Source organism: Epilithonimonas arachidiradicis, assembly GCF_003610695.1.
Lineage (GTDB): Bacteria > Bacteroidota > Bacteroidia > Flavobacteriales > Weeksellaceae > Epilithonimonas > Epilithonimonas arachidiradicis.
On the sequence record NZ_RAQH01000004.1, the window covers coordinates 230,687 to 288,357 of the forward strand.

Below are 57,671 nucleotides of genomic sequence, written 5' to 3' on the forward strand. Positions count from 1 at the left end.
ATTACACAAAGACCTGCACTTTTCGAAAATTAATTATATGAAGAAAATAAGAACGACTTTATTAATCACTTTTCTAGCACTCAATGCGGGAAATATGACGATAAATGCTCAGCAGAAAAAAGTTTCTGCAACCACAAAAAAATCTATGAACAACAATCCTTTTCTTAAAAAAAGTCCGTTGCAGTACCAAGCTCCGGAATTCGATAAAATAAAAGACGAACACTTCAAGCCAGCTTTCGAACAGGGTTTGAAAGAGCAATTGGCAAACATCGATAAAATCGTTAATAACAAAGCGGTTCCAACTTTTGAGAATACGGTTCTGGCTTTGGAAAACAGTGGCGAAACGCTTGGTCGGGCGACGATTCTTTTTTATAATTTGACAAGTTCCAACACCAATGACCAGCTTCAGAAATTAGAAGAGGAATATGCTGCGATTTTCGCTTCCCATTCGGATAAAATTAATTTGAATGAGAAACTTTACAAAAGATTAAAAGCCGTTAAAACGGATAAACTGGATGCAGAAAGCAAAAGATTGACCGAGTTTTATTTGACTAATTTCGAAATTGCAGGCGCAAATCTTTCTGCTGAAAATAAAGAAAAACTCAAAGAAATCAACCAGCAATTAGCAACTTTAGCGACTCAATTCAGTAACAAATTATTGGAAGCGAGAAAAAAAGGCGCTGTTTTGATTTCTGATGTCAAAGAATTAGACGGCCTTTCTGCTGACGAAATTGCGGCTGCGGCAACCGATGCGGAACAAGCCGGACAAAAAGGAAAATATCTTCTGGCTTTACAAAATACAACACAACAACCACTTTTGCAGAATCTGAAAAACAGAGCCACGAGAGAAAAGCTCTTCAAAGCATCCTGGACCAGAGCTGAAAAAGGCGACGAAAATGATACGAGAGAAACGGTTGAGAAATTAGCAAAATTAAGATTACAGAAAGCTCAACTCTTCGGGAAGAAGAACTTCGCTGAATGGAGTTTGCAAGACCAAATGGCAAAAACGCCGGAAGCAGCAATGGGATTGTTGGCGCAATTAGCAAAACCTGCTGTGGAAACGGCTAATCGTGAAGCTAAAGAAATTCAGGAAGTGATTGATGCACAAAAAGGCGGTTTCAAAGTTGAACCTTGGGACTGGAATTTCTATTCTGAGCAAGTTAGAAAAGCGAAATATGACCTTGATGAGAACGAAATCAAACCTTATTTTGAAGTAACAACGGTTTTGGAAAAAGGTGTTTTCTACGCGGCTGAGCAATTCTACGGCATCACTTTTAAAGAAAGAAAAGACCTGCCAGTTTATCATCCGGATGTGGTGGCTTACGAGGTTTTCGACAGAGACGGGAAATCTTTGGCGCTTTATTATTTGGATTTCTATACAAGAAGCAACAAAAGTGGTGGCGCTTGGATGAACAATTTCGTTCCTCAATCTCATCTTTTAGGTCAGAAACCAGTGATTGTAAATGTTTTCAATTATCAAAAACCAGCGCCGGGAAAACCTTCTTTGATTTCTTATGACGATGTAGAAACAATGTTCCACGAGTTCGGTCATACGTTGCATGGTTTATTTGCGGACCAAAAATATGCATCCATTTCTGGAGCGAATACGCCAAGAGATTTCGTGGAATTCCCATCTCAAATCAATGAGCATTTTGCTTTGGAGCCGGAGATTTTGAAAAATTATGCTTTGCATTATCAGACCAAACAGCCGATGCCACAGACTTTGATTGATAAGATTAAAAAAGCATCTAACTTCAATCAGGGTTATGCAACGACTGAGTTAGTGGCTGCTGCGACATTGGATATGAATTGGCACACTGTGACTTCCGACAGCCAGTTGATTCCGGTTTTGGATTTTGAAAAACAAGCGTTGTCTAAATATGGATTATTAGTTCCACAAGTTCCGCCAAGATACCATACGCCTTACTTTGCACACATCTGGGGCGGCGGATATTCGGCGGGTTATTACGCTTACCTTTGGTCAGAGACTTTGGATTCTGATGCTTGGGAATGGATAAAAGCCAATGGCGGGATCAAGAGAGAGAACGGCGACAGATTCAGAAAATATATTCTTTCCGTCGGCAACAGTGTAGATCTGAACAAAGCTTTTGAAGAATTTACAGGTCATAAAGCGGATATCAAACCTTTGTTGAGAAGTAGAGGTTTTATCAAATAAAGATTCTACAATCAGATATAAAACGTTTCCAGTTCGGAAGCGTTTTTTGTTTATAATACTCTGTTTTTTTAGTAATTTTAAGATTATGAAAATAAAATGTAAAATCCCGCCCATTGTTTTGGGACTTCTATTGATTTTAAGTTGTAATGAGAAAAAATACGACGAATTTGAGTTTTCATATGGTAATACTTTTGAAACGGATTTTTCTATCAAATTTACTCAAAATGATTCCGTTTATCTTCGTGAGAATTGGTCTCCAAATGATAGTAATGATGATATTCCTTATCCTAAAAGTAATACTAACTACACTGCGATTCTAACAAAAAAAGAAAAGGAAAAGCTAAATACATTTTTAAATAAGATTGATTTTAAAAAATTTGATACAGCTTATATCGAAAATTATCAGGACGGAGAACAGTTTAATCTTTATTTTAAAAAAAATTATTTTGAAAAAACTATTTTTGTTCGCAGTCATCATTCACCACAAGAATTGGATTCTCTAAAAAATTGGATTGTGGGTGTAAAAAGAAATTTAAAACTTACAAAAACTAAGAAAGTTCTAGCATTTAAAAGTAAGTTTAATCCAATTCCGCCACCGCCGCCACCATTATCAAATTAAATATTAATTAACTTCGTTTCAAATTCATCATTTTGTGAGAAAACTATTACTTCCTTTTTGCCTTTTAATATTAATTTTTATCATTAGTTGTAATCCCAAAGAACAAAATCAAACTAATGAAATCGAAACTAAAGACATTGATAAGAAAGATTCTATAATCGCAGTTGAAGTCGATTCAGCGCAGATTCCAAAATCAATTCTTTATCATGGAAATTTGAAAAAAGCAATCCAATGGAAAGATGAAGTTGGAGAGAATCTGGTGATTCTTTCAGAGTCAGGTTATCACAGGAACGAAAAATTCAAACACGAATTTGATGACAGCGCAGACTTCGAATTGTTTGCTTACCATTTCAGTTTAGATAAAAATAATTTGCAGATTTGGAAAATGTACGATTTTGTGGCCGATTGCCCTGTAGATATCGAAGCCGAATTTTATTCTCAGTTTCCAATCATTACAGACTTAGACAAAAACGGCATCGCTGAGGTTTGGATAATGTACAAAGTTGGTTGTCACGGCGATGTAAGTCCTGTCAATCTGAAATTAATCATGTACGAAGGCAACAAAAAATATGCGATGCGAGGGGAAAACCAAGTGAAAGTTGGCGCTAATGAATATATAGGCGGAGAATATAAATTGGATAAATCTTTCGATTCTGCACCAAATATCTTTAAGGATTATGCCATCCAATTGTGGAAAAAAAATGTCTACAAAAACTGAAATCCTAATCAAAACTGATTGGGATTTTTAATTGATTTTGAACCAAAAAATGCCCTTCTGCAAGTCCGACGGATAGGGCGTTTGCAGAGGTACCCAAAAAGGCACGTACCTTTTGATGAAAACGTACGTGCCTTTTGTTCAAAACGCACGTGTCTTTTTAGCAAAACATACGTGCGTTTTTAGAGATTAGCTCTGAGTAACTTATTATTCTCCTATTTCTAATCTTGTACTCAAAGCGATTCTGTTCCAGGAATTGATGGTTACGATCGCCATAATTACCTCTGCAATTTGCTTTTCAGAAAAGACAGCTTTTGCTTTTTGATAAGTTTCCTCGCTAAGACCATTCTGGCTGATTAGTGTGATTTCTTCTGTCATTTTAAGTGCAACTTTCTCTTCTTCTGTGAAGAATTTTTCCGCTTCGTGCCAGGCGCTTATTAGGAAAATTCTTTCAGCTGTTTCTCCATATTTGATAGCATCTTTGGTATGCATATCCAAACAATAAGCACAGCCATTGATTTGTGAAGCTCTGATCTTGATAAGTTCTTTAATTGTTTTTGAGATTTCTGATTGTGCCAGATAACCTTCCAATCCCAACATTGCTTTATAAGCCTGAGAATCTGTTTTGCTGATGTTGATGCGTTTTTCCATTGTTTTTGATTTTATTTATTATTGATTTTGTTATCGATACTGAAGTGAAATTGATTCTGACCAGATAATAAGAATGCCGCAGCACTACCTATCCAAACCGAATAATCGAGTGGCACTTTGATTCCTAAAGTGATGCTCATAGATAGGGCAAACATCAATAAAAGAAAGCCTGTTCCAATGGCTGTCCATTTGGTTTTATAGCCCAGAAGTAAAAGCAAAGCGAAGACTGTTTCTAAAAATGTTGCAGCATAAGCTCCGAAAATGCTCATAGATTCCGGCAGAAAAGAAGTGATTTTTTTGGTGTAATTCTCAAAGTTCTGCCAATTGCCCCAAGCCGAACTTTTGCCCCAAAACCCGAATCGGTCTGCAACGGCAGATAGAAGTGTTATAGCTAAAGCTACTCGTAAAAATAATTGTTGAAACCGATTGTTGATAGTTGTTTCCATTTCCTTCTTTTTGATAGTACAAAGTTGGGAAATCGAAATCGGGGAAATCTTAAACTGGTTTAAGAAATACTTTTCTTGCGAATTTTACAGATGGTGAGGATTTTATTAATCTGCAAAATTTGCTTGATCTGCGAGAAATAAGTTTTATGAAACAGTCTTTTTTCGAATTTCACTCAGATATTCCGGTGTGAATCCGAGAAAAGAAGCGATGAGATACTGCGGGACACGTTGAACAAAGTCCGGATATTGTTTGACTAATGAAAAGTAGAAATCTTCTTTGGAATAGGTGAAGATATATTTGACCCGCCGTTGATTGGCAGCAAAAGCTCTCTGATAAACAATCCTGAAGTACTTTTCCATGATTGGAAAATCGTTGAGGAGTTTTTCCTGAGAATCGCTGCTAATGGTCAAAACTTCCGATTTTTCCACGGTCTCAATGCTGAAGTCTGCAGGTGTTTTGCGCTCGAATGAGAAATTATCGGTCATCCACCAGGTTTCCAAAGCAAAATCTGTGGTCTGCTCAATGCCTTTTTCGTTGATGAAAAACTTTCTGAGCAAACCTTTCAGAACAAAATAATTCTGGCGGCAGATTTGTCCTTCTTCCAGAAGATTCTGTTTTTTGCCAAAGCTCCTGACCTCGAAATAATCTAATATCAAAGCAAAATCATCATCAGTAATTGTGATGAACTTATCCAGATGGGCTTTGAAAATTTGGGACATAATTGTTTTGATTGATGTAAATTTAAAACAAAAAAGCAAAACGTTCAAGGACATTTGCTTTTCGGGTTGTTACATTCTGCTGAGGATCTCTTTCTTTTTGGTTTCGTAATCTTCGACGGATATCAAATCATTGTCCAGAAAAGCTTTTAGTTTCATCAAGGTTTCCATGGGGTCTTCGGCAGGCATTTCCGGTTGTGATTGCAGTTTTGGTTCTTCCGGTTTTTCGTTTTGTGTGTTGATGGTAAATCCACCTGCCGTTGCTCTTTTTTCTTCTAATTCCTTTTCGCGTCGGTATTCGATCATTTCTTCCTCCTTGCTTTGGGCGTATTGGTAGAGTTTTCTCGCCTGAGATTTAGGAATATAATCGATGGTTTCTATAAAACCGCTCACTGCGGTCATCGTGAAAGTGGAACCAAGAATCGCTTCACTGATGTGGCTCTCGGCAACGTCTTTCCAAAGATAATCCTTGAAATCCATCACCAATCCAAATGATTTTGAACGGAAAAATAGGATTCTTTTATTTGTAAGAACAATAGAATCCGGAGAAATGTTGATGGCAGGTTTGTTTTGGACTGCGATATATTCCACAGTTTCTCCGTTAGTTAATAAATCGTTGACTTTTTCACTGATTTTCTCTACTGCTTTTGGGTCTTGGTCTTCGTTCAGGAATTTTTTTATATCGTTGATCATTGTTTTAAAATTTGTCTAATGTGAAATTACGAAAACAAAATGAGAATAGGACTTGTTAATGTAATGAAAACAAAAAAAGCAAAACCTCAATTGGTCTTGCTTTTAAAATTTTGATTGTAGAAATTTATTTCTGTTTCAATTGCTTTAGAATTTCTTCACCAACACTTTTTGCAGATTGTGGATTTTGTCCGGTGATTAATCTTCCGTCTGCAACTACGTGATTCTGCCAAAGTCCGGATTTTTCAAAGATTGCTCTGCGTTCTTTTAACTTATCTTCCAAAAGAAAAGGAACTACATTTTCCAGTTTCACGGCAGTTTCCTCTTCATTGGTGAAAGCATTCACTTTTTTACCTTCAATCAGATATTTTCCATTTGATAATTTGAGGTTTACAAGAGCAGAAGGTCCGTGGCAAACAGCACTTACTATGCCATTGTTTTCATAGATCTTTCTTGCAATATTCTGTAATTCTGTATTGTCTGGAAAATCCCACATTGTTCCGTGTCCGCCGGCGTAGAAGATTGCAGCATATTTTGAAGGGTCAACTTCGGAAGGCTTCATTGTATTTTCGATTTTTGTACGGTATTCTTTGTTCTCCCAGAACTCTTTATTGACAGCATCTTCCAGATTAAGTCCGTCAACTGGTGCTTTTCCTCCCTTTGGACTTACAAAATCGATGTCATAACCAGCAGAATGAAGAACTTCCCAAGGATGGGAAACTTCACCAAGATAATATCCGGTTGGTTCATTTGTATTGCCTTTTTTGTCGTGACTTGTCACCACGAATAAGATTTTTTTGCTCATAACTTTGTTAGATTTTTTGTTCTGTGCATTCGCAATATTCAACGTTGAAATGAATGCAAATAGAACAGAAAAGATTAAAACTTTGGTTTTCATTATCATAATTTTAAAATTTGATACTGCAAAATTCTATAAAATCGAGACCGAAAGAAAGGGTGTAAATCAAGGTTTTTCTGTGATGTATGTCACATTTATTTTGACAATCTGCTGAGTGTTTCTCTGGAAACACCAAGGTAAGACGCGATAAGAGATTTGGGAACGCGTTGAAAAAGAGAAGGGTAGTTACTAAGCATCTGCTCATAACGTTCTTTTGCGCTATGAGTTAAGAGTGAAAGGATTCTTTGCTGAAGTGCAATGTAACCGAAGTTTGATTTTTTTCTAAAAAAATGTTCAATCTTATGAAGCTCAGCACAGATTTTTTCACGGTTTTCCAACGAAATAGAAAGTACTTCAACATCTTCTATACAATCGATGTTCAATGTAGAATTGGTTTGATTGAAATAAGCCTGGAAATCTGTGATCCACCAGTTTTCCCAGGCAAACTGAAGAATGTGTTCTTTGCCATCATCAGGATTGGTGTGATAAGCTTTCAATAAACCGGAAACTACAAAGTGGTCGTTTCTGACAAGGTCGCCTTGCTGAACCAGAAACTGATGTTTCTTAAGCTTTTTGACAGAAAAATGAGAAAGCAAATAATCGAATTCCTTATCCGTAATCGGTGTGATTTCTTCGATATGTTTTCTTAGTTTGTTGCTCATTTTTGAATTTCTTTGTCGAAGATAAGAATTAAAGACTATTATAAAAAAATCCATTCATTTCGAATGGATTAAAATATTTTAAATTAATTTTCTAATTGACTTCCAAGATATTCCCATTCCTGCAAAGTCAAATCCAGTTCTTCTTTCGTTTTGTTATAAGTTTCCAAAGCTTGTTCAGAAGGATTTTCTTTGGTAAAAGAATTTTCGAATTCTTCAATTTTCAGTTCCAGTTCAGAGATTTTTTCCTCAACTTTTTTGAGTTTATTCTGAATATTTTTTTGCTCCTTGCTAACAATCACATTCGATTCCGGGCTCTTGATGACTGTATCTTGTTTCCTTTCTTTTGGTTCTTCAGCTTCCTCTTTATGGAGTTTTGATCTTTCGGCGGAGATTTCCCGGATGCTTTCTTTTTGTCTGTATTCCAAGTATTCATCAATATTACCCAAGAATTCTTTCATTTTTCCATCACGGAATTCGAAAATTTTGTCCGATAAACCTTGCAGGAATTCACGGTCGTGAGAAATCACGATCAGTGTGCCTTCATATTTCTGAAGCGCCAATTTGATAATCTCTTTAGACTGAATATCCAGGTGGTTCGTCGGCTCATCCATAATCAACGTGTTGAACGGACGGAGCAATAATTTACAAAGTGCCAAACGGTTTCTCTCACCTCCGGAAAGTACTTTGGTCTTTTTTGTTACATCTTCGCCTTGGAACAGGAAAGAACCTAACAAATCACGCACGCGTGGTCTGGTTTCTTCCGTCGCCGAATCTTCTGCTTCCTGAAGAACCGTTTTCTCAGGCGTCAAAACTTCTTCCTGATTCTGAGCAAAATAACCGATACTTACGTTGTGACCAAGATTCCATTCTCCTGTATAATCTTTGATGTCGCCGGCAAGAATTTTTGCCAAAGTGGTTTTTCCCTGTCCGTTTTGTCCTAACAAAGAGATCCTGTCACCACGCTCCACAAAGAAATCTACGTTGTCAAAAATCTGCTTGTTGCCATAAGCTTTCCCCAGATTTTTAGCTTCGAAAATCACTTTTCCGGGTGTAACAGACGGCTGGAAACGGATATTGAATTTGGAAACATCCTCATTATCAATTTCGATTCTCTCGATTTTTTCCAGTTTTTTGATTAATGATTGGGCAAAAGAAGCTTTGGTCGCACTCGCACGAAACTTGTTGATGTTGTCTTCCATCTGCTTGATTTCCGCATCCTGGTTTTTCTTCGCCTGCGTCAGCTTTTCACGGCGTTCTTTTCTCAGTTCCAGATATTTGGAGTAGTTGGCTTTGTAATCCTCGATCTTCTTATTATTAACATCAAAAGTTCTGTTACAAATGGATGTCATAAACTGTTTATCGTGACTTACCAAGACAATTGAACCAGGATAATCTTTCAGGAAATTTTCCAACCAAATGATAGATTCCATATCGAGGTGGTTGGTAGGCTCATCCAGAAGCATCAAATCATTTTTCTGAAGCAGCAGCTTTGCCAATTCGATTCTCATTCTCCAACCTCCGGAAAACTCATCGGTTATCTTTTGGAAATCATCCGCTTTGAAACCTAAACCAAACAATACTTTCTCAACATCGCCTTCCAGATTGTAGGCGTCGTGGTTCATTAAAAGATCATTTAGTTCCGTCATTCTGATAATTAAATCAGAGTAAGCATCACTCTCGTAATCAGTTCTGGTTGCCATCTGATGATTGACTTCCTCGAGCTCATTTTTCATCGCATTGATTTGCTCATAAGCCTGCATCGTCTCGTCCCAAACGGTTCTTCCTTTTACAAAATCTAGGTCTTGTTTCAAAAAACCAATTGTGATATTTCCTTCCGGAACAACATTACCTTCATAGAAATTGATCTCTCCGGAAAGGATTTTTAGAAGCGTAGATTTTCCAGCTCCATTCTTACCAACCAAACCAATTTTGTCATCTTTTTTAATCGTAAAATTAACGTCTCTGAAAAGATAATTTCCTGCGTGATGCAAACCTAATCCTTGTGCCGAAATCATTATTGTCTATGTTTAAATTTCAATTTGCAAAAGTAGTGAAATATGTTGGATAATATCGGAAGGCATAATTCAATCAAAAAAATTATCTTTGGCGGCAATAAAAAATATTAATCAACAATTATTATGGTAAAAAAACTAATAACGACGGCAATACTTGCTGTCTCGACACTTTCCTTCGCACAAGAAAAAATTTCAATTATTCCTTCTGTTGGATTCGGATGGAGAACTGCAGAAAATCCGGATGGGCTTTCCAGACAGGAAGAAGATTATATCAAAGGATTGAAGAGCGGTTTAAGTGTGGATGTTTCTGCTTACTATCATCTTAAAGGGAATCTTGGATTAGGTTTGAAGTTTTCAAATTTCAGTGCATCAAGTACAGGTACACTCAGCGCTATGGATTCTTCTGGTCAAATGGTTTCGGCAAGAGTTTCTACAGATGATAACATCACTTTCTTCGGTCCTGCTTTTATGTTTTCCAATTTTAATGAAGGTACGAAGCATAAACTTTTTGTAGATCTGGCATTAGGAGTGATCAGCTATACTACAAAAACAGGTAATATAAAAGGAAAAGGTTCAAATATTGGTGCTGAAATGAACATTGCTTATCAATACGCCATTACGAACAATATTTATTTAGGACCCAAGTTGGGATTAACAGGGGGTACTTTGAGCAAGATGACTTATAATGGTCAGACAGTTAATTTTGGAGATAATAAAGAAGGTTTAAGCAGAGTTAATTTGGGTGCTGCTGCTACATTCCGTTTTTAATTTTATCTTTGCAAAAATTCTTATAAAAATGAGCAAGCCGATTTCGGAATTTATAGAAAAGTATTATTTGCACTTCAATGCAGCGGCATTAGTTGATGCTTCCAAAGGTTATGTTGCACACCTGAAAGATGGCGGCAAAATGATGGTAACATTGGCTGGAGCAATGTCAACGGCTGAGTTGGGGAAAATCTTTGCAGAGATGATTCGTCAGGATAAAGTAGATTTTATTTCTTGTACAGGAGCCAACCTTGAAGAAGACCTTATGAATCTTGTTGCACACTCTCATTATGAAAGAGTTCCTCATTACAGAGATTTGACTCCGCAGGAAGAATGGGCGCTTTTGGAAAGAGGTCTGAACAGAGTTACCGACACTTGTATCCCGGAAGAAGAGGCTTTCAGAAGATTGCAGAAACATATCTACGAACTTTGGAAAGATGCTGATGATAAAGGTGAAAGATATTTCCCACACGAATATATGTACAAAATGATTCTTTCCGGTGTTCTGGAACAGTATTACGAAATCCCAAGAGAAAACTCATGGATGATTGCTGCAGCTGAAAAGAACCTGCCAATCGTGGTACCGGGATGGGAAGATTCTACAATGGGTAACATCTTTGCATCATATTGTATCAAAGGCGATTTAAAATTTTCTACAATGAAATCCGGAATAGAGTATATGGCTTATTTGGCTGATTGGTACACGAAAAACTCAGGTGGAAAAGGTGTAGGGTTCTTTCAAATTGGAGGAGGAATTGCAGGAGATTTTCCAATTTGTGTGGTACCGATGCTTTACCAAGATATGGAAATGCACGACATTCCGTTTTGGTCTTATTTCTGCCAGATTTCTGATTCAACGACATCTTATGGCTCCTATTCCGGCGCTGTTCCGAATGAGAAAATCACTTGGGGAAAACTGGATATTACAACACCAAAATATATTGTTGAAAGTGATGCGACAATATGTGCACCACTGATGTTCAGTTATATCTTGGAGAATTCTTAATTGAATTTAATCAAATAAAAAATAAAAAAGCGTTCCAATTCAGAGCGCTTTCTTTATTTTTAAACAAATGATAACTAATCTAGGGAATTAATCAAGACAAAATATCTGTAACCGAAAATTGCTTTCTGTAATTTATTAAGCTTAGTGAAATCCCTCTTGCTGTATTTTGGTAAGACTTTAACATTAATTTTATTGAGAAATCTAAAAAATGCCTTTTTCATAACATTACTTTTAATGATTATCTGCAAGGATTAAACCAAAATTAAAGCATCATCACCCCTTCGATTTCTGCCACTTTCTTGTAAATGGTTATCACCTGATCTGCATCCAGAACGAAACAATCGATTGATACTGACGTGTATTTTCCTGCCGAACTTTCCTTATTGGATAAAGTGTATTTTAGATTATCAAATACTCTTAGAATCTCGGTTATTTTTTCAGAATCACTGGTGACAATGAATTTAAAAAGATATTCTTCCGGGAAGTTATGCTGTTCCTCTAGTTTTTCTTTAAGCGACTTATAAAATTCTTCTGGATTAGCGTGATTGCTATCTATAATATCTGTCATTTTATTTGAATATAATTAAAAAAATCTCCGAAAAAATTCGGAGATCAAAGGTAGTGATATTTTATTTGTCCTACGACGGATTTTCAGCTGTAGCCTCTTGAGGAAGGGAAACATCATCAGGCGCAGCTTCCAAAGCCTTGTCTAACGTAAATAGAGATTCGTCTGTGGCTTGATCACCACCTGCGATTTTAAGCTTATCAATCAACTCAAGCGCTAATTTTTCTTCTTCGATTTGCTCTTTTACAAACCATTGCATAAAGTTCCAAGTTGCCCAGTCTTTTTCCTGAAAAGCCAGATCTACAATATGATAAATCGCTGTAGTATTATCCACCTCGTGCTGGAAAACTTTGTTAAAGCAGTCCGTCAGGTTTTGAGGATTTTCTGGCGGTGCAGGGATGGCCTCTACTCTTGCTTCTCCACCTCTGTCAATGATATACCGCATAAATTTGATCATATGATTTCTCTCTTCTTGAGAATGTCTGTATAAAAAATTGGCGATTCCTCCATAACCTTTTACATCCGCCCAACAGCCATAGGAAAGGAAAATCTGTGAAGCGTGCGCTTCTTTTGTCATTTGTTTAATCAATGCATTCTGCATATTGTTTGACAATCTGTTTGTGTTCATAATTTTATTATTTGGTGATTTAAATCGAAAAGAAGTTTTATTAACTCATTTTGAAGCAATAGAAACTTATAATTCTAAAAAAATCAAATATTGAGCCAAAAAAAGGGGATTTTTTTTCAAGTGTTTAAATTAATTTAGTTGCTGAAGTTGAATTTATTTTTCTGATTTACAGACGATTAAATTAATTTTAATAAATATTAACGTTGTGTTAATAAAAATATTTATATTCGGAGAATAAGAAAATAATACATAAGAATATTATGAGAAAAAATTATGTTAAATTGCCATTGTTGATCGCTGCATTATACTTTGGCAGTGATTTGCATGCACAATCCACACAAGATACTGTTGCGAAAGAAAACAAAATCGAGGAGGTCGTTGTGATTGGATATGGTACACAAAAGAAAGTTGACTTAACGAGTGCAATTACAACAGTAAAAGCCGCAGATATTGTCAAGACACCTTCTGGACAAGCTACTCAAGCCTTACAAGGGAAAGTTGCCGGTGTCCAGATTATTGCAAATGGATCTCCTGGAGAAGCGCCAAAAATGAACATCAGGGGTGTACACTCTATTAATGGGGATAATCAGCCTTTGTATGTTGTTGATGGATTATTTGTTAATAATATTGAGTTTTTGAATCCTAATGATATTCAGGATTTTACAATTCTTAAAGATGCTTCTGCTTCTGCCATCTATGGAGTTTTAGCTGCTAATGGAGTGGTTGTAATTACAACTAAAGGCGGAAGTTTTAATAGAAAGCCAAAACTAACTTACGATTCTTATTACGGAGCACAGTATGCTAATAATGTTATCAAAATGGCCAATGCGGAGCAGTATACAAATTTTGCACTGGAATCAGGAAGTCAGTTTGAAATTGATGCCATTGCTAATGCAATACAGCGTTTCGGAAGAAGTAGAATCAATCCAAATCTTCCTAATGTAAATACTGACTGGTATAAAGAAGCATTAAGGATTGCACCAATTCAAAATCATAGCTTGGCAGTTGATGGTGGTTCTGACAAAGTAGCATATTCCTTAGGAGGACATTATTTTTCTCAGGATGGTATTCTAAATATGAAGAACAGCTATGAGAGATTTAATATCAGAGCAAAGGTAGATGTAAAAGCTACCGACTGGTTAAATGTTGGAGCCTCGATGAATTATACGAGAGGAGAGAAATATGATGACGAAGGTTCTGCTTGGCAACAAGTTTATTATGCCGTGCCTATTATGCCTGTTTATGATCCTTTATTTACATCTGCAACTTATAAGCCATATGCAGATGCTCGAGTACTAGGTTACAGAAGTAGTGATAACCCATTTGCTTTGATGGATAATGTGGATAAATTAGGTATTCAAAAAAACCTGATTTTTAATGCTTACGCTGAAATTAGTTTACTTCCAAAAGAATTGACATTCAAATCTACTCTTTCTTATAACAGTAGAACTTTTAATGAGAGATTAATGGAGTTGCCTTATTTTGTAAATAATTTTGCAGGAGGTTTCCAAAGAACTATAGAAAACTCGTCAATAACTCGTAACAATGCAACTTATGAAGATTATATTTGGGATAATGTCTTGACTTGGAACAAGACATTAGGAGATCATGATTTTACATTAATGGGAGGAACTTCTTTTGCTGATCAATTATACAGTTTTATGAGTATCAAAGGGTTTTTCTATCAAGGAAGCCCATTTTCAAGATACAATGAGAGTACTTGGTATATAAACAATACAGCAGATACAGGAAGAATTACAAATGATGGCAGAGATGATGTAAAGCCTTCCCGTTTTTACAGAACTTCTTATTTTGGAAGATTATCTTATAAATTTAAAGACCGATACATTCTTTACGCCACACTAAGAAACGAGGGGTCAAATAAGTATCCAAACCAAAAGACAATTAATTTACCAGCATTTGGTTTGGGGTGGGTAGCTTCCGAAGAATCTTTCTTGAAAGGAGTCAGTTGGATGAACTTGTTAAAATTCCGAGGAGGTTGGGGTAGATTAGCAAATGACAATGTGCCAAATAACAGACCTAGTACAGCTGAATCTGTTAACAGCGTATTTGCTGATACTTATCTTCCAGCTTTCCAATTCACAACTTTTTTAGATGATGTAAGAAGAGAATATACTGAAGAGACTAACATTGGTATATCTGCAGAATTTTTGAATAGAAGATTGACTTTAGAAGGTGATTATTATGTAAAAGATACAAAAGAAATGGTTATTGGTGTTCCTCCAACAATTGGTACTGCAGTTAGCTATAGAAATGTTGGTACTATGAGAAATAAAGGATTTGAAATATCTTTAGGCTGGAGAGATAAGATTGGAGAAGATTGGGGATATAGTATCAATGCCAACTTTACCAATAATGATAATAATGTTACAAAATTAGTTGATAATGCATCATTTATTGCTAGAGGTTCTGGCGATTTCCCTCAGCGTTTGGTAGTTGGGCAACCTATGGATGTTTTTTATGGATATGATGTGATAGGAGTTTATCAAAATCAGGCTGAAATTAATGCAGATCCAACAGCAGTTGCTTACAATGCAACCAATTCAAGTAGTCCAATCAAACCAGGATATTTTAAATACAGAGATATGAACGGTGATGGTTTGATTGATGATAAAGACAGAATGTATCTTGGTTCTGGTATTCCTACATATTATTTTGGAGGTTCATTAGCTGTAAATTATAAAACTTGGGATCTTTCAATAGCATTTTATGGACAAGGAGGAAATGTAATCCTGAACAGAAACCGTGCGGAAGTTATTAGAACAACCGGTAGAAATATTGATGCAGATTTTGCAATTAACCGTTGGCATGGGGAGGGTACTACCAATGAGTATGTATCATCGGAAGGTTACAGAAACAGCTGGAATAACCAAAAATTATCAAAATTCTGGCTGCAAGATGGAGACTTTTTCAGAATACAAAACATCCAATTGGGTTACACTCTGAAAGCAGATGGAATACCAGAAATGAGATTTTCTGTAACGGCAGATAGGCCTTTTATGTGGACAAAAGCAGAAAATCTAATGAATCCTGAGATTGGTATTAATGGTGTTAATCTGGATGTGTATCCAACACCTTCAGTTGTATCTTTTGGATACAGTATCAAATTCTAATTTTAAAAATTAACAAAATGAAACAATTAAAATATATAAAAATAATATTACTTGCCGGATTTGTTGGCTTTACTAGTTGCGATAGTAAATTAGATGAATCAATGGAGCTTGACTCAAGTCAAAGTTTTGATTACACCAGTGCTGAAGGAGCGAAAAGTGCCGTATTGGGAGCTTATGCGACTTTGTCTGGAAAGAAACCAGATAATGGAGACACAGGTTTCGGATGGGAGCAAATCCCGTTAATTTCTGTAAGAGGTGATGATGTTAACGCTGGCGGAAAGGGTGACCAAGCGCCCTTTACAGATACAGATAACTATTCATACGACCAGAGTTATTGGATGTACAATTCATTATGGGAAATTCTATACCAAAGAATTGTACAAGTAACAGCGCAGATGGCAGAATTAGAGAAGTTCAGAGCTGGAGGAGTTAATTCTCAGCTTATTGATCAGTATCTTGCGGAGTGTAAAACGCTTAGGGCTTTTTATACGCTTCAGATTTCCAGAGTTTGGGGAAAGGTGATAGTTATGGAGGTTTTGGATCAGAGTCAATTGACATTGAAGTCTAAGGATGATGTAATGTCTTGGATTTCATCGCAAATGGATGAATCAATTTCTAATCTTCCAGATATGAGACCAAATCAACGTACGGATATTAAAGGTGGAGTTACAAAATATACAGCTTTAGCTGTTAAAGCGATGGCAAATCTTGAATTGAAAAATTATCAAGCTGTTGCAGATGCTACTGGGGAGATAATAGGATCAGGAAAGTTCACCTTATTTGGTGATTATTATGAGTTATTCAAAACACCAGGAAAATTGGCCGATGAAAACCTTTTAGAGATTCAATATACGGATTTTGGTGTAGGTACTGGAAATAATGTAAAACATCTTTGGGATTTTTACGGACCAACAAACTGGACACCTTCTGTAACAGGTGCTACCGCAGGATGGGGTTTTTACGAACCAAGTATGAAATACATCAAATTTATGTTAGCGAGAAATGAACAGAAAAGATTGGTAACCAATGTTCTGTTTACACCAGATGGAATTAATAAAATTAAAGAAGATCCTAATTTTTCAACATTACCATCCTGGGTTTCTAATGTAACTCCAGATAATGACCAAATTAATAATTCTGCAAGAGCATTATTCTTCAGTGGTAAACATTATCTACCATCTAATCAATTGATTCCAGGTAGACTTAGCTATGGAAGTAATAAAAACTATATCATTACCAGATATGCTGAAGTATTATTAATGTATGCTGAAGCTGTTGCAAGAGGGGCTAGCCCAACTGCAGGTTCTGCAGTTGATGCTGTTAATAAAGTGAGAGAAAGAGCAAATTTAGGACTTTTAACTTCTGTTACAGCTGATCAGGTGATGGATGAGAAGTATGCAGAACTTGGTATGGAGTGGGGTATTCGTTATTTCGATATGGTTAGATTAGGTAATACCGCTGCTTTGAGTTATGATGGTAGAACCTTTACTATGGATAAACAATTCTTACCTTATCCTTTGGCACAGTTAGAAAGAATACAATCATTAGAAAAATAATAACTTTGAATCAATTAAGATGAAAAACATAATAAAATTAACCTTCGCCTCTGTAGCTTGGTTAACCTTGTCAACCGCATGTTCAGAAGGATATATTGATGATATTAGTAGTATGTCTCAAGGTGAGGACAAAGCGGCTCCAGTAATTACGATAAATAGTCCGACAGCAGGAACAACAACTATTCCGTTTACTGATACTACTTCAGATTTTAAATTCGATTATAAAGTCTCTGATGATATAGAAATTGCAAGTATTGAGATTCTTGTAGATGGAGCAGTTCAGAAATCATACAATAATTTTTTAGATTACAGAACTTTCTCTGAAATCTACACGAAAAATATTGGATTGGGTTCTCATACATTCACAGTTAATGCTAAAGATCTTTCTGGTAAAACTTCCACAAAGTCAGTGACCTTTACTATAGATAATAAATATACTGCATTATATGGAGAAAAAGCCTATTTCCCATTTTTTGCAGGCAATATATTTACAGAGTTGTTATCAGGAACAAACCCAACTGTTATAGGATCTCCGACAACTGTCAGTGGCGGTAAATCTGGCGCCGCTTACAAGGGAGCAATTGATTCTTATCTTCAAATTCCGTTTAATAACAATCTTTACAGCAATGAGAATGGAATTAGTTTTACATTCTGGTACAACGTAGATGCTACACAGGATAGAGCCGGGATTATTACACTTGGAGACGAATCGATTACTAATAATGATGATAGCAGAAAGAAAGGGCTTAGACTTTTCAGAGAGGGAGCAAGCAAAACTGTTAAACTGAATCTTGGTATTGGTTCGGGAGAATCTTGGAATGATGGTTTCAATATTGGAAGTACAACAGGATGGATCCATATTGCTGTTACAATTTCTAAATCTGAATCAAAAATCTATATGAATGGTGTTTTACAAAGAACAGCAACCTATTCAACACCATTTGATTTCTCAAATTGTTCTAAACTGTCAATTGGCTCTGGAGCTCCAACATTTACATATTGGGATCATAAATATGACTTAAGTCAAATAGATGAACTTAGAATTTATGACAAAGCTTTAGACGAAACAGAAGTTAAAGCTACAATGCAATAAAAAATACTTACCTTAGTATTAGACTAACAATGAAAACACTTTATGAATATTCATAAAGTGTTTTTCATAAAAAATAAAACAATGCTAAAACAGAATTTCTTTAATATATTTATTTGTTCGACTACAATTTTCTTAGGCAGTTGTTCCAACTCTAGTGATTGGGATCCAAATGATACATTAGTAAATAATCCACAAGAACCGGCAACAGTTTACACAGATGCTCAGATTGTAGAAATGACGCAGAAAGACGCTCTAAAATATTTCTGGGATTTTGCTCAAACCAATTCCAAACTGGCTAGAGAAAGATATCATACAGATAATCCTGGTCAAGATGCTAATGTTGTAACCACAGGAGGTTCCGGTTTTGGATTGATGACGATTTTGGTGGGAATCAAGAATGGTTATATATCACAGCCGGAAGCAGTTTCGAGATTAACAACTGCTCTTGATTTTCTCAAAACAGCCAATCGTTTTCACGGAGCTTGGCCACATTGGATCAATGGAACTTCTGGTAATGTAATTCCTTTTGGAGAAAAAGATAACGGTGGAGACTTGGTAGAAACGGCTTTTCTTGCACAAGGGTTGATTTGCGTAAGAGAATATTTTAAGAATTCAACTAACTCAACCGAATTGACATTAGCACAAAAAGCCGATGATCTTTGGAAAGGAATCGAATGGAACTGGTACACGAAGGGAGAAAATGCATTATACTGGCATTGGTCGCCGAATTATGATTTCCAGATGAATATGAAACTACAAGGCTTTGACGAAACGCTCATCACTTACGTTTTAGCAGCGGCTTCCCCAACTTATTCAATAGATAAAGTTGTGTATCAAAATGGTTGGGCAAGAAATGGTGGCATCAAATCTTCGGGGTCACAATTTGGGATTCCATTGGTGGTTAATCATAATGGAGCTACAGGAACAGTTGGTCCAATGTTTTGGTCACATTATTCTTTTTTAGGTTTAGATCCAAGAGGTTTGTCGGATGATTATGTTAATTATGGAGATGTAACGACGAACCATGCCAAAATTATGTACCAATATTGTGTTGCTAATCCGAAAGGCTGGCAAGGTTACAATTCCAAAAGTTGGGGGCTAACAGCAAGTTATTCCAGAAATCCTACTACTGGAGGAGATGATTACGCTGCACATCAACCCAATAAGGATTTAGGAATTATTTCCCCAACGGCAGCCATTTCTGATATGCCTTATACGCCTACAGAAAGTATGAATTTTCTTAGATTCTTGTACAACGAAAACTATTCAAAATATATTGGCGTTGCTGGACCTTATGATGCTTATTCAATTCAATACAATTGGGTTACACCAAGATATTTGGCTATTGATCAGGGTACAATTGCACCGATGATTGAGAACCATAAGAACCAATTTTTATGGAATCTTTTTATGAATGCACCTGATGTGAGGCAAGGCTTAATTAAGCTTGGCTTTCACTCGTCTATTCATGGATTTTAAATTCTAAAAATTTATTAATGAAAAACCTATTATCAATATCCATTATTTCACTATCCGTTCTGCTATCCTGCAAGAACTCTCAGGCAACAAATACTACAAATACCGAGACAAAAGCAGTTTCAAAAAACCTGACCGATAAACAATTAATGGATAAAGTTCAACGCGATGCGCTCAAGTATTTTTGGGATTTTGCAGAACCCAATTCACTATTAGGAAGAGAACGTTACCACGAGGACAACATCTACCCGGACAATGACAAACACGTGATTACGACAGGAGGATCGGGATTTGGGCTGATGACGATTTTGGTTGGTGTAGACAGAAAATACATTCCTCGTCAGGAAGCTGTCAAAAGACTGACTCATATCGCGGACTTTTTGGAAAAAGCAGATCGTTTCCACGGCGCCTGGTCGCATTGGATCAATGGAGAAACAGGCAAAGTTGTTCCTTTTGGGAAAAAGGATAATGGCGGAGATTTGGTCGAGACTGCATTTTTGGTTCAAGGGATTATTTGTGTACGCGAATATTTTAAAGACGGAAATGCGGAGGAAAAAGCTTTGGCTGCAAAAATGGACAAATTGTGGAAAGGTGTAGAGTGGAACTGGTACACCAAAGGTGGACAAAAAGTTTTGTATTGGCATTGGTCACCAAGTTATGGCTGGGAAATGAACTTTCCATTAGAAGGCTATAACGAATGTCTCATTACTTACGTTTTGGCCGCTTCATCACCAGATTATTCTATAGATTCCGAAACGTACAACAAAGGCTGGACCCGCAACGGAACTTACACAACAGATCGTACAAAATATGGACTTCCGTTGTATGTTAAGCACAATTATGCAGAAGAATTTGGTGGTCCGTTATTCTGGTCACAGTATTCTTATCTGGGGCTTGATCCAAGAGGTTTGTCCGACAAATATGTCAAAAGCTATTGGGATCTAAATCGGAATCATGTCTTGATAGATTACAAATATTGCCTGGAAAATCCATTCAATTACAAAGGATATTCTGAAAAATATTGGGGATTGACGGCGAGTTATTCCAGAAACAAAGACGGTTCTGTAGGCTACGCAGCACATCAACCTATGAAAGAAGATTTTGGGGTAATTACTCCTACGGCTGCGTTGAGTTCTATGCCTTACACTCCAAAAGAATCCATGGCTGTATTAAGATTTTTATACGAAGAAAAACCAAATTTCATTGGACAAGCAGGTCCATACGATGCCACTTCCATCAATTTTAATGATTGGACAACGCCGCGCTATCTGGCTATAGATCAGGGAACAATCGCACCAATGATCGAGAATTACCGTTCGGGATTATTGTGGAATCTCTTTATGAATGCGCCGGAAATTAGAACCGGACTCAAAAAAATCGGATTCAAATCCACAGAACATCAAATCCAATAGCCAAAAAGTAGTATATTTAGGCGCTCATATTTATTGCCTCAATTTGAAGCAATGTAGATTTTAGGAGCCGGGAACCTGCTGTCCGCTGTATCTTTTTCCTTTTTTGCAAAAAGAAAAAAGGATGCCGCTACCATCAGGGCTAGGGCATTAGACAAAATAATAAAAATTCAACAACTTACGGAGAATTCAACGTCTCAAATGAGTTTTTTTGAAAATTTAAAAAATGAAATTAAAAAATATCATACTTCTATTACTTGCGTTTTCATCTTTTGCGGCAGCACAGGAAATCAAAGCTGAGTTCAATAAAGAAGTCAAAATTCAGAAAAAGTTAGCCTACATTCTGGATATTCCAAAAGATATAAAAAGCAAAATTCCATTAATTGTTTTTCTTCACGGTTCCGGCGAAAGAGGCAATGATCTGGAAATCGTAAAAGCGCACAGTCCATTTACATACAAAAATCTGATCAAAGAACCTGTTGCGATTTTGGCGCCCCAGTGTCCGGCCAATACATGGTGGGATACAGATGCGGTTTATTTTCTGATCAAAGAGATTTCAGAAAAATACAAAATCGACAAAGACAGAATCTACCTTACTGGATTATCAATGGGCGGATGGGGAACTCTGAAGTTGGCTGGTGAACATCCGGAAATGTTTGCCGCAGTCGCATCGGTCTGCGCTCCGACAGACCGTGTAATGTGGGCTAATATCCATAATTACAAAGATATGAACCTGAAGATTTTCCACGGCGGAATGGATGATGTGGTTCTTCCGGAAAATGCGTTCAATTTTTATCAGAAACTACATCCAGTCAATCCAAAAGCAGAATTGACCATTTTCCCTAATGACAATCATAACTCCTGGGATTCTACCTATTCCGATCCTAAGCTATACGAATGGATGCTATCATTCAAAAAAGAATCAATAAAAAAATAAAAATAAATATCTACATATGAAAAAGTTCGTAATCCTTGCTGCATTGGCACTTTCGCCTTATTTTCTGGCGCAGGAATTGGTGACCAAGCCAGTTCAGTCTTATCAAACGGAAAAATACCAGTCAAAGAAAAAAGCTTTCGTTGATAACTTAATTTCCAAAATGACTCTGGATGAGAAAATCGGTCAGTTAAATCTGCCTTCATCTGGAGACTTCACAACTGGTACAGCGCAAAGTTCTGACATCGGAAAAAAAATTGAGCAAGGCTTAGTTGGAGGATTATTCAATATCAAAGGTGTGGATAAGATCCGCGACGTTCAAAAAGTAGCTGTCGAAAAAAGCCGTCTTAAAATCCCAATGATTTTTGGAATGGATGTTATCCATGGTTACGAAACAACCTTCCCGATTCCATTAGGAATAGCTGCATCGTGGGATATGAATTTGATCCAGAGATCGGCCCAGATTGCTGCTCAGGAATCTACAGCAGATGGTATCAACTGGACCTTTTCTCCAATGACGGATATCTCAAGAGATCCAAGATGGGGCAGAGTGTCCGAAGGTTCTGGAGAAGATCCGTATCTGGGAAGTGAGATTGCAAAAGCGATGGTCTTTGGCTATCAGGGAACCGACCTTTCTAAAAATAATACAATGTTAGCTTGTCTTAAACATTTCGCGCTGTATGGAGCGCCGGAAGGTGGACGGGATTATAACACCGTTGATATGAGTCACGTATCTATGTTTAACAATTATTTCCCACCCTACAAAGCAGCTGTAGAAGCGGGTGTTGGTTCTGTGATGGCTTCTTTTAACGAAGTTGACGGCGTTCCGGCAACAGGAAACAAATGGCTGATGACAGATGTCCTCAGAGATCAGTGGAAGTTCAAAGGTTTTGTGGTTACGGATTATACCGGCATCAATGAAATGGTAGACCACGGGATGGGAGACCTTCAGCAGGTTTCTGCGCTGGCGATGAATGCCGGAGTGGATATGGATATGGTTGGCGAAGGTTTCTTAAAAACTTTGAAAAAATCAATTTCTGAAGGAAAAGTTTCTGAACAAACTGTTACAGATGCGGCAAGAAGAGTTCTGGAAGCCAAATATGATCTTGGTCTTTTTGATGATCCTTACAGATACACGGATTCTAAGAGAGCCCAGAAAGAAGTTTTCAGTCCGAAGCATTTGGAAGCAGCGAGAACAATTTCTGCGAACTCAATGGTTTTGATGAAAAACGATAAGCAGGTTCTTCCGCTTAAAAAGTCAGGAACGGTAGCTGTTATCGGACCGTTAGCTGATAATGCCCTCAATATGACTGGAACCTGGAGCGTTGCAGCAAAGCACGCTAATTCTATTTCGTTATTGAGAGGTTTGAAGGAGACCGTAGGAAAAGATGTTAATTTCATTTTTGCAAAAGGAAGCAACATTTACGAATCTGCAACAATGGAAGAAAGAGCAACAATGTTTGGTAAAACAGCAGATAGAGACAGTCGTTCTGCTGATCAAATCAGGAAAGAAGCTGTAGACGTGGCTAATAAGGCTGATGTCATTGTCGTAGCCTTAGGCGAAAGTGCCGAGATGAGCGGCGAGTCAAGTTCAAGAACCGATATAGGGATTCCGGAAACTCAAAAAGAATTGTTGAGAGAACTGAAGAAAACAGGTAAACCAATTGTTGTGGTTCTTTTCACAGGTCGTCCATTGGTACTTACAGAGGAATCCGAATTGGCTGATGCGATGCTGAATGTCTGGTTCCCTGGAAGTATGGCCGGATATGCAGTGTCTGATGTGCTTTACGGAAAAGTGAATCCTTCTGGAAAATTACCAATGACCTTCCCAAGAAGTGTTGGTCAGGTACCAATCTATTATAATGCTAAAAATACAGGTCGCCCGTTAAGTGCGGAAAATACAGACAAATGTAATTTTGAAAAATTCCGTTCCAATTACCTGGACGAGTGCAACACGCCGCTTTATCCGTTTGGATATGGCTTGAGTTACTCTAAATTCGGTTATTCTGATGTTTCAGTTTCCAATGCAAAACCAACCGGAAATGCAGAGATCGAAGCGACGGTAACATTGACGAATAATGGAAAATATGATGGTGCAGAAGTGGTTCAGCTTTATATCAGAGATTTGGTTGGAAGCATTACAAGACCGGTTAAAGAGCTGAAAGGTTTCCAAAAAGTGTATCTGAAAGCTGGCGAAAGCAAAAAAGTAACATTCAAAATCTCTCCGGAAGATTTGAAATTCTATAACAGTCAATTGAAATATGATTGGGAAGCTGGAGACTTTGATATTATGATCGGAACCAATTCTCAAGAAGTTAAAACAACTAGAATCAATTGGTCTAAATAGTTAAAAACCGCCTCAAAAAGAGGCGGTTTTATTTTTATTATTCTTTGATGAATTTCTTAGAGATCCATTTCTGATTATCTTTTTTCAGATTCAGAAGATAAGTGCCTTTTTGTAGTTTAGAGACATCAATGCTGTTGTCGTTGTCAGATATTTGAGCTTGATGAACAATTCGTCCGGTCAGATCCAGGATTTCTGCAGAAATATTTTTACCATTCATATTTTTAAGGTAGATTTTCTCTCTGGCAGGATTGGGAGTGATCAAAAAATCAGGTTGATTGATATCCGATACAGCAAGATTATTGGTTTTGATTTTATAAATGGTATTGCCTGCTGCTATGTAAAGTTGTTTCTGATTGTCCTCGCCAAAAGTTGTAAAATTCGCTGAAAAACTCGGACTCCAAACAATGGTATTCGAAGTATCCATAACACCGATTTGACCAGAGCAGTAATCAGCAAAAACGTATTTTCCTATGAGATCTGTATATAGGTTGCCTCTGTAGAGATAACCGCCGGTAATGGAGCATTTTCCTCCGGAATGATCGTATTGCGCAATTGGAAAAGTCATTGTAGAAGCATTAGGACATCCTGTGGTGTTGTAGGGATCATTGCCTTCATAGCATCTCCAACCATAGTTGATTCCGGGTGTTGTAGCGGAAACTCTATTGATTTCTTCAATCTCTCCTTGTCCGACATCAGCAATCCAAACCTGATTGGTAATTCTGTCAAACGAAAATTTCCAGGCATTTCTAAGTCCGTAAGCCCAAATTTCATCGGCACCTTCACTTCCCACAAAAGGATTATCCGGAGGAATATTATAAGCATTATCAGAATTGACATCAATTCTCAGCATTTTTCCTAAAAGCGAATTTTTATTTTGAGCATTATTATTCGGATCGCCGCCGCTTCCGCCATCGCCGGTAGAGATCCACAAATAACCGTCCGCTCCAAAATGAATACTACCGCCGTTATGATTCGTAAAAGGTTTAGGAATCGTCAAAAGGATTTTTTCCGATGACGGATCTGCTGTATTAGGATTTGATGAATTTGCAGTAAATCTCGAAACCCTGATATCTCCTTGCAAATTATTGTAATAAACAAAGAAATAACGATTGGTTGAAAATTGTGGATGAAATGCTAGTCCCAATAATCCTCTTTCACCTCCGAAAGTGATGAGATTAGAAATATTCAGAAAGTTATCCGGAACGACAGTTCCGTTTTCATTCACAATCTTAATGGTGCCGGATTGCTGGACAACAAATAATCTGTTATCCGAAGTTGGCGATGCAACAATCTCCACAGAATTAGAAATCCCGGAAACAAAGTTCTCTAGGCTAATGGTCTGAGCTGATAAACAGGCCGCTAAGAATAAGCCGATCCAAAGTAGAAGTTTTCCCATAACTTATTATTTTATAATTAATTATAGCCTTACCAAATTATATGCCTGTTGACCAATTCTATTATTAATTTTTATAAAAAATTCTGATTCTCTTTCATTTTTCGGATAGATATAGCGCTTTTGTTATTTCTAAAATTTAGTAAATACATATTTCTCATTCCCAAATTCTTATTTCCGTTATAAATCATTATATTTGCCGACTAAAATTATATATATCGTAAGAAAATGCAAGGAAAAGGACTCGTTACACTAGTTGCCATCGTTCTTGGACTGATTTGTCTCAATGAGCTTTTGCCTTCTTTCTATGCCAATAAAATAGAAAAGGAAGCTAGAGCTATTGCAGGTGATAATCAGGTAAAATACCAAGCCGAACTCGACAGACTTTCTAAAGACACGCTTAATCTTGGTTTTACAAAACTGAATTATACGTCTGCAAAACAAAAAGAGATGAAGTTGGGGTTGGACCTAAAAGGTGGTATCAACGTATTATTGGAGATCAACCAAAGAGATTTGGTTAATGATCTTAGCAATTATTCTACAAACGCTATCTTGATAGAAGCGCTTAACAGAACAGATCAGGCTCAGAAAAGCTCGAGTAAGCAATACATCGAAGACTTTTTTACCCAGTTCGAAGCTGTTAACAAACAAAAAGGTACGAATCTGAAACTTGCTGATCCGGAAATTTTTGGTAATACCAATCTTTCTGAGATCAAATTCAATACGCCTGACGATCAGGTGAAAAATATTATCAGAAGAAAAATAGATGCGTCTGTAGGAACAGCTTATGAAGTTCTTAGAACGCGTATCGACAAAATGGGTGTAACTCAGCCAAACGTTCAGAGAGTTCCTGGAACCGGAAGAATCTTGGTAGAGATGCCTGGTATCAAAGATATCGACAGAGTTAAAAAGATGTTGGCGACTTCTGCCAAACTTCAGTTTTGGGAAGTACAAATGGGACCGGAAGTTCTGCCTTATTTCTCAGAACTCAACCAGTTGGTTAAAGTTAAAGGAGATTCCATTGGTGTTGCTAAAACTACAAACCTGACGAATCTTATCCAGTTAAACTCAACGCCAGGTAACGCTGTTGCTAATGTAAAATTATCAGATACAGCAGTTGTTAATAAGATCCTTAATAGTGCAATTGCTACAAAAGCTCGCCCGGTAAACCTGAAGTACACTCAGTTTATGTGGGGATACAAGCCGGAGACAAATACGTCAAACAGTCTTGTGTTATATGCAATCCGTGGGAATATCAATCAAAAAGCTCCGGTTGACGGTGCTGTAGAATCTGCAAACATCAACTATGACCAATTAGGACGTATTGTTGTAGATATGCAGATGGATTCTCAAGGTGCTCGTGACTGGAAAGCAATGACGGAGAAAAACAAAGGAAAAGTTGTGGCTGTAACGCTGGATAACAGAGTTTATACAGCGCCAATGGTAAATGAAGTCATTCCTAACGGAAGAACGCAGATTTCCGGAAATTTTAGTCAGGAAGAAGCTAAAGATTTAGTAGATGTTTTAGGCGCAGGTAAGTTGCCTGCAGGTGCAAAAATCGTTCAGGCAGATGTTGTAGGACCATCATTAGGAGCAGAGTCTATCAACGACGGTGTCATGTCTTTCTTGATCGCCTTTGCAGTAATTATTATTTACATCATTTTCTACTACGGTGGTGCTGGGGTCTATGCAGTAATTGCGATGGTCGTTAACTTATTCTACATTTTCGGGATAATGGATTCGATTGATGCGACATTAACGCTTCCAGGTATCGCTGGTATCGTATTATCAATGGCGATGGCGGTCGATGCGAACGTAATTATCTACGAAAGAACAAAAGAAGAATTATTCCGAGGAAAAGGAATAATGGAAGCTTATAAAGATGGTTTCAAACACGCGATTTCTGCGATTATCGATGGTCACTTGACGACATTGATTACAGCAATTATCCTGTATGTATTCGGAACCGGACCAATCAAAGGGTTTGCGGTAACATTGATTATCGGTTTGATTATGACATTGTTCACATCCGTATTGTTGTCAAGAGTCATGATCTTCAACAGATTGGAAAAAGGAAAATCGCTTTCTGTTTGGACTGCACCTACAAAAAATCTTTTCAGAAATACTTGGATCGATTTTATTGGAAAAAGAAAATGGTCTTATATCGTTTCTGCGATCCTGATGGTAATCTCTCTTGCATCCATTGCAATCAACGGTTTCAAATATGGTATCGACTTTACAGGTGGACGTAACTATGTTGTAAGATTCGAAAAACCGGTTGACGCTAACAAAATTGAAGAGAATCTTGCTAAGTTGATGAAAACTGCAGACGGTAAAAACGAGTCTGTGGAAGCTAAAACTTTTGGTAACTCATCTCAGTTGAAAATCACGACCGATTATCTGATCGACGACGAATCTCTTGCAGCAGATCAAACAGTTGAGAAAAAGATCTACGATGGCCTTAAGCAGGATTTACCGGCAAATATGACATTGGCAGATTTCAAATCAGCGGACAAAGGTCATGCAGGTATCGTGTCTTCTACCAAAGTAGGACCTACAGTAGCAGATGATATCACCACACACGGTATTTTAGCAGTTGTTGCATCACTGATTGGTATCTTCATCTATATCCTGGTAAGATTCGACAAGTGGCAGTTCTCTCTTGGAGCAGTTGCTGGTCTATTCCATGATACAGTGGTGATTCTGGGAGTTTACTCGTTATTCTACAAAGTAATGCCGTTCAATATGGAGATCAATCAGGATTTCATTGCGGCGATTCTGACAGTAATTGGTTACTCGATCAACGATACCGTAATCATCTTCGATAGAATTAGAGAATACCTGCGCGAGAAAAAAGCCTTGACTTTGGCCGGGTTATTTGATGACTCAATCTCCAGTACAATTGGTAGAACGTTCAATACGTCATTCACGACGATTTTGGTGATCCTTGCGATTTTCATCTTCGGTGGAGATAACCTGAGAGGCTTTATGTTCTGTCTATTGATCGGTATTGGATTCGGTACATATTCATCTATTTTCATCGCATCGGCTACGGCTTATGACTTCTTGAGAGGAAAGAAAAAAGAAGAAAAAGTAACGGGAAAATCATCTACAGATGTAGAATTGGCAAAGTAATCCCTTACAGTATATAATTTAAAGCTCTCAAGTAATTGGGAGCTTTTTTATTTATACACTTTCTAAATTTGGGCACCTTTTCCGCGCTCCGCTCCCGCTTTTCTGTTCGTCATACTTCCTCACAAAAAGAGCTCCGCTCAGCTCGGGGTGCGCTTCGCGGATCAGAACATTAGTTATCAAAGGAGTCATCTTTGTCAAGTAAAAAATTGCAAAAATAAAATCTTCAAAACGATCAATTCAAAAAAATATTATCTTCGCAACTTATGAAACAGAATCAAAAATCAGCAGCTATAGGTTTTATATTTATCACCCTTTTGATAGATATTACAGGTTGGGGCATCATCATTCCCGTGGTACCGAAACTGATAGAAGAACTGATCCATGCAGACATCAGTGAGGCTGCCAAGTATGGCGGCTGGCTCAGTTTTGCCTATGCTTTCATACAGTTTGTGTTCTCACCTCTGGTCGGGAATCTAAGTGATAAATATGGACGAAGACCGATTATTTTGCTTTCATTATTTGGATTCTCTATCGATTATATCTTCCTGGCTCTGTCGCCTAATATCTGGTGGCTTTTTGTAGGTAGAATCATTGCCGGGATTACCGGCGCCAGTGTGACGACTGCCAGCGCTTACATTGCCGATGTCTCCACAGATAAAGACCGGGCGAAGAACTTCGGGTTGATAGGAGCTGCTTTTGGGATTGGTTTTATTATTGGTCCTGTCCTGGGTGGTGTGCTGGGACATTATGGATCAAGAGTCCCTTTTTATGCGGCGGCGGTGTTGTGTATGATTAATTTTATTTACGGCTACTTCATTTTACCGGAAAGCTTACCCAAAGAAAACCGGCGAGAACTGGACTGGAAAAGAGCAAACCCGGTTGGATCTTTCAAATTCTTAAAAAAACACCCTGAGATTTCGGCATTGACAACTGCTTTGATCCTGATCTACATCGGTGGACACGCGGTGCAAAGTAACTGGAGTTTCTATACGATGTACAGATTTGCCTGGGATGAGCGAATGGTGGGTATCTCCTTAGGCGTTGTCGGTCTGTTGGTCGGCCTGGTGCAAGGATTATTAATAAGATGGATCAATCCTAAGATTGGTGATCAGAAAAGCGTTTTCTTTGGACTGTTGCTGTATGCTGTAGGAATGCTGCTCTATGCTTTTGCGACAGAAGGCTGGATGATGTTGGTGTTTACGATACCGTATTGTTTAGGAGGGATCTGTGGTCCTGCGTTGCAATCTATAATTACCAAAAATATACCGTCCAACGAGCAAGGTGAATTGCAAGGCGCATTAACCAGTCTGATGAGTGCAACCTCAATCATTGGTCCGCCAATGATGACGCAATTGTTCTATTATTTCACCCATAAAGATGCACCGTTTCTTTTTCCCGGGGCACCATTTTTCCTAGCATTTTTGTTATTTGCAGGTAGTCTCTATTTTGTTTATATCAGCTTTAAAGGGAAGAAATCATAAAAGCCCTCACAGATTGGGCAAATTCAGTAGATCATAAAATAAATCTATAAAATCTGCGCGATTGCAAGAATATTAATCTTAAGATTTTGGAACGTAAGTGTAAACATTGTAAGGAATGATTTTTTCTGCTGTTTTTTTAGCTATCAGACTTCCTAGAAGAATCGGAAAAAATAATTCATAACCGTTGGGAACCAAACTGCAGGTAAGAATCAATGCTGTAAAAGGTGCATAGACAGCAGCGGACAAAGTGGCTGCGATGCCAACCAATGCAAAATTGAGATACACCAGTGTGGTTCCAAAAAATGTATTGCAAATAATCGCAAAAGCTAATCCCAGATATGCTCCGGCAACAATGCTCGGTGCGAAAACACCGCCGTCACCGCCAGCTCCCAAGGTAAGTGATGATGCCAAAGGTTTTAAAAGAACCAGAGCTAATATAAATAAAACCGAGTAGTTCTGAGGATGACCAATCAACGCGTTCAAAGAATGGTAACTGTCACCATATAAAAACGGAAATAGACAAATCAACCCGCCAACAGCTAATGCACCCAGATTAACTCTCAGAAAGTTGTTATGAATTCCGGAAAAGAAATTTTTGATTTTGATTACCAATAATGTAAAGTAAACAGATAAGGTTCCGCTGATCAAACTCAGTATAATCATAAATGGAACAGCCACCCAATTCCATTCCCTGACAGGTAAACTAATCAAAGGTTTCGAAGGGAAAAAGTGAAGGAATACCCAAGCCACCACAGCGGCAGAAACACAACTGATCAATAATGTTTTGTTGATTTTTCTGGCGATTACTTCCAACGCAAAAAGGCAACCGACGAGAGGATTTCCGAAAAGAACAGCAACACCAGCCACAACGCCGGCACAAATCAATTCCAGCTTGTAAACATTAGCAGCAAACTGTTTTTCGTAAACAGAATTGCCAACTGTAGCGGTGGCAACCACTGTAGAAACCTCGATTCCGGTAGAACCACCAAAAATAACGGTCAGGAATCCGTTGATATAATGAGAGGGTATTTTGAAAAACGGCAGATGATCCTTTCTCTGATCCACTGTTTTGTAGATCTCGGTAATGCCTTTGTTTTTCCTGTTTTTGAAAAGATACTTTCTCAGAAAATAGATGGCAGTAATCCCAATTGTTGGCAGAATGATAAACAGGTAAGCATTAGTTTTTTCAGCAAATTCAAATATATGTTCCTGGCAAAGCTCTGTGATTTTCTTGAGTGTTAATCCTAAAATGGATGCGATAATGCCGATGAATAATGATGAAATAATTAATTTGAAATAATTGTGCGCTTGCACTTTCTGTCTTTTCATTGCTCAATCTCTTACGAGTCATAAATTTACGGCAAAAATATTTGATAAAAGAATGCGTTGTTTTTGAATCGAGAATCTATTTCTATGTTATTTTTAAGTAAAAATTAATAAAATTCTCTGTATCAATTCTCTAAATCTTTCTTAATTTTGCCAAATGGAATTGAGTATTGGAGAAATGCTGATGATTGCTCTGGCAATTGTAGTTTTATTCGGACCAGATAAATTACCCGAGATCGCTAGAGGTCTGGGCGAAGGTGTCCGTAAAATGCGCGGCGCAGTAGATGATATCAAAACCGAAATCATGAAGGAAGCAGACAACCCTGTTTCCGAAATCAAAAAAGAGATCGAAAAAGTGAAGCAGTCTGCGCAGGAATTTAATCCGTTAGCGGACAAAAAAAACGAAGCTTTTCTCAAGCAAGAAATGCCTAAAATAGATCTTTCCGAAGATGATACACACGAAGGTCCCGTAAGCCGATAACCTATGAACGAACTGATTTCTCTCGATCAACAATTGCTGTTATTTCTCAATGGATTGGGGAGTTCTACATTCGATCCATTTTGGCTGTTGGTAACAGGAAAGTGGTTTTGGATTCCATTTTATGTGATTTTACTTTATCTTGTTTATAAAGCCGTTCCACGAAGAAAATTACTATTTGTTTTGATTTTTATTGCCATCGGTGTCACTATTTCCGATCAGCTGGCAAGTGTTTTCAAACATGGTGTAGAAAGGTTAAGACCTTGCCAGGACCCATTGATACTGGAAAAAATGCGGTTTGTGATCTGCGGCGGAAAATATGGATTCTATTCTGCCCATGCATCCAGTGCTTTCTTTCTGTTCAGTTTTCTGACGATATTGATTGGAAAGAATTACAAATATCTTCCTTATATTCTCATTTTGTGGGCTTTTATCGTTTCTTATAGTAGGATTTATATTGGCGTACACTATCCCGGCGATGTTGCTTTTGGTGCAGCAGTCGGTTTTCTTTTGGGTGGCGTTTTAGCCAATCTAACTAAGAAAGTTGTTAATAGAAATTAGAAATTAATTTTGCTAACATCTAACATCTAACATCTAACATCTAATCATTATGATAAGGTTTCCCTTGCAAAATTGTTGCTGCTCTATAAATCTGTTCCACAAAAAATAACCGAATCATTTGGTGTGTAAAAGTCATTTTGGACAGAGAGATTTTCTCATTCGAACGTTGGTAGATCTCCTCCGAAAAACCATAAGCACCACCAATCAAAATATTGACTTTTTTCACGGAACTTCCCATCCAGAAATCTATTTTTTCGGAAAACTCGCGGCTGGTGAACTGTTTGCCTTTTTCGTCCAGAAGAATAACGAAGTCCGACGGATCAATTTGGTTTTGAAATAGCTTGGCTTCTTCTTTTTTCAATTGGTCCGGATTCAGGTTTTTGGCATTTTTTACATCCGGAATTTCCAGCAATTCAAAGTTCCAGTGTTTGGGGATTCTCGGCAGATAATACTTGATAAGAGAAACAATTTCTTTATCATCCGTTTTCCCGATACAGATCAAATTGATACGCATTTAGTATATTTGTGAGGCAAAGATAAATGAATGGCAAAAAAAATACGAGGTTTTTTTCTCAGAATCGAAAACTTTTTCGACGGAATCCATATCCCGGTTTTAGGAATTTCTTTGTGGAAAATGTTGACAATTTACACAGATGCGATTTTTAAAAATCCTTTGGGAAAGCAGGCTGCCAGTATTTCCTGGAACTTTTTCCTAAGTCTATTCCCGATGATTTTGTTTTTCTTGTCGGTTTTGCCCTTTATGCCGCATTACGATAAGCTTCAGTTTTATATTTTTGAGGTTTTGATGCCAAGGATTTTCCCGTCCCATATGCAGAGCGATGTGACCACTTACATCCAGGAAAATATCATCCCAAATATGAAATCTCTTAGCAACCTTACCATACTATTGTCGTTTGTATTTGCCACCAATGGATGTTTTACCCTGATCAACGGATTCAACAGAAATACGGAATTGCAGAGAGGATTTGTAAAAGAATATGCTTTGGCAATGCTTGTGACGATTTGTTTTTTAACCCTGGTTTGTCTCTCTATTTTTGGAATTTATTATAGTGAAGTTGTTCTGAAGCTTTTTACACCGACGTATGACATCAGCTGGTTTACCAAAAACCTGACGAAGATTATTGGATTCATCTCGTTTCCAATATTCTATTTTATCTTGTTGACACTGTTTTACTGGGTTGGCTGTCTGAAGATTACAAGACTACGGGAAGCTGTTCCGGGCGCAGTATTAACAACCGTGTTATTTGTTCTGTTGACTTACTTTTTTGCATTATATGTTGCCAATATCGCAAGATACAATGTGCTTTATGGTTCCATCGGATCCATTATTTTGGTAATGGTTTGGGTGAATGTGAACGTTTTTTTGGTATTGATGGGTAATGAACTGAATCTCGCAATCAAAAAAGTTAAATTGGAAAAGTTAGTTCGTGAAGAAATGAATTCTACCGAAATGATCGATTCCTAATTTCGTTTCAATTTTAAAATCAAATAACCAGTAATTCCTGATATGACAGAGGCAAAGAGGATACTGATTTTGGAAATATTCTGAGTTTCGATTTCATTTGGAAAAGCTAAAAGCGATACGAAAATTGACATTGTAAAACCGATTCCGGCCAAGAATCCAACACCAATCATTTCTTTCCAGGCAGATAAAGCAGGCATTTTTCCCCATTTCAGTTTAATGGCTAGAAAGGAAAACAAATTGATGCCTAAAACTTTTCCCGCAAATAATCCGAAGATGATTCCCAGACTCAATGGACTGATAAAATGAGCAAATATTTCGGACTGAAAAGTAATATTGGTATTTGCTAAAGCGAATAACGGCATAATTAAAAAGCTGACAGGAATATGAAGTTTTTGTTCTAATTTTTCTAATGGCGAAATCTCGGTTGTAGAAATATTGGTAGGAATGGTAAAAGCCAGTATGACGCCGGCTATCGTTGCATGGATCCCGGAATGATGCATAAAATACCATAGAAATAATCCCGGAATAATATAAAAGATGATCTTTGTAATTCCGACTCTGTTGAGAATAATTAGTAAAGCTGTTATTCCGCCGCAGATTCCCAAAGAAATCCAATCTATAGAATCTGTATAGAATAATGCTATGACGATAATTGCTCCTAAATCATCAACAATTGCCAGAGCGCTTAGGAAGATTTTCAAAGAATTAGGGACACCTTTTCCCAACAATGAAATTATAGCAAGCGAAAACGCAATGTCAGTTGCCATTGGGATGGCCCAGCCATTTTTGTAATCGGTATTATGATTGAAAGCAAAATAGATTATTGCCGGAACCAACATCCCACCAAGCGCAGCAAAAATCGGAAGACTTGCTTTTTTGATGTCGGACAATTCGCCTTCCAGCAATTCCCGCTTGATTTCCAGTCCAACCAAAAGAAAGAAAACCGCCATTAATCCATCATTAATCCAGACCGAAACGGAATAATTGAGATGGAATAGTTCTGTTCCTATTTTCGAATCAAGAAGATTTTGAAAATTTTCTGCCAGAGATGTATTGGCGATTAGTAGTGAAATCAAAACACAAATAATCAAAAGAGTCCCGGAAGTTTTGCTGTTATGAAAAAATTTCTGAAAATACTGTGATAGCTCCATATAAGGCAAATATACGAGGAATCTAAAAATTAATCTTGAAAATAAAAGTTTAAAAAATTCTTAAACTCGCTTCACTTTAGAAACGCCATTGATGTTTTTAAGCTGTTTAAAAGTCTCTTCCAGCTGGCTTTTGTTTCTGACTTCCAGGTTGATATTTCCTGTGAAAATTCCGTCATTAGAAGCAATGCTCATACTCTTCATATCCATATTCATATTATTACTGATCACAGCAGTGATGTCATTGATCATTCCCATCCTGTCAAGCCCTTCGATCTCGATTTTGATTCTGTTTTTAAAGCTTTCTGCGTTTACCCATTTCGCTTGCAGAACGCGATAATCATAATTAGCTCTCAGGTTGATAGCATTCGGGCAGTTATCATTATGCACTTTGATACCGTCAGAAATCGTAATGAATCCGAAAATTTTATCACCAGGAATCACTGTGCAGCATTTAGCAAAGGTATAATTCAGTTTTTCTTCATCTTTTCCAAAGACGATCATATCCAGGTTGGAGTCAACTTTCTCAACATATTCTTCCTTGTTGGACGATTTTCGGAAACGGTTAAAAATATTGCTGAGAATACTTTTTTTGTCAGAATATCTTTTGATATCACCAATATCGAAAGTCCCGTTCTGGAAACCGATAAACAAATCCTGGGAAGTTTTCAGATTCAGGAATTTTTGCAAGCCATTGATTTCGTCATCATTAAAATTCAGTTTGGCGTGGCGCATTTTTCTTTGCAGAATTTCCTTCCCTTCTGCTGTATGCTGATTTTTTTCTGAATTAAGGATATTCTTAATTTTAGATTTGGCTTTGGAAGTGACTACAAACTCCAGCCAATCCGCTTTAGGTTTTTGGTTCTGTGACGAAAGAATGTCGATCTGATCGCCGTTTTGCAACACGTAACTGATTGGAACCAGTTTTCCATTGATTTTAGCTCCGAGACATTTCATTCCCAAATCAGTGTGAACAGAGAACGCAAAATCCAATGCTGTGGCGCCAGTCGGCAAAATCTTGATTTCCCCTTTTGGCGTGAAGACAAAAACTTCTTTGGAGTAGAGATTAAGTTTAATGTTATCAAGAAGTTCGGATGTAGAAAGGTTTTGCTGTTGTTCCAAAACTTCCCGGATCTCTGAAACCCAATTTTCAAACCGCTGATCATCACTATTTTTCCGGTAACCTTCTTTGTATTTGTAGTGGGCAGCAACACCTTTTTCTGCGATGTCATCCATTCTCTCGGAGCGGATTTGGACTTCGATCCATTTTTTATCAGGACCCATTACGGTAAGGTGCAAACTTTCGTAGCCAGTAGATCTCGGTTGAGAAATCCAGTCGCGCATTCGGGAAGGATTACTTTGATAAAGGTCGGTGACGATAGAATAGATTTTCCAGGCAAGGAATTTCTCATTTCTCGGATCAGATTTATAAATGATTCTGATGGCGTAATTATCAAAAACTTCCTCAAAAGTCACATTCTGTTTCTGCATTTTACGATAAATTGAACTGATGGCTTTCGCACGGCCTTTTATGGTAAAATTGAGTCCTTCTTCTTTCAGCTGTTCAGAAACTTCTTTGGTAAACTCCTCAACATATTTTTCGCGGCCTTCTTTGGCGATTTCCAATTTACCAACAATCTCGTTATAGATATCAGGATTGTTATATTTCAATGAGAGGTCTTCCAGCTCAGATTTGATATTGTAAAGCCCGAATCTGTGAGCAAGTGGTGCATAGATGTAAGCGGTTTCCGCAGCAATTTTTTTCTGCTTTACAGGATGCATACTTTCCAGCGTTCTCATGTTATGCAGGCGGTCAGCGATCTTGATGAGAATCACCCGGAAATCTTCAGATAATGTCAGCAACAGTTTTCTGTAATTTTCAGACTGAACCGATATGTTCTGCTGGTTCATCACAGAGATTTTTGTCAAACCGTTAACGATATCCGCAATATTTTTCCCAAAGATTTTTTTAAGATCTTCATACGTGTATTCGGAATCTTCGATCACATCGTGGAGTAGTGCGCAGGCAATGCTAGTTGCACCCAACCCAATCTCGTTGGCCACAATTTTTGCAACTTCTATCGGATGATAGATGTATGGTTCTCCGGTTTTTCTGCGCTGATCTTTGTGAGCATCCAAAGCTATATCAAAAGCCTTTCTGATAAGCTTGTTCTGCTCTTCATCCAAAGTACGGTAAGTATTGGAAATTAGGTCTTTATATCTCGCAAGGATTTCCTTGTTTTCTTTCTCTAAATCGTAAATCATATAAAATGTAAACTCACAAACGAATATAAGAAATTTAATACAGATTATCAAGCTATCTTTGTGCCAGATTTTTCTAATAATCTGATTTTGAAAATGGAAAATTGCGGGCTTTTATTCCGGAAAGTTTACAGAATTTTGATTCCGGTTTACACTCTTTTTTTGCTTTATCTGATGTTTTTCGGATTTGGCAGAAGCCAGTATGATATCAATATTGTAAGGATGATTCCTATGTTTTCAACAGTTGGTTTTGTTGAGCACACGATTCTTTGGAAAACCATTATCATTAATATCTTCGGTAATATCGTAATGTTTATTCCATTTGGGTTTTTAGGAATTGTCTTTCCGAAACTCAACAACTTCCGGATCCTGATTCTGGACTTTCTTTTTGCAATCATAGCCGTAGAAAGTCTTCAGTATTTCACAAGACTAGGCGTTTTCGATATTGATGATATTATTCTGAATACAATTGGTATGGCAACAGGATTCTGGATATATCAATGGTTGAACAGAAGGTTTATTGGTAAGGATTCTTAGTATGAACTTCCATCCATCTTGCCGGATCTTTGATATTATTCCAACCAAATTTTTTATAAAGTTCGTGCGCATCAGCAGTTAAAAGAATCCACCTTCTCAAACCTTGTAATTCCGGATGATTCATAATGTTTTCCATTAATAATTTTGACAGACCAAGTCCACGATAGTCATTCAAAATAAAAACATCGCCCAAATAAGCAATTGTCGTAAAATCTGTAATCACTTTTGCAAATCCAACCTGCTTGTCTTTGTAAAACACACCGAAACAGAAAGCATTGGCAACCGATTTTTCGACAATATCTCTCGGAATTCCTTTTGCCCAATAGGATTCTTCTGACAGATATTGATGAATTATATCAATATCCATTTTGGATTTGTCGGTAGAGATATAAAAGTCTTGTTGGTTATACATTGTTATGAATTTAATTCTTTGGCTCTGTTTTCTGCGGCTAAAATTCCGTTTTTGAGAATAGATTTCAATTGATTTTCTTCGAAAGTTTTAAGGGCGGCTTCTGTTGTTCCGCCTTTTGAAGCGACATCTTTTATGAGTTCTTCCAAAGATTTATCAGAATTATTAATAAGATGATAAGCGCCCAGCATTGTCTGCTTGACGAATAATTTCGAAAGGTTTTCATCGATTCCCATTTCTGTTCCGGCTTTTATCATTGCATCGATGATGTAATAGAAATAAGCTGGCCCGCTTCCGGAAAGAGCTGTTACGCCATTCAGAAGACTTTCGTCTTCCAGATAAACAGAACGTCCTGTGGAGTTTAATAATCGTTCAACGTTCATCAATTCGGAGAAAGAAATGCCTTCTGCAGCAGTATAACCTGTGATTCCCATTCCGAGAAGAGTGGGCGAATTGGGCATTGCTCTTACAACGGATTGATGGTTGAGCAGTTTCTGGATTTTTTCAATCGAGATCCCTGCCATTATTGATAAAACCATTGATTTTTCGGGTATATTGAAAGATAAATTTTCTGCGACATAACTAAAATCCTGAGGTTTCACAGCAATAATAATCAAGTCTGCTTCTAGATTTTCAACTTCATCAAAAGACGAAATTTCAGAATTCGGAAAAATCGATTTTATTTTCTCCTTTTTATTTTGATTTCTTGTAATCAGATGCAGGTTCTGAGGTTTTATCAGTTCATATTTCAAAAATGATCTGGAAAATGATAAACCCATATTTCCTGCTCCTAAAACTGCAATTTTCATTGGTGTTTTTTAGGTTTTAAATTTTAACAATTCCCGTCGATTTCGCAAGAATCGCCTTCGTTGATGATATTGATTTTTGAATTATTTTCAGAAAACTCTGTCCAGCTTTTTTCCAGGACTTCCGAAAACAAATCCGTTGGTTGTGCTCCGGAAACACCATATTTTTCATTGAAAACAAAAAAAGGAACACCTCTTATTCCCATAGAATTGGCTGCGGAAATATCTTGATTAACCAGGTTTGCTAAATGGGGAGATTCAACAGCTTTTTGGATTTCCTCTTCAGTGAAGCCTAGTTTTTCTCCAATTTCACAAAGAACAGCAACATCGTCAATATCTTTTCCTGAAATGAAATAAGCTTCGAAAAGCAATTCTTCCATTTCATTTGCTTTTCCTTTTTGTTTGGCAAATTGAACCAGCATTTGACTTTTGAAAGAGTTGGAAACTTTCACTTCATCAAAATTAAAATCAATGCCGGCATTTTTTCCTGTTTGGATCAGATTCTCGTGCATCTGCATTATTTGAGGCATCGGAAAACCTTTGATTTCGGAAAGATATTCGTAATGATTTTTGGACAGATCCGTTTTCATATTCGGATCCAATTGAAACGAATGCCAATTGACTTCAACCTGATCATTCTGAACAAACTTCCGAAGGGCTTTTTCAAAATTCTTTTTTCCAATAAAACAAAACGGACAACGCGTATCGCTCCAGATATCTACTTTCATTTTTTCTTATTTTAAATGTTTTTCAGAATCATAAATACCATCAATTATCAACCAGAAACCTTCAACTAAATAATATTGACTTCCCGTTCCAATTCAATTCCAAATTTCTCTTTTACTGAATCAATAATCATCGTGGAAAAATCAAAAATCTCTTGTCCGGTTGCATTTCCTGTTGCATTGATGATGACCAAAGCCTGTAGTTGGTTGGAAGCTACATTTCCGATTTTTTTGCCTTTCCAACCGGCTTGTTCTATTAGCCAGCCTGCAGGGACTTTCACAAAATCACCATTCGGATAGCCAGGGATATTTTCGAAATTTTGTTTTAAATTTTCGAATTGTGAAGCAGAAATTGTTGGGTTTTTAAAGAAACTTCCTGCATTTCCAATGACTTTTGGGTCAGGTAATTTGCTTTGTCTGATATTAATTACAGCTTTGGAAACATCCTGAATCGTTGGGTTACTGATTCCCATTTTTGCAAGTTCCGACTGGATTGCACCATATTCTACATCAATTTTGTGGTCTTTTCTGTTGAGCCTGAACGTGACTTCCAGAATCACATATTTCCCTTTTCCTGCCTGTTTGAAAATCGAATCTCTATAACCGAATTGACATTGTCCAGAGTTTAATGTTTCTAATTCCAAAGTTTCAAGATTCAAGACTTTACAACTTTCAAAAACATCTTTGATTTCGGTTCCGTAAGCGCCGATATTCTGCATCGGTGACGTTCCCACATTTCCTGGAATCAATGAAAGATTTTCCAGCCCGCCATAATTCTTATCTAAACAATACATCACGAGCTGATGCCAGTTTTCCCCAGCTTTTGCAGTCACCAAAACCTGATTGTCATCAATGATTTTTTCAGTAATGCCTTTCAGATTAAGCCTAATGACTAATCCGTCAAAGTCCTTTGTCAAAAGAATGTTACTTCCACCACCTAGGAAAAGGATTGGGAGCGCTTGTGTGTTTGAGAATTGGAGACTTTCTAATAGTTCTTTAGCAGAATTAACTTCTGAAAAATATCGGGCTGAAACCTCAACTCCGAATGTGTTGTATGGTTTTAAAGAAACGTTTTCTTGGATTGACATTAATATTTTTTAAGAAGATTTTCGAGATTATTTTTAAGGGTTTCGATTTGTTTATAACCTTCGGAACCTTCCGGGACGTTGATTAATTCATACTCTTTATCAGTTGTTGTGATTCGGAAAATATCATCCGGACCATCATAATGGCCGCGTGCTTTTCCGCTTTTGGTTTTTTCCAAAAGAGAAATGTTGATGTCTGCAACGATTTTGTCCCAATCTTTTTGATTGATTTTCTTTTTGAAGACAGGGTAATCTTCAAATCTTCCACCGGTTTTATTCGATTCCAGGGAATCTTTGGTTGCATTGATGAAAGAGCGGCCGCCTCTTCCGGCTGTGTGCGTATACGAAACTGATGTTATATTTGTTTTCTGTGCAGAAGTTTTGCAATTGATCAGAAGCATTGCAAGGACAGAAAGTATAAACCCGATTTTTAATATTTTCATCATAATTAATTTTAAGATTGATGTAAATTTAATGATAAAACCACATAGAAATTTTAATTTTTAAGAGATTTTAAAACTATTTTTTCTATGTGGCTTTGACGAAGAATTTGGAATTGAAATTAATTCAAACCAAACTCAGCTCTGTATTTTTCAATTGCATCTTTCAGAAGCTCAACACTTCTTTTAAGGTCTTCCTGCTTCAGAACATAAGCGATTCTTACCTGCTTTTTACCCAATTCCGGATTGCTGTAAAATCCTCCCATTGGGGCAACCATAACGGTTTCGTTGTTGTTGGAATAGCTTTCCAGAAGCCACTGAGCGAATTTGTCAGAATCATCAACCGGTAATTCTACACCACAATAGAAAGCACCTTTTGGTTTTGGACAAATCACGCCGGGAATTTCATTCAACAGTTCTACCAAAAGATTTCTTCGGCTGGTGTATTCTTCCCTTACTTTGGCAATATATTCCGCATCATTTTTGTGAGCAGCAGTGGCTGCAATCTGACCTAAAAGAACAGGACTCAATCTGGCCTGTGCAAAAAGAATGGCAGCATCGTGGATTTTCTTGGAACGGGTGATCATACAACCGATTCTCGCCCCACACATCGAATATCTTTTAGACTCGGAATCAATAACGATAACGTTTTCCGCAACTTCCGGGAATTCTAACATCGAGATCTGTTTTTCGCCGTCGTAAACATATTCCCTGTAAACCTCGTCCGAAATAATCACGATGTCGTGTTTCTTTGCAATCTCGGCAAGCTTTTGAAGTTCATCTCTTGAATAGAGGTAACCTGTCGGATTTCCGGGGTTACAAACGACAATGGCTCTGGTCTTATCCGTGATTTTTTTCTCAAATTCTTCAATTGAAGGCAAAGCAAATCCTGTATCAATAGTAGAAGGAACTGCTACAACGTTAATATTGAAAGTTCCGGCGAATCCATTATAGTTCGCATAATAAGGTTCCGGAATAATGATCTCGTCTCCGTCATCGCAAAGCGTGGAAATTGCAAAATTCAAAGCTTCCGAACCACCGTTGGTTACAATGAAATTATCAGGTGTTAGATCTGTAAATCCTAAAGAATGATAATAGTCGGTCAAAGCTTTTCTGTATTCGATATTACCTTCTGATAAGGCATATTCCAAAACTTTGAGGTCGATATTTTTTACAGCATTCAAAGCAGTTTCAGGCGTTTCGATATCTGGCTGACCAATGTTAAGATGATAAACTTTGATTCCTTTCTGTTTAGCTGCAGTGGCAAAAGGGACTAATTTTCTAACGGGAGATGCAGGCATATGCTGCGCTCTTTGCGATATTTTCGGCATTGTTTCTTGACTTTGGAGTACAAAAATAAGCTTTAATTTTTCAACAAAAAAATTAGTACTTTTGATTTGAAATAATTGGATTTTATTTAATCGCAAAGGCGCTGGATTTTATCAATTATCGTATTTTTTAAGTCGCCGATTTTTTTTTAATAATAAAAAGCTTTGTGACTTAATAATAATTGAATTTTAATTCGTTTTTTGTGACTTTGCGATAAACTTTAATAAATAATCATATGCAGATTTTTGTTGATACCATAGAAGAATATATTTCCCAGATTCCTGAGGAAAGACGAGAAGCTTTTAGAGAGCTTTTGGAAACTGTTGACAGTAATCTTCCGAAAGGTTTTCAACAGAATATGCAATACGGAATGGCAACCTGGTGTGTTCCTTTGAAAACGTATCCTGCAGGTTATCATTGTGCGAAAAATACACCGCTTCCTTTCATCAGTGTGGCTTCTCAAAAGAATTTTGTGGCGTTTTATCATATGGGCATTTATGCGGATCCAAAACTTTTGGATTGGTTTGTAGGAGAGTTTCCAAAACATTCCAAAAAGAAATTGGATATGGGCAAATCCTGTATCCGTTTCAAAAAGATGGAAGATATTCCATTCGAATTAATGGGAGAGTTATGTTCGAAAATCACTGTGGATGAATGGATTGCAACTTATGAGAAAAATTTCAAAAAGTAATTTACTTTGCTGTATTTTTGCGCTGTTTTTTTTAACAAGCTGCAAAACTTACAATATTTCGATTTTGGAAAACGGTGATTTACTTTTTGTCCCATCTGTGGATTCTGGGCTGTCTGGAGCAATTAATAATGTCACACAGACAGAAAAGAAAACATCGTATGATCATATCGGGATCGTGAAAAAAGAAGAACATCATCTATATGTGCTTCACGCTGCGCCAAAAGGCGGTTCACAAAAACAAAAGCTCAATCATTTCTTAAAAGAACAAACCAAATCCGGACGAGCTATCGACGTGTATCGCTTGAAATCGGCATTCAAATCATCCATTCCGGCTTCAGTTTCTAAAGCTGAATCGTTGATTGGAAAGCCTTATAACTTCAATTATATTCTGGATGATAATTCATTTTACTGCTCAGATTTTGTTGAAAGAGCATTCCGGGATAATCAGATCTTCCAATTGGAGCCAATGACCTTCGTTGACCCTAAAACAGGAAAGACCAATGCTTTCTGGGAAAAGTTTTATCAGGACAAAAACCTAAAAGTTCCTGAGGGTGAACCTGGATGTAATCCCAATGGTCTTGCTGCATCCAACAAAGTTTACAAAGTAGGAGAGCTGAAATAAATTTTTTTAAATTTAATTCATACTTATTTGGTGGGAATTAAATAATTTCTATATTTGCAATAGATTTAGAATTAAATGATAAGCATATTCTCTCATATTATGATGTGTAATCCCAAATAAAACATTTGGTAGGAGAGAATGTGTGAAAGCTCTGCCTTACCGGTAGAGCTTTTTTTATTTAAAATTTGAAATGATATGGATAAGACTAACAAATATTATACGGATGAGAACGTGGTGAGATTAACTGCGTTTCTGGTGATCGTGATCGTCGCTGTATCCTTATTTTTCAAATGGTCTTTACTGGTTTTGCTTTTAGTTTTTGCTTTTGTATTGAGAGCTTTAGGATTATCGATTTCTCCTTTAGCTCTTTTTTCAAAATTTATTTTAAAAATACTGAATATCAAACGTAAACCGATTTTTGCAACACCAAAGAGATTTGCTGCAATATTAGGATCGGTTTTCACATTGCTGATTTTCCTATTGACAATTAATGACTTTTATGATGCAGCTGTTGCATTAGGAGTTGTACTGATAATATTAGCGAGACTGGAAAGCTTTTTCAAGATCTGCGTTGGCTGTTATGTCTATCAGGCTATTGTTGTTCCGATCCAAAATAAAATTAAATAATCCACCAAAAAATATTACTATGATTTACAAACAAGAAACTACAAATAATGCTTTTTTTGCAACGCCGAAAAAAGAGATCATTCTGGAAATAGAGCTGAATGGAAAGATAAGATTTGATATTCTCCTTTACACGATCTACAACCATTATAATATCAGTTACAAAATTGTGAATGCGCACATCGAATATCTGAATGGAAATAATTTCGGGAATGTTAAACTCTTGTTGAAAATCACTCAGGAAGAAATAATGAAGATTGAAAACTATCTGGCGCAATACAAATTGTTGAGCAGTAAGATCGATGTTCTGCAAAAAAAGGAAGCTTCATAAAAGCTTCCTTTTTATTTTTATAATAATTAATTGAATTATTATTAATCAATTCTTCTGATATCAGCACCAATTGCTCTCAATCTTTCGTCGATGTTTTCATAACCACGATCGATTTGTTCGATGTTTTGAATGACCGATTTTCCTTCAGCAGAAAGTGCAGCGATCAATAGCGCATTTCCGGCTCTGATATCCGGCGAAACCATTGTTGTTCCTCTTAAAGGCGTTTCTTGATTCATTCCAATTACAGTTGCCCTGTGCGGATCGCAAAGGATAATTTGAGCACCCATATCGATCAGTTTGTCAACGAAGAATAATCTGCTTTCGAACATTTTCTGATGAATCAAAACAGAACCTTTTGCCTGCGTCGCAACGACCAGGATAATAGATAACAAATCCGGAGTGAATCCCGGCCAAGGCGCGTCGGAAACCGTTAAGATAGACCCGTCGATAAATTTCTGTACTTTATAATGATCTTGAGAAGGGATGTAGATATCATCGCCTCTTTGTTCCAGCTCAATTCCTAATTTTCTGAATGTATTGGGAATAACACCAAGCTGATTCCAGTTAACATTTTTAATGGTGATTTCGGATTTTGTCATTGCTGCCAATCCAATCCAGGAACCGATTTCCACCATATCTGGCAGCATTGTATGCTCTGTTCCGTGCAGCTTATCCACACCTTCGATGGTTAATAGATTTGAACCAATTCCTGTAATGTTCGCACCCATTCTGTTCAGCATTTTACATAATTGCTGTAAGTAAGGTTCGCAGGCAGCATTGTAGATTCTGGTTTTTCCTTTTGCTAAAACAGCAGCCATTACAATATTCGCAGTGCCCGTAACAGAGGCTTCTTCTAGTAGAATGAATTTTCCGTTCAGTTCTTTAGCAGTTAAAGAGTAGAAAGCTTCTTCCTCATCATAAGAAAACTCTGCGCCCAATTCTACAAAACCTTGGAAATGCGTATCCAGACGTCTTCTCCCGATCTTGTCTCCACCAGGCGTTGGCAAATAGGCTTCACCAAATCTCGCCAACATTGGACCAAGGATCATCACAGAACCTCTCAATTTTGCGCCGTCCTTTTTGAATTCTTTAGATTTGATATAATCAAAATTAACTTCGTCAGCTTTGAAAGTATAATCGCCTTTTCCGTTTTTGGTTACTTTAACGTTGAAATCCTGAAGAATCTCAATCAGTTTATTAACATCTTTGATGTCAGGGATGTTGGTGATTCTCACTTCGTCCCCAGTCAAGAGAACAGCACAAAGAATCTGCAAAGCTTCATTCTTCGCACCTTGAGGGGTAATCTCTCCGCTCAATCTTTTTCCACCTCTTATTTCGAAAGCTCCGCTCATTATCGTCTTTTATTTTTATGGTTTTGGAAGTTATTTTTCCTTTTGTTATTGTTATTATTTTGGTTTCTGTTATTTTGATTTCTGTTGTTGTTTCTGTTAGTGGCGTAATAGATTTTGCTCTTGTCCAGCGTATCCAGCCCTGTAAGATCCAGTCTGTTCTCTGATAGCTCTTTCAAATGACGAAAAATGACATCATCCTGAACGTGTTCTTTGTTATACACATTATAGGATTTTTTCATATTGTTGGCAATCACCTGGATCAGAGCGTCTTTTTCATCACCTTCTTCCAGGGCAATCGCTTTTTCAATCAATTGTAAAATGCTTTTTCCGTAAAATTTATAATCGTTATCCAAAGACGGATAATCCATTTTTCTTGGTTTGGTGATCAGATCTTCTGCAGAAACAACCGGATATGGAGAATCTACATCCAGATCATGATTGGCAAGGATAAAAAGATGATCCCAAAGTTTATGTTTATAGTTTTCTTCGTCGCGAAGATGCGGGTTTCTTTGTCCCATAAACTCAACAATTGCAAGCGCCATTTCATTTCTTTCTTCTTTGGTTTGTAGCGTTTTACAATGTTCTACGAGCTGTTGTATATTGCGCCCATACTCGGGCATTAGCAGTTGTGTTCTGTCGGTATTATATTCCATAATATTGCAAATATAAAAATAAACTTATAATCTTTTGAGAAGATATTTCTCCGAATTTTTACAACTGCAGATTTACAAGAAAATACCTGTGTCAAAACCTCGACAATTGTATATTATCACTTTCAAGTAAAATCATAATCTGGGCCAATTTTGTTCGATGTTTTTAATGTATAGTAACTCTATTATAATTAGCAAAGTAAATTTAGAAAGTGCAATAATTCATACACTTATAGACATTATTCAAAACAATAAAATATCTTGATTTATTCGGTGCAACGTTTTTAATTTACAAAATCATCGTCAACTGGATTCTTTTCCTTGCCTCATCTACTTCTGTAACCTTCACCTGAATGTGCTGGTGCAGTTTTACGACTTCATTCACATCTGAGACAAAACCGTCCTTCAGTTGTGAAATGTGAACCAACCCACTTTCTTTGATTCCTAGATCCACGAAACATCCAAAGGCAGTAATATTATTTACAATGCCGGGAAGTATCATGCCGGGTTTTACATCTTTGATTGATTTTATATTGGGATCAAATTCAAAAACCTTGGCGGCTTTTCTTGGGTCTAATCCTGGCTTTTCTAATTCTTTCAGAATGTCTTTGATTCCAAGAATTCCAATATCATTAGTCACATATTTTTCTGGATTGACAGTAGCTATTTTTTCTTTATTTGAAATCAAATCTTCAGTTTTCAAGCCTAAGTCTTTCGCCATTTTTTCTACAATTTTGTAAGCTTCCGGATGAACGGCTGAATTATCCAAAGGATTTTTTGCATTCTTGATTCTCACAAAAGCGGCTGCTTGTTGATAAGCTTTTTCGCCTAATCGTGGTACTTTTTTAAGTTCTTTTCTTTCGGAGAAAGCGCCATTTTCTGTTCGGTAATTAACGATGTTTTCTGCCATTTTTTCTCCGATTCCAGAAACATAACTTAATAATGATTTACTGGCTGTATTCAGGTTGATTCCTACTGAATTTACAGAGCGAATCACCGTATTATCCAGTTCTTCTTTCAGCTTAGTTTGATCCACATCGTGCTGGTATTGCCCAACGCCAATAGATTTGGGATCGATTTTTACTAATTCTGCTAAAGGATCGACCAATCTTCGTCCGATAGAAACGGCGCCACGAACGGTCACATCATAATTCGGAAACTCATCTCTAGCAATTTTACTGGCTGAATAGACCGATGCGCCTGCTTCTGAAACCACAAAAACCTGAATTGGTTTATCGAATGCAATTTTTTTGATGAAGAATTCGGTTTCACGGCTGGCAGTTCCGTTGCCGATGGAGATGGCTTCAATATTATAAGCATTAACCATCGAGCGGATTTTTTTCATCACCATTCCGCTTTCGTTTTGAGGTGCGTGTGGATAGATATTTTCGTTGTGTAAAAGGTCACCTTGTTCGTCCAGACAAACGACCTTGCAACCAGTTCTGTAACCAGGATCAATGGCTAAAATTCTCTTTTCTCCTAGTGGCGAAGCGAGTAGCAGTTGTTGAAGATTCTCAGAAAAAACCTCAATCGCTTTGATATCTGCTTTTTCTTTAGCTTCCTGAAGTGCTTCATTGGAAAGAGCCGGTTCTAATAATCGCTTGTAGGAATCAGCAATCGCTAATTCGATTTGTTTTGTGGATGAATTGTTGCTTTTTATAATTGCATTTTCGATGAGGTCAAGCGCTTCATCTTTTTCGATATCGACAGAAGTTTTTACAAAGCCTTCATTCTCAGCACGGAGCATTGCCAATAGTCGGTGTGACGGAATTCTGTTCAAGGCTTCCTGCCATTCAAAATATTGTGAGAATTTTTGTGCTGCTTCATCATCTTTTTTTGATTTGACAACTTTGGAAGAAATAATGGCTTTTCTCTGGAATAATCGCCTCAGGTTTTTACGAACGTAGAGATTTTCATTAATCCATTCTGCAATGATATCTCTTGCACCTTGCAGAGCTTCCTCTTCATCGGCAACATTTTGATTAATATATTTCGAAGCGATAAAATCAATATCATCAGAACGTTGGCTCATAATGATTTTGGCTAAAGGTTCCAGTCCTTTTTCCCTCGCTGTATCGGCTTTTGTCTTTTTTCGTTTTTTGTAAGGCAGATAAAAATCTTCCAGTTCCTGAAGGTCAAAACTTTGTTCTATTTTTTGCTTCAGCTCTGGAGTCAAAGCACTTTGTTCTTCAATAGATTTCAGGATGCTTTCCTTTCTTTTAACGATTTCTTCAAATTGTTTATTCAGTTTGTAGATGTTTTCAATTGCAACTTCGTCCAGATTTCCTGTTTTGTCTTTTCGATAACGTGCTATGAAAGGGATGGTGCAATCTTCGGAGAAAAGCTGAAGCGTACTATCTATATTTTTGGTTGGGATATTTAATTGCTTTTGTATAAATTCTGAGGCCGTCATTTCTTGATTTTGAACAGCGAAAATAGTGTTTTTTGTAATTCATTTGACGCAAAACAGATAAGTTGTAAAACAAACAGCCCGCTTAATAAGCAGGCTGTTTTATTTTTTAATTCGTAAAATTAATCCAGAGGCTTTCTTCCCGAGATGATATTAAATAATACCACTACAATAGCGATAACCAGAAGAACGTGAATTAAACTTCCTGTGTCCATTCCCGGAACAACGCCTAACATTCCTAAAAGCCATACAATAATACAAATGACTGCGACTAACCATAATAGATTTCTCATAACTTAAATTTTTTAGTGTGATTTAATTAGCTATAAGCATATACTGTGCCTTTTCAATTTTGAAATGATAAAAGCTTATGATTCGTGATTTCGGAATAATTTTAAAATAACAGGAAAATGATCGCTGTAACCACTCAAATATCTTGAACCTGAATAAGTTCTGGAAGGATAATTGCTGTTCTTGTTATCTTTGTTTCTTAGTCTTGGAGAATTATAGATTTGAGCTTCGATATTTTTAAAAGTGAATTTTTCTTTTAGAATTTTTTCAGTAAATAAAATTTGGTCAAAACAAACACCTTTCTTTCCGTGGTAGGTCGAAAATTGATTTTGTTTATATAATGTTTCAAAAGGATTATTCAGAATTTGTTCACCATCTTTATCAAAAAGCAATTCCTGAACAACTTCATTATCCGGATTTTCATTGAAATCGCCCATCAAAACAATAGCTTCTCCTTTATCAAATAGTTTCTGAAGTATTTCTTTTAACTTTCCAATAATAAAATTTCGTTTTTCTTTTTTTTCATCCTGATTTCTTTTGGAAGGCAGATGGAGGACAAAAATATGAAGCTTTTTTTCTTGGTAAGAAAACTCCGCTTGCAAAATATCACGTGTATCAAATTCTTTATCTTTATCCCATTGAAACTGTAAAGTCTGATATTTCAGTAACGTGAATTTCTCTTTATCAAAAAGCAAAGCCACACTTAGATTACGAGAATCTTTAGAAGGTTCATAGATGATTTTGTAATTATTAAGAGGAGAATTTTCATTGGTCAAATCTTCTAAAACTGATCTTGCACCAATCTCAGCCAAACCAATAATGGAAGGTAATTGTCCAAAATCTTCCTCGATAAAACGAAAAACATTTGAGATTTTTCTGACTTTCAAATTGTATTTGTAATTATCCCAATTATATAATCCGGAATGGTAAGATTCTGTAGAATCCTGGTCAGGCGGATAAAAGTTTTCGACATTATAAAATGTCAGTAATTCTTCACTCATCTAGCCTTGCCATTTTTTTCGGCGCATATAGATGAAGGTGACAATAACAATCAGCGCCATTAGTCCCAGTGTAAAATAGTAACCCTTCTTGTGATGCAGTTCCGGCATATTGTCGAAGTTCATGCCGTAGATTCCGGCAATGAAAGTAATCGGTAAAAAATATACCGAGTACATCGCCAAAAGTTTCATCACCTGATTCGCTTTTTGGTCAGACAAAGCCAGAAACATAGAGATAAGGTTGACCGTTTGGGCATTCACGTGGTCAAAATCTGCAATTACATCCTTTTGTTTATCCATCAAATCCATTACTTCCACTTCCTGCAAATCTAGAGTTTTGAATTTAGTAATCCATTCTCCGGAGATGGTTAAGATTCTCGTATTAAGACCAGATTTTCTTTTCAGTTTATAAAGCCTTCTGATTTGATTGCTTTGATTGGTGTTTTTAAGGAAGATTTCATTTTCCATACTATCCATCACTTCGAGCAAAGTATTACTCTCGTCATCGAAGGTTTTTATGATTTTCAAAGCTAATCGAAGCGCCAAATGATCACGCGAAATATTTTCTGGAGTGTCTTTTTTCAATTCCTCAAAAACTTCGTTGATGCTTTTGCTTTTTGCCCGGTGTGTTGTGATAATTAATTTTGGAAGCAAGAAAATCCCTAATTTACTACTGATATCACTGATGTTGTTCAGTGTCCGCTTTTCCAAATCCGTAGATTCGCGGGTCAGAAAAAACTTCACTTGGTCCACTTCTTCATATTTCGGAAGGTGGTTGGGATCTATCGTATCCTCTAGCAGGAGATAATTGATGTGGTAACGCTCGTGCAAAAACTGCAAATCCTCTTCAGTAGGCGCAGTTACGTCTATCCATTCCCAGTTGGCAGTTTTATATTTCTGTTCTATCGGCATAGAACAAAACTAATTAAAATATTACTTATTTCAAGACTATCAATGTTTCAAAATATTTGGGCAGCTTAATCCGCCTTCCACTCCCGCTTTTTTCTTTTTTGGCAAAAAAAAGAAAAAGAGCTCCGCTCAAGTCGGGCTGCAGCTTCGCAATATTCAACATTAGTCATAATTTAGGGGTTTTATCATTCAACCAAAATAATTTAACCTGATATGAAAGAGTTAAATTTTAGCAATCAATAAAAAATCTATGTAATAAATAAAATATTTACATTTGTCAAAATTTCTAAAACACACCAATGTTTAAAAGTGTAATATCCGGCGTGGGACATTACGTCCCGGAAAATATAGTGACCAACGACGACCTTTCTAAACTAATGACCACCAACGATGAGTGGATTACGGAAAGAACAGGCATCAAAGAAAGAAGACATCGCAAAAATCGTGTAGATTCTGAAGAAACAACTTCTTTTTATGGTTTGAAAGCTTCAGAAATCGCTCTCAAAAATGCCAAACTTACCGCAAAAGACATAGATTATATTGTATTCGCAACCTTGTCTCCGGATTATTATTTTCCGGGTTCTGGCGTGTTGTTGCAAGAGATGCTGGGTTGTGATACAATTGGTGCATTAGATGTTCGAAACCAATGTTCAGGTTTTGTTTATGCAATGAGCGTGGCAGATGCGTTCATCAAATCCGGATTGTACCAAAATGTTTTGGTTGTTGGTGCAGAGATTCATTCTTTTGGATTGGATTTTTCTGATGCCGGACGTGGAGTTTCAGTGATTTTCGGAGATGGCGCTGGAGCGGTAGTTTTATCTGCAAGCCAAGATGAAAATGCAAAAGGAATTCTCTCCGTAAATATGCATTCTGAAGGAAAGTATGCGGAAGAATTAGCAGTGAAATTCCCAGGAACCAAATTAGGCTGGAGCGACAATCTTCTTAAAAATCCAGATTCTTTGACAGCAGAAGATATTTATCCAGTAATGAACGGAAATTTCGTTTTCAAACACGCTGTTACAAGATTTCCTGAAACCATTTTGGAAGCGCTTGAAAAAGCAGGAAAGTCGATTGAAGATTTGGATTTATTAATTCCTCACCAAGCGAATATCAGAATCGCGCAATATGTTCAGCAATTGTTGAAATTACCGGACGAAAAAGTATTCGTGAATATCCAGAAATATGGTAATACAACTGCGGCTTCTATTCCGATTGCTTTGAGTGAGGCGATTCAGGAAGGTAGAATGAAACGTGGTGATTTGGTTTGTATGTCAGCTTTCGGAAGTGGTTTCACTTGGGGAAGTGTTTTATTTGAATATTAATTTGATAATAATATTTTAGATTTAATTAATAAAGATATCTCGCAGATTTGCTGATTGAGCAGATTAATTTCAAATATTTATAATCAGCTAAATCTGCAAAATCAGCGAGAAATATTATATTTTACAATAAAAAAGAGCTATTCAAAAACGAATAGCTCTTTTTTTTATTGATTAATTTTCTGAACAACTTTGTCGGATAATGTTTTCAATTCCATTATTTCATCGATGCTTAGGTTCATTGCTTTTGCCAGTTCAATTGGGATGCAAGTGGCTTTTTCTTTTAGTTTTGTACCTTTTTCTGTTAAATGAATTTTTACAACACGTTCATCTTCCTTGCTGCGTTTCCTTTCCAGATAACCCTTTGATTCCAATCTTTTTAAAAGTGGCGTCAGAGTTCCGTTATCTAATTGTAAAATTTCCCCAACTTGATTCACGGTCAAATCATCTTTTTCCCAAAGCGTCATCATCGTGATGTATTGCGGATAAGTCAACCCAAAATTTTTCAGAATCGGACGGTAACATTGCATTATTTCACGATGTAAAACATAAACGGAAAAGCAAAGTTGTTTGTCTAATTTTAATAAATCTTCCATATTGAGTTTTGATTGATTTCCACAATTCAAAGATAGCAAATTAAGCTTTTCCTAATCGTTGCTCACAGTCAATTTTACTTCGATGTTTCCTCTTGTAGCGTTAGAATAAGGACAGATTTGATGCGCTTTATCGATCAATCCCTGAGCTTGTTCCAAAGAAACACCTGGGATATTAGCGTGCAATTCTGCTTCTAATCCAAATCCGCCGTTCTCGATTTGACCAATTCCAACTTTAGCCGTTACAGTTGTTTCGCCAGTTTCGATTTTACTTTGTTTGATAACCAAATTCAATGCGCTGTCAAAACAAGCCGAATATCCTGCAGCAAAAAGCATTTCTGGATTCGCATAATCATCATTAGCGCCGCCAAGACCTTTTGGCATTCTCACTTCCAAATCCAAAATTCCGTTATCGCTTTTTACGTGTCCGTTTCTTCCTCCTTTGGCTGTAGCGCCAATGCTGTACAATGTTTTCATTTTTTTATGATTTAAATTATTTTTTGATGAGACAAATGTATGGTGTAAAATTATATTGTACACGATATAAATTGAAGTTTTCATCAAAATCGATTATTGATGTAAACTATAAATATTTTTTCTGAATTTAAATTTTAAATAAAATCATAGTAACCATTATCTTTTCCGAGGATTTTTTGATCATTGGTATTCAGCCATCTTTTGAGAACTGTCGCATAAACTTTTCTGAAATCTTCCGTATAAATCAAATCACCGTCTTTAAGATTAGTCAAATCAGGAAGCGGATTCAATAATCCTTTTTTCTTAAGCCCACCGCTGATGAAAAACATTTGATTAGCCGTTCCGTGGTCGGTTCCGTTACTGGCATTTTGTGCCACTCTTCTGCCAAATTCTGAGAAAGTCATTATCATCAAATCATTGAATTTCCCATTCTCCTTCATATCCTTTGTGAAAACTTCAACTGCATCATTAATAGCTTTAAACAGTTGTGCTTGTCTTTGATTCTGATTGGCGTGTGTGTCAAAACTTCCTACAGAAAGATAATAAACCTGAGTGTTGATATCGGATTTGATGAGCGAAGCAATCGTTTTGAAATCTTTTCCTATTTGTGTAGCGGGGTAGATCTTGTCTGTAGGTTTGGCTTTGCTTTCAGAAAAAATATATTCGGAATTGTTGATAGCATTGCCAAGTGTGTTGTAAAGATAAGAAGCTAAATCATGCTCGTGGTCGTGATTGTCTGCATTCAGTTTTTTGTAAAGCATTTCCTGACTGATGTCGAATAATTTTTTTGGATCTTTGAAAGCGATGGCATTTTTCGTTTCGCCTTTCATTGCGAGACTTAACAAATCATCAACTTCTATCGCCTGAGTGGGATTCTGACAATCATGGCAAGCTTCATCCAAATACCGCCCGAGCCAGCCGGAATTTTTGAATTCATTACTTTCACTCGCAGATTGCCAGATATCCATACTTCTGAAATGGGATTTGTTAGGTTCCGGATAACCAACATTATTCATCACCGCCAATTCTCCATTGTCATAAAGTTCTTTGAAGAATTTGAGATTAGGATTGATGCCTGCTTCATCTGTCAACAAAAGCGAATTTTCTTCCTTGATAGAAATCTGATTTCTGGATTGATAATAAATATCATTTTTGACAGGAATAATCGTGTTAAGACCATCATTGCCGCCAGATAATTGCAGAATGATAAGCGTTTTTCCATTCATTGCAATCGCTTCTGGCAGCGTTAAAGCTTTTAGAAAGTTTGGAAAAAGAAAAGAAGCGGCAGCCAGACTGCTAGTTTTCAAGAATGTTTTTCTATTGATAATCATAACTGCTTATTTTAACAAAGTTGATATTCAGGCGTTGACATAATACTAATCATAAGATGCTTCTTACTTTTATCAGAATTGAAATCTGTAATCAATTTTTGAAGGTTTTCGTTAGGTTTTGATAACAGAAGACTGAAAAGGTCTTCATTCAGAATATTACTAATGCCTTCCCAATGGATGGTAATCGTATTTTGTTTTTTGTTGACAACCACTTTTTTCTCATCTTTTCCCATATTGACATCATCATTAGATTTGGGTTCGATGCCCAAAGTTTTGTAACCAGCCATTACCGCAGGGATTCTCATTCTAAGTAATAGAGTAGAGCTGTCTATCCAAAGGGTTCCGCTCGGCCAACCGGCAACATTCGGAGGTTGGAGCAATTCTTGTCCGAGAAGTTTTTCAAAGTTGTAAATCGTATCCCGATTCTGCAAATCCATTGGCATTATTCGTCTGATACCAACAATTAATTCTACCGGTGATTTTATTTTTGCACCGATGTTTTTTTCGGAATAAAACCAATCTGACAGAAAAATTTCGTCCATCAAAGTTGTGATATCATAATTGGATTTGTAAAATTTATCGCTTAAAGATTTTATTATTTTCTCATCAGGATTTTCATTAACCAAGAATTTGTAAATTTTTTCTGTGATGAAATGAGCACATTCTGGTTTTTCGAGAATCATATTAATGATATCAGTTCCGTCAAAGTTTCCGGTTTTTCCGAGAAACACTTTTTCTCCGGAATCATGTTGTTTTTTATTATCCGTGAATTCCCCCAAACCATTATAGCCCCACCCTGTGAAAGCTCTTGCAGATTCTTTAATATCTTTTTCGGTGTAAAGATTTCCTCTTCCAAGCGTGAAAAGTTCCATCAGTTCTCTGGCGAAGTTTTCATTCGGTTTGGCTTTTTTATTTTGTTGATTATTCAGAAAATTAAGCATTGCCGCCGATTTTGAAACTTCAAAAACCAAATCTCGAAAGTTTCCCAATGCATTTTTTCGAAAGATTTCTATAATCTCCTTATTAAATAATGACTGCTGAATTCTTGTTGCAAAATGTCCGTGCCAGAAAAGCGCCATTTTGTCCCGAAGCTGATAAGGCGTGTTGATCATTTGAGAATGCCAGGATTTCCGAATCGAACTGTTATAATTTTTATTGAATTGATTATAAGATTTTCTGTTGACCGCTTTCGACATTTCCTGGTATTGTTCGCGAGTGACAGGCTGCATATCTGTTGACAAAGGCTCGTAATCCGAATTGTTCTTTAGTTCATGATATAATTTCTTTGGACTGAGGTTTTTATATTTCTCAATATCATTATGATGAATTCCAAAACCTGCTCTGGAAACCAAATGTTTATTCTTCTGGAAATTATTCATAAGTAGAAATTATAGTTCTTTGACTAGAATACAGAGGTCAAGTTAAATCAAAAATGATGAAAATGTCAGTTTGTGAATAAATTTTAATATTTAATTATGATTTTAAAGAATTGAAAATTAGATAGTTGTTAGCTTGATTGTTAGAATTGTCAAACAAAAAAAGAGCTTTGGCACGGAATTTACAAGAATGACCTTTGTAAAATTTAAAATTTAAGAATATGAAATCTTTAAAGCAGTTAATATTAGGCGCAGGAATTTTGGCAGGAGGGTTAATGTCTGCACAGAGTTCTGATATGACCAATATGTTAAAGGTCGGTCTTAACACGGGTATATCAACCGGTGGTAATACAGCTGCAAATCTAGGAGTGGATTTATCTTACCAGAATTTAATTACTCCAGGTTTTGGTTTAGGTGTTGCAACAGGTTATAACCATTATTTCGGAAAAAATAAAACAATAAATGGTGTCAATGTCGAAAACAACGACTTTGGAGTGATTCCGGTTGCTGCATTGTTTAGATTCTACCCACAACAGACTGGATTCTATTTTGGAACCGACTTAGGTTATGGCTTCATCGTTGGAGATGATAAAG

The 57,671-nt window shown here is 36.9% G+C and carries 55 protein-coding genes (2 of these 55 running past the window's edge); 25 read left to right on the plus strand and 30 right to left on the minus strand.

Annotated elements, in window-relative coordinates; genetic code table 11:
* The 4 genes in view from BXY58_RS08785 to BXY58_RS08800 are tightly spaced (at most 46 nt apart) and all read left to right on the plus strand, a layout consistent with a single transcriptional unit that may run on beyond the window.
* On the plus strand, nucleotides 1-33 hold the final stretch of the coding sequence (locus BXY58_RS08785; RefSeq protein WP_120213481.1) for a phytanoyl-CoA dioxygenase family protein. The gene continues 903 nt to the left of window position 1, outside the view; 33 of the gene's 936 nt are visible here — the last part of the coding sequence; its start codon lies off the left edge, out of view; the stop codon is at nucleotides 31-33.
* 4 nt (nucleotides 34-37) lie between these two features.
* Nucleotides 38-2,176 carry a M3 family metallopeptidase gene (locus BXY58_RS08790; protein WP_120213482.1) on the plus strand — a complete coding sequence of 713 codons (2,139 nt, stop codon included), beginning with the start codon at nucleotides 38-40 and terminating at the stop codon, nucleotides 2,174-2,176.
* 46 nt (nucleotides 2,177-2,222) lie between these two features.
* On the plus strand, nucleotides 2,223-2,795 hold the full coding sequence (locus tag BXY58_RS08795; RefSeq protein WP_147366828.1) for a hypothetical protein: 573 nt from the start codon (nucleotides 2,223-2,225) through the stop codon (nucleotides 2,793-2,795).
* A gap of 34 nt (nucleotides 2,796-2,829) precedes the next feature.
* Nucleotides 2,830-3,513, plus strand: coding sequence for a M949_RS01915 family surface polysaccharide biosynthesis protein (locus tag BXY58_RS08800; protein ID WP_120213484.1), 684 nt, complete (start codon nucleotides 2,830-2,832; stop codon nucleotides 3,511-3,513).
* A gap of 204 nt (nucleotides 3,514-3,717) precedes the next feature.
* Here the strand turns inward: BXY58_RS08800 and BXY58_RS08805 are convergent, their stop codons facing one another.
* From BXY58_RS08805 to BXY58_RS08835, 7 genes are all read right to left on the minus strand, one after another.
* Complete coding sequence (locus tag BXY58_RS08805) at nucleotides 3,718-4,161, minus strand: carboxymuconolactone decarboxylase family protein (protein ID WP_120213485.1); 444 nt, start codon at nucleotides 4,159-4,161, stop codon at nucleotides 3,718-3,720.
* Nucleotides 4,162-4,172: 11 nt separating this feature from the next.
* Nucleotides 4,173-4,607, minus strand: a complete 435-nt coding sequence (locus tag BXY58_RS08810) for a DoxX family membrane protein (RefSeq protein ID WP_120213486.1) — start codon at nucleotides 4,605-4,607, stop codon at nucleotides 4,173-4,175.
* A gap of 144 nt (nucleotides 4,608-4,751) precedes the next feature.
* Nucleotides 4,752-5,327 carry a Crp/Fnr family transcriptional regulator gene (locus BXY58_RS08815; RefSeq protein ID WP_120213487.1) on the minus strand — a complete coding sequence of 192 codons (576 nt, stop codon included), beginning with the start codon at nucleotides 5,325-5,327 and terminating at the stop codon, nucleotides 4,752-4,754.
* A 69-nt stretch (nucleotides 5,328-5,396) separates the two neighbouring features.
* On the minus strand, nucleotides 5,397-6,017 hold the full coding sequence (locus BXY58_RS08820; protein WP_120213488.1) for a PH domain-containing protein: 621 nt from the start codon (nucleotides 6,015-6,017) through the stop codon (nucleotides 5,397-5,399).
* Nucleotides 6,018-6,141: 124 nt separating this feature from the next.
* Nucleotides 6,142-6,912, minus strand: a complete 771-nt coding sequence (locus BXY58_RS08825) for a type 1 glutamine amidotransferase domain-containing protein (protein WP_120213489.1) — start codon at nucleotides 6,910-6,912, stop codon at nucleotides 6,142-6,144.
* A gap of 95 nt (nucleotides 6,913-7,007) precedes the next feature.
* The gene (locus BXY58_RS08830; RefSeq protein WP_120213490.1) at nucleotides 7,008-7,574 is read right to left on the minus strand and encodes a Crp/Fnr family transcriptional regulator; all 567 of its coding nucleotides are present in this window, start codon (nucleotides 7,572-7,574) and stop codon (nucleotides 7,008-7,010) included.
* Nucleotides 7,575-7,657: 83 nt separating this feature from the next.
* A complete protein-coding gene (locus BXY58_RS08835; protein WP_120213491.1) occupies nucleotides 7,658-9,589 on the minus strand; it encodes an ABC-F family ATP-binding cassette domain-containing protein in 1,932 nt (643 codons plus the stop codon).
* Between the two features lie 123 nt (nucleotides 9,590-9,712).
* On the opposite strand from BXY58_RS08835, the gene BXY58_RS08840 reads away from it, so the two are divergent.
* On the plus strand, nucleotides 9,713-10,357 hold the full coding sequence (locus tag BXY58_RS08840) for a hypothetical protein (protein WP_120213492.1): 645 nt from the start codon (nucleotides 9,713-9,715) through the stop codon (nucleotides 10,355-10,357).
* 28 nt (nucleotides 10,358-10,385) lie between these two features.
* Nucleotides 10,386-11,360 carry a deoxyhypusine synthase family protein gene (locus BXY58_RS08845; RefSeq protein ID WP_089873725.1) on the plus strand — a complete coding sequence of 325 codons (975 nt, stop codon included), beginning with the start codon at nucleotides 10,386-10,388 and terminating at the stop codon, nucleotides 11,358-11,360.
* A gap of 262 nt (nucleotides 11,361-11,622) precedes the next feature.
* Here the strand turns inward: BXY58_RS08845 and BXY58_RS08850 are convergent, their stop codons facing one another.
* Both BXY58_RS08850 and BXY58_RS08855 read right to left on the minus strand, forming a co-directional pair.
* Nucleotides 11,623-11,928 carry a DUF493 domain-containing protein gene (locus tag BXY58_RS08850; protein ID WP_120213493.1) on the minus strand — a complete coding sequence of 102 codons (306 nt, stop codon included), beginning with the start codon at nucleotides 11,926-11,928 and terminating at the stop codon, nucleotides 11,623-11,625.
* Nucleotides 11,929-11,998: 70 nt separating this feature from the next.
* Entirely contained in the window at nucleotides 11,999-12,553 is a 555-nt protein-coding gene (locus BXY58_RS08855) for a ferritin (protein ID WP_120213494.1), read from the minus strand.
* Nucleotides 12,554-12,813: 260 nt separating this feature from the next.
* Between BXY58_RS08855 and BXY58_RS08860 the strand changes: the two genes are divergently transcribed.
* From BXY58_RS08860 to bglX, 7 genes are all read left to right on the plus strand, one after another.
* Nucleotides 12,814-15,687 carry a SusC/RagA family TonB-linked outer membrane protein gene (locus BXY58_RS08860; protein ID WP_120213495.1) on the plus strand — a complete coding sequence of 958 codons (2,874 nt, stop codon included), beginning with the start codon at nucleotides 12,814-12,816 and terminating at the stop codon, nucleotides 15,685-15,687.
* 101 nt (nucleotides 15,688-15,788) lie between these two features.
* A complete protein-coding gene (locus BXY58_RS08865) occupies nucleotides 15,789-17,243 on the plus strand; it encodes a RagB/SusD family nutrient uptake outer membrane protein (RefSeq protein WP_229728414.1) in 1,455 nt (484 codons plus the stop codon).
* A gap of 19 nt (nucleotides 17,244-17,262) precedes the next feature.
* On the plus strand, nucleotides 17,263-18,336 hold the full coding sequence (locus BXY58_RS08870; protein ID WP_120213497.1) for a LamG domain-containing protein: 1,074 nt from the start codon (nucleotides 17,263-17,265) through the stop codon (nucleotides 18,334-18,336).
* A gap of 81 nt (nucleotides 18,337-18,417) precedes the next feature.
* Complete coding sequence (locus BXY58_RS08875; RefSeq protein ID WP_120213498.1) at nucleotides 18,418-19,815, plus strand: glucoamylase family protein; 1,398 nt, start codon at nucleotides 18,418-18,420, stop codon at nucleotides 19,813-19,815.
* 17 nt (nucleotides 19,816-19,832) lie between these two features.
* Entirely contained in the window at nucleotides 19,833-21,224 is a 1,392-nt protein-coding gene (locus BXY58_RS08880) for a glucoamylase family protein (protein ID WP_120213499.1), read from the plus strand.
* A 223-nt stretch (nucleotides 21,225-21,447) separates the two neighbouring features.
* Entirely contained in the window at nucleotides 21,448-22,158 is a 711-nt protein-coding gene (locus tag BXY58_RS08885) for a carboxylesterase family protein (RefSeq protein ID WP_120213500.1), read from the plus strand.
* A gap of 16 nt (nucleotides 22,159-22,174) precedes the next feature.
* Nucleotides 22,175-24,502: a beta-glucosidase BglX gene (gene bglX / locus BXY58_RS08890; RefSeq protein ID WP_120213501.1), complete on the plus strand. Its 2,328-nt coding sequence runs from the start codon at nucleotides 22,175-22,177 to the stop codon at nucleotides 24,500-24,502.
* 37 nt (nucleotides 24,503-24,539) lie between these two features.
* Here bglX and BXY58_RS08895 read toward each other — a convergent pair whose 3' ends face one another.
* Nucleotides 24,540-25,898 (minus strand): PQQ-dependent sugar dehydrogenase, encoded by a 1,359-nt coding sequence (locus BXY58_RS08895; RefSeq protein ID WP_120213502.1) that lies wholly within the window; start codon nucleotides 25,896-25,898, stop codon nucleotides 24,540-24,542.
* Nucleotides 25,899-26,123: 225 nt separating this feature from the next.
* Here BXY58_RS08895 and secD point away from each other — a divergent pair, with 225 nt between their 5' ends.
* Entirely contained in the window at nucleotides 26,124-29,030 is a 2,907-nt protein-coding gene (gene secD, locus BXY58_RS08900; RefSeq protein ID WP_120213503.1) for a protein translocase subunit SecD, read from the plus strand.
* A gap of 263 nt (nucleotides 29,031-29,293) precedes the next feature.
* Nucleotides 29,294-30,511 carry a TCR/Tet family MFS transporter gene (locus tag BXY58_RS08905; protein WP_120213504.1) on the plus strand — a complete coding sequence of 406 codons (1,218 nt, stop codon included), beginning with the start codon at nucleotides 29,294-29,296 and terminating at the stop codon, nucleotides 30,509-30,511.
* A 78-nt stretch (nucleotides 30,512-30,589) separates the two neighbouring features.
* Here the strand turns inward: BXY58_RS08905 and BXY58_RS08910 are convergent, their stop codons facing one another.
* Nucleotides 30,590-31,840 carry a chloride channel protein gene (locus BXY58_RS08910; protein WP_120213505.1) on the minus strand — a complete coding sequence of 417 codons (1,251 nt, stop codon included), beginning with the start codon at nucleotides 31,838-31,840 and terminating at the stop codon, nucleotides 30,590-30,592.
* Between the two features lie 154 nt (nucleotides 31,841-31,994).
* On the opposite strand from BXY58_RS08910, the gene BXY58_RS08915 reads away from it, so the two are divergent.
* Both BXY58_RS08915 and BXY58_RS08920 read left to right on the plus strand, forming a co-directional pair.
* Entirely contained in the window at nucleotides 31,995-32,318 is a 324-nt protein-coding gene (locus tag BXY58_RS08915) for a Sec-independent protein translocase subunit TatA/TatB (RefSeq protein WP_120213506.1), read from the plus strand.
* A gap of 3 nt (nucleotides 32,319-32,321) precedes the next feature.
* Nucleotides 32,322-32,876 carry a phosphatase PAP2 family protein gene (locus tag BXY58_RS08920; RefSeq protein WP_120213507.1) on the plus strand — a complete coding sequence of 185 codons (555 nt, stop codon included), beginning with the start codon at nucleotides 32,322-32,324 and terminating at the stop codon, nucleotides 32,874-32,876.
* A 40-nt stretch (nucleotides 32,877-32,916) separates the two neighbouring features.
* Here BXY58_RS08920 and rlmH read toward each other — a convergent pair whose 3' ends face one another.
* Nucleotides 32,917-33,390 (minus strand): 23S rRNA (pseudouridine(1915)-N(3))-methyltransferase RlmH, encoded by a 474-nt coding sequence (gene rlmH / locus BXY58_RS08925; protein WP_120213508.1) that lies wholly within the window; start codon nucleotides 33,388-33,390, stop codon nucleotides 32,917-32,919.
* 30 nt (nucleotides 33,391-33,420) lie between these two features.
* On the opposite strand from rlmH, the gene BXY58_RS08930 reads away from it, so the two are divergent.
* The gene (locus BXY58_RS08930) at nucleotides 33,421-34,362 is read left to right on the plus strand and encodes a YihY/virulence factor BrkB family protein (RefSeq protein WP_120213509.1); all 942 of its coding nucleotides are present in this window, start codon (nucleotides 33,421-33,423) and stop codon (nucleotides 34,360-34,362) included.
* Here the strand turns inward: BXY58_RS08930 and nhaA are convergent.
* Together nhaA and BXY58_RS08940 are read right to left on the minus strand one after the other, a co-directional pair.
* The gene (gene nhaA / locus BXY58_RS08935; protein WP_120213510.1) at nucleotides 34,359-35,513 is read right to left on the minus strand and encodes a Na+/H+ antiporter NhaA; all 1,155 of its coding nucleotides are present in this window, start codon (nucleotides 35,511-35,513) and stop codon (nucleotides 34,359-34,361) included. The two genes, BXY58_RS08930 and nhaA, sit on opposite strands and share 4 nt — an antisense overlap.
* A 60-nt stretch (nucleotides 35,514-35,573) precedes the next feature.
* On the minus strand, nucleotides 35,574-37,775 hold the full coding sequence (locus BXY58_RS08940) for a RelA/SpoT family protein (protein WP_120213511.1): 2,202 nt from the start codon (nucleotides 37,773-37,775) through the stop codon (nucleotides 35,574-35,576).
* A 93-nt stretch (nucleotides 37,776-37,868) separates the two neighbouring features.
* On the opposite strand from BXY58_RS08940, the gene BXY58_RS08945 reads away from it, so the two are divergent.
* Nucleotides 37,869-38,309, plus strand: coding sequence for a VanZ family protein (locus BXY58_RS08945; protein ID WP_120213512.1), 441 nt, complete (start codon nucleotides 37,869-37,871; stop codon nucleotides 38,307-38,309).
* Here BXY58_RS08945 and BXY58_RS08950 read toward each other — a convergent pair.
* The 6 genes from BXY58_RS08950 to BXY58_RS08975 all read right to left on the minus strand — a co-directional run bounded on the left by BXY58_RS08950 (nucleotide 38,290) and on the right by BXY58_RS08975 (nucleotide 43,105).
* Nucleotides 38,290-38,721 carry a GNAT family N-acetyltransferase gene (locus tag BXY58_RS08950; protein ID WP_120213513.1) on the minus strand — a complete coding sequence of 144 codons (432 nt, stop codon included), beginning with the start codon at nucleotides 38,719-38,721 and terminating at the stop codon, nucleotides 38,290-38,292. The genes BXY58_RS08945 and BXY58_RS08950 overlap by 20 nt on opposite strands.
* A 2-nt stretch (nucleotides 38,722-38,723) precedes the next feature.
* Nucleotides 38,724-39,527 carry a pyrroline-5-carboxylate reductase gene (gene proC / locus BXY58_RS08955; RefSeq protein WP_120213514.1) on the minus strand — a complete coding sequence of 268 codons (804 nt, stop codon included), beginning with the start codon at nucleotides 39,525-39,527 and terminating at the stop codon, nucleotides 38,724-38,726.
* A 23-nt stretch (nucleotides 39,528-39,550) separates the two neighbouring features.
* Nucleotides 39,551-40,252 (minus strand): DsbA family oxidoreductase, encoded by a 702-nt coding sequence (locus tag BXY58_RS08960; RefSeq protein ID WP_120213515.1) that lies wholly within the window; start codon nucleotides 40,250-40,252, stop codon nucleotides 39,551-39,553.
* A gap of 65 nt (nucleotides 40,253-40,317) precedes the next feature.
* Nucleotides 40,318-41,337, minus strand: coding sequence for a UDP-N-acetylmuramate dehydrogenase (murB, locus tag BXY58_RS08965; protein WP_120213516.1), 1,020 nt, complete (start codon nucleotides 41,335-41,337; stop codon nucleotides 40,318-40,320).
* Nucleotides 41,337-41,780 (minus strand): hypothetical protein, encoded by a 444-nt coding sequence (locus BXY58_RS08970; protein WP_120213517.1) that lies wholly within the window; start codon nucleotides 41,778-41,780, stop codon nucleotides 41,337-41,339. Before BXY58_RS08970 ends, murB begins: the two co-directional genes overlap by 1 nt.
* Before the next feature lie 116 nt (nucleotides 41,781-41,896).
* Nucleotides 41,897-43,105, minus strand: coding sequence for a pyridoxal phosphate-dependent aminotransferase (locus tag BXY58_RS08975; RefSeq protein WP_120213518.1), 1,209 nt, complete (start codon nucleotides 43,103-43,105; stop codon nucleotides 41,897-41,899).
* Between the two features lie 233 nt (nucleotides 43,106-43,338).
* Here BXY58_RS08975 and BXY58_RS08980 point away from each other — a divergent pair, with 233 nt between their 5' ends.
* The 4 genes from BXY58_RS08980 to BXY58_RS08995 all read left to right on the plus strand — a co-directional run bounded on the left by BXY58_RS08980 (nucleotide 43,339) and on the right by BXY58_RS08995 (nucleotide 45,371).
* Nucleotides 43,339-43,794: a DUF1801 domain-containing protein gene (locus BXY58_RS08980; RefSeq protein ID WP_120213519.1), complete on the plus strand. Its 456-nt coding sequence runs from the start codon at nucleotides 43,339-43,341 to the stop codon at nucleotides 43,792-43,794.
* Entirely contained in the window at nucleotides 43,772-44,416 is a 645-nt protein-coding gene (locus BXY58_RS08985) for a YiiX/YebB-like N1pC/P60 family cysteine hydrolase (protein ID WP_229728415.1), read from the plus strand. The genes BXY58_RS08980 and BXY58_RS08985 overlap by 23 nt, the downstream gene beginning before the upstream one ends.
* 195 nt (nucleotides 44,417-44,611) lie before the next feature.
* Entirely contained in the window at nucleotides 44,612-45,043 is a 432-nt protein-coding gene (locus BXY58_RS08990; RefSeq protein WP_120213521.1) for a DUF4395 domain-containing protein, read from the plus strand.
* A gap of 19 nt (nucleotides 45,044-45,062) precedes the next feature.
* Nucleotides 45,063-45,371 (plus strand): NIL domain-containing protein, encoded by a 309-nt coding sequence (locus BXY58_RS08995; protein WP_170144213.1) that lies wholly within the window; start codon nucleotides 45,063-45,065, stop codon nucleotides 45,369-45,371.
* 41 nt (nucleotides 45,372-45,412) lie between these two features.
* On the opposite strand, the gene murA is transcribed toward BXY58_RS08995, so the two are convergent.
* From murA to BXY58_RS09025, 6 genes are all read right to left on the minus strand, one after another.
* Nucleotides 45,413-46,723 carry a UDP-N-acetylglucosamine 1-carboxyvinyltransferase gene (gene murA, locus BXY58_RS09000; protein ID WP_120213523.1) on the minus strand — a complete coding sequence of 437 codons (1,311 nt, stop codon included), beginning with the start codon at nucleotides 46,721-46,723 and terminating at the stop codon, nucleotides 45,413-45,415.
* Nucleotides 46,723-47,376 carry a DUF4290 domain-containing protein gene (locus BXY58_RS09005; RefSeq protein ID WP_120213524.1) on the minus strand — a complete coding sequence of 218 codons (654 nt, stop codon included), beginning with the start codon at nucleotides 47,374-47,376 and terminating at the stop codon, nucleotides 46,723-46,725. The genes murA and BXY58_RS09005 overlap by 1 nt, the downstream gene beginning before the upstream one ends.
* Before the next feature lie 286 nt (nucleotides 47,377-47,662).
* Nucleotides 47,663-49,786 carry a Tex family protein gene (locus BXY58_RS09010; RefSeq protein WP_120213525.1) on the minus strand — a complete coding sequence of 708 codons (2,124 nt, stop codon included), beginning with the start codon at nucleotides 49,784-49,786 and terminating at the stop codon, nucleotides 47,663-47,665.
* Nucleotides 49,787-49,905: 119 nt separating this feature from the next.
* Nucleotides 49,906-50,076 (minus strand): lmo0937 family membrane protein, encoded by a 171-nt coding sequence (locus BXY58_RS09015; protein WP_120213526.1) that lies wholly within the window; start codon nucleotides 50,074-50,076, stop codon nucleotides 49,906-49,908.
* A 75-nt stretch (nucleotides 50,077-50,151) separates the two neighbouring features.
* Nucleotides 50,152-51,075 (minus strand): endonuclease/exonuclease/phosphatase family protein, encoded by a 924-nt coding sequence (locus BXY58_RS09020; protein WP_120213527.1) that lies wholly within the window; start codon nucleotides 51,073-51,075, stop codon nucleotides 50,152-50,154.
* Nucleotides 51,076-51,984 (minus strand): magnesium transporter CorA family protein, encoded by a 909-nt coding sequence (locus BXY58_RS09025; protein WP_120213528.1) that lies wholly within the window; start codon nucleotides 51,982-51,984, stop codon nucleotides 51,076-51,078.
* 296 nt (nucleotides 51,985-52,280) lie between these two features.
* Between BXY58_RS09025 and BXY58_RS09030 the strand changes: the two genes are divergently transcribed.
* Entirely contained in the window at nucleotides 52,281-53,303 is a 1,023-nt protein-coding gene (locus tag BXY58_RS09030) for a 3-oxoacyl-ACP synthase III family protein (protein WP_120213529.1), read from the plus strand.
* A gap of 164 nt (nucleotides 53,304-53,467) precedes the next feature.
* Here BXY58_RS09030 and BXY58_RS09035 read toward each other — a convergent pair whose 3' ends face one another.
* The 4 genes from BXY58_RS09035 to BXY58_RS09050 all read right to left on the minus strand — a co-directional run bounded on the left by BXY58_RS09035 (nucleotide 53,468) and on the right by BXY58_RS09050 (nucleotide 57,080).
* Nucleotides 53,468-53,896 (minus strand): MarR family winged helix-turn-helix transcriptional regulator, encoded by a 429-nt coding sequence (locus BXY58_RS09035; protein ID WP_120213530.1) that lies wholly within the window; start codon nucleotides 53,894-53,896, stop codon nucleotides 53,468-53,470.
* Nucleotides 53,897-53,947: 51 nt separating this feature from the next.
* The gene (locus tag BXY58_RS09040) at nucleotides 53,948-54,370 is read right to left on the minus strand and encodes an organic hydroperoxide resistance protein (protein WP_120213531.1); all 423 of its coding nucleotides are present in this window, start codon (nucleotides 54,368-54,370) and stop codon (nucleotides 53,948-53,950) included.
* A 134-nt stretch (nucleotides 54,371-54,504) separates the two neighbouring features.
* Nucleotides 54,505-55,701 carry a DUF1501 domain-containing protein gene (locus BXY58_RS09045; RefSeq protein WP_120213532.1) on the minus strand — a complete coding sequence of 399 codons (1,197 nt, stop codon included), beginning with the start codon at nucleotides 55,699-55,701 and terminating at the stop codon, nucleotides 54,505-54,507.
* An 11-nt stretch (nucleotides 55,702-55,712) separates the two neighbouring features.
* A complete protein-coding gene (locus BXY58_RS09050) occupies nucleotides 55,713-57,080 on the minus strand; it encodes a DUF1800 domain-containing protein (RefSeq protein ID WP_120213533.1) in 1,368 nt (455 codons plus the stop codon).
* Nucleotides 57,081-57,298: 218 nt separating this feature from the next.
* Between BXY58_RS09050 and BXY58_RS09055 the strand changes: the two genes are divergently transcribed.
* A protein-coding gene (locus BXY58_RS09055; RefSeq protein WP_120213534.1) for a hypothetical protein crosses the window boundary here: on the plus strand, nucleotides 57,299-57,671 show its 5' portion. The gene runs 200 nt beyond the window's last position; the window shows 373 of its 573 coding nt (coding positions 1-373); its start codon is at nucleotides 57,299-57,301; the stop codon falls past the right edge of the window.

Coding starts and splice junctions, on each gene's coding strand:
- BXY58_RS08805 (WP_120213485.1), bottom strand. CDS start 4,161: ATGGAAAAACGCATCAACATCAGCAAAACAGATTCTCAGGCTTATAAA.
- BXY58_RS08835 (WP_120213491.1), bottom strand. CDS start 9,589: ATGATTTCGGCACAAGGATTAGGTTTGCATCACGCAGGAAATTATCTT.
- BXY58_RS08830 (WP_120213490.1), bottom strand. CDS start 7,574: ATGAGCAACAAACTAAGAAAACATATCGAAGAAATCACACCGATTACG.
- BXY58_RS08930 (WP_120213509.1), top strand. CDS start 33,421: ATGGCAAAAAAAATACGAGGTTTTTTTCTCAGAATCGAAAACTTTTTC.
- BXY58_RS08865 (WP_229728414.1), top strand. CDS start 15,789: ATGGAGCTTGACTCAAGTCAAAGTTTTGATTACACCAGTGCTGAAGGA.
- BXY58_RS08995 (WP_170144213.1), top strand. CDS start 45,063: ATGATTTACAAACAAGAAACTACAAATAATGCTTTTTTTGCAACGCCG.
- murA (WP_120213523.1), bottom strand. CDS start 46,723: ATGAGCGGAGCTTTCGAAATAAGAGGTGGAAAAAGATTGAGCGGAGAG.
- BXY58_RS08815 (WP_120213487.1), bottom strand. CDS start 5,327: ATGTCCCAAATTTTCAAAGCCCATCTGGATAAGTTCATCACAATTACT.
- BXY58_RS08960 (WP_120213515.1), bottom strand. CDS start 40,252: ATGAAAGTAGATATCTGGAGCGATACGCGTTGTCCGTTTTGTTTTATT.
- BXY58_RS09040 (WP_120213531.1), bottom strand. CDS start 54,370: ATGAAAACATTGTACAGCATTGGCGCTACAGCCAAAGGAGGAAGAAAC.
- BXY58_RS08850 (WP_120213493.1), bottom strand. CDS start 11,928: ATGACAGATATTATAGATAGCAATCACGCTAATCCAGAAGAATTTTAT.
- BXY58_RS09010 (WP_120213525.1), bottom strand. CDS start 49,786: ATGACGGCCTCAGAATTTATACAAAAGCAATTAAATATCCCAACCAAA.
- proC (WP_120213514.1), bottom strand. CDS start 39,527: ATGAAAATTGCAGTTTTAGGAGCAGGAAATATGGGTTTATCATTTTCC.
- BXY58_RS08875 (WP_120213498.1), top strand. CDS start 18,418: ATGCTAAAACAGAATTTCTTTAATATATTTATTTGTTCGACTACAATT.
- BXY58_RS08975 (WP_120213518.1), bottom strand. CDS start 43,105: ATGCCGAAAATATCGCAAAGAGCGCAGCATATGCCTGCATCTCCCGTT.
- BXY58_RS08860 (WP_120213495.1), top strand. CDS start 12,814: ATGAGAAAAAATTATGTTAAATTGCCATTGTTGATCGCTGCATTATAC.
- BXY58_RS09025 (WP_120213528.1), bottom strand. CDS start 51,984: ATGCCGATAGAACAGAAATATAAAACTGCCAACTGGGAATGGATAGAC.
- BXY58_RS09045 (WP_120213532.1), bottom strand. CDS start 55,701: ATGATTATCAATAGAAAAACATTCTTGAAAACTAGCAGTCTGGCTGCC.
- BXY58_RS08940 (WP_120213511.1), bottom strand. CDS start 37,775: ATGATTTACGATTTAGAGAAAGAAAACAAGGAAATCCTTGCGAGATAT.
- murB (WP_120213516.1), bottom strand. CDS start 41,337: ATGTCAATCCAAGAAAACGTTTCTTTAAAACCATACAACACATTCGGA.
- BXY58_RS08825 (WP_120213489.1), bottom strand. CDS start 6,912: ATGAAAACCAAAGTTTTAATCTTTTCTGTTCTATTTGCATTCATTTCA.
- BXY58_RS08910 (WP_120213505.1), bottom strand. CDS start 31,840: ATGAAAAGACAGAAAGTGCAAGCGCACAATTATTTCAAATTAATTATT.
- BXY58_RS09050 (WP_120213533.1), bottom strand. CDS start 57,080: ATGAATAATTTCCAGAAGAATAAACATTTGGTTTCCAGAGCAGGTTTT.
- bglX (WP_120213501.1), top strand. CDS start 22,175: ATGAAAAAGTTCGTAATCCTTGCTGCATTGGCACTTTCGCCTTATTTT.
- BXY58_RS08945 (WP_120213512.1), top strand. CDS start 37,869: ATGGAAAATTGCGGGCTTTTATTCCGGAAAGTTTACAGAATTTTGATT.
- BXY58_RS08980 (WP_120213519.1), top strand. CDS start 43,339: ATGCAGATTTTTGTTGATACCATAGAAGAATATATTTCCCAGATTCCT.
- BXY58_RS08845 (WP_089873725.1), top strand. CDS start 10,386: ATGAGCAAGCCGATTTCGGAATTTATAGAAAAGTATTATTTGCACTTC.
- BXY58_RS08920 (WP_120213507.1), top strand. CDS start 32,322: ATGAACGAACTGATTTCTCTCGATCAACAATTGCTGTTATTTCTCAAT.
- BXY58_RS09035 (WP_120213530.1), bottom strand. CDS start 53,896: ATGGAAGATTTATTAAAATTAGACAAACAACTTTGCTTTTCCGTTTAT.
- rlmH (WP_120213508.1), bottom strand. CDS start 33,390: ATGCGTATCAATTTGATCTGTATCGGGAAAACGGATGATAAAGAAATT.
- BXY58_RS08895 (WP_120213502.1), bottom strand. CDS start 25,898: ATGGGAAAACTTCTACTTTGGATCGGCTTATTCTTAGCGGCCTGTTTA.
- BXY58_RS09005 (WP_120213524.1), bottom strand. CDS start 47,376: ATGGAATATAATACCGACAGAACACAACTGCTAATGCCCGAGTATGGG.
- BXY58_RS08855 (WP_120213494.1), bottom strand. CDS start 12,553: ATGAACACAAACAGATTGTCAAACAATATGCAGAATGCATTGATTAAA.
- BXY58_RS08915 (WP_120213506.1), top strand. CDS start 31,995: ATGGAATTGAGTATTGGAGAAATGCTGATGATTGCTCTGGCAATTGTA.
- BXY58_RS08970 (WP_120213517.1), bottom strand. CDS start 41,780: ATGATGAAAATATTAAAAATCGGGTTTATACTTTCTGTCCTTGCAATG.
- BXY58_RS08840 (WP_120213492.1), top strand. CDS start 9,713: ATGGTAAAAAAACTAATAACGACGGCAATACTTGCTGTCTCGACACTT.
- BXY58_RS08820 (WP_120213488.1), bottom strand. CDS start 6,017: ATGATCAACGATATAAAAAAATTCCTGAACGAAGACCAAGACCCAAAA.
- BXY58_RS09020 (WP_120213527.1), bottom strand. CDS start 51,075: ATGAGTGAAGAATTACTGACATTTTATAATGTCGAAAACTTTTATCCG.
- BXY58_RS09030 (WP_120213529.1), top strand. CDS start 52,281: ATGTTTAAAAGTGTAATATCCGGCGTGGGACATTACGTCCCGGAAAAT.
- BXY58_RS09015 (WP_120213526.1), bottom strand. CDS start 50,076: ATGAGAAATCTATTATGGTTAGTCGCAGTCATTTGTATTATTGTATGG.
- nhaA (WP_120213510.1), bottom strand. CDS start 35,513: ATGGAGCTATCACAGTATTTTCAGAAATTTTTTCATAACAGCAAAACT.
- BXY58_RS08885 (WP_120213500.1), top strand. CDS start 21,448: ATGAAATTAAAAAATATCATACTTCTATTACTTGCGTTTTCATCTTTT.
- BXY58_RS08880 (WP_120213499.1), top strand. CDS start 19,833: ATGAAAAACCTATTATCAATATCCATTATTTCACTATCCGTTCTGCTA.
- BXY58_RS08810 (WP_120213486.1), bottom strand. CDS start 4,607: ATGGAAACAACTATCAACAATCGGTTTCAACAATTATTTTTACGAGTA.
- BXY58_RS08985 (WP_229728415.1), top strand. CDS start 43,772: ATGAGAAAAATTTCAAAAAGTAATTTACTTTGCTGTATTTTTGCGCTG.
- BXY58_RS08870 (WP_120213497.1), top strand. CDS start 17,263: ATGAAAAACATAATAAAATTAACCTTCGCCTCTGTAGCTTGGTTAACC.
- BXY58_RS08990 (WP_120213521.1), top strand. CDS start 44,612: ATGGATAAGACTAACAAATATTATACGGATGAGAACGTGGTGAGATTA.
- secD (WP_120213503.1), top strand. CDS start 26,124: ATGCAAGGAAAAGGACTCGTTACACTAGTTGCCATCGTTCTTGGACTG.
- BXY58_RS08790 (WP_120213482.1), top strand. CDS start 38: ATGAAGAAAATAAGAACGACTTTATTAATCACTTTTCTAGCACTCAAT.
- BXY58_RS08950 (WP_120213513.1), bottom strand. CDS start 38,721: ATGTATAACCAACAAGACTTTTATATCTCTACCGACAAATCCAAAATG.
- BXY58_RS08905 (WP_120213504.1), top strand. CDS start 29,294: ATGAAACAGAATCAAAAATCAGCAGCTATAGGTTTTATATTTATCACC.